This window comes from Acidovorax sp. FG27, assembly GCF_040365715.1.
Lineage (GTDB): Bacteria > Pseudomonadota > Gammaproteobacteria > Burkholderiales > Burkholderiaceae_C > Paracidovorax.
Map to the genome: position 1 here is coordinate 225,496 of NZ_BAABVY010000012.1, position 56,293 is coordinate 281,788.

The following is a 56,293-nucleotide window of genomic DNA, read 5'->3' on the forward strand; positions in this document are numbered from 1 at the left end:
CGCGCAGGGCCGCGCGGTCGCGTGCCTGCAGCGCGCCCAGCAGGCGGTCGTGGTAGCGCCGCACGCGCTCGGCCTCCGCCGGCGCCAGTTCGCCCGCGCCCGGCATGCCGCCGGTCATGCGGCCTCCGGCGAGGCCGCGCTGGCGTGTCCCGTGCCGTACCAGTCGACCTTGCGCGTCAGCACCATCACCGCGCCCAGCACCAGGAAGAGAGCGATGGACCCCACCGCCAGCGCCGTCTGCTCCAGCTGCAACAGCACGTAGAGCAGGCCATAGAGCACGGCGATGCCCGCTCCAAAGGGCAGGCCGCGCCGCACGCTGCCCAGCATGTGGATGGCGTAGTAGCCCAGCAGCAGCACGCAGGCGCTGGCCGCCACCGCGTACGACAGCCCGAACGCCAGATGCTCCGACAGGCTCACCAGCAGCAGGAAGAAGCTGCACAGGGCCGCGCCCACCAGCAGGTACTGCACCGGGTGCACGCGCAGCCGGGTCGCCTGCGGGCCGCGCCCCATCAGCTCGAACAGGCCCACCGCCACGAAGGTGAGCGCGATGAACAGCACGCCGTACTTGGTGGCGCGGTCGGAGAGGGAATAGGGGTTCACCGGGTCCACGAAGGCCACGCTGAAGGCGTCGGTGCAGCCGCCCCGGCCGCCTTCGACCGAGGACGGCGCCGCCACCTCCGCGCCGTCGTCCATCGCGTAGCCCTGCGCATCGGCCAGGCACAGGCGCCGGCCCTGCGCCACGTCCTGCTGCGCCGTGGTGGCCAGCGACGACAGCCGCCAGCGCGCGGTGAACCCATCGGCCTGCAGGTCGCGCTCGGCGGGCAGAAAGCGGCCGGCGAACGAGGGGTGCGGCCAGGCGCTCTGCATCTGCACGTCGGTGGCATCGCCCAGCGGCACGATGGACAGCTGCTCGGTGCCCAGCAGTTCCAGGTCGACCGACACCTCCAGCGGCTCGGCCTGGCCGCGCAGCCCCTCCGGCAGCATCGCGTGCAGCCCGCGCGTGAACACCGGGTGGAACGTGCCCGGCTTGAGCGCCAGCTCCTGGCTCTGCCCCGACACCTGCGCCCGCGCCAGGCGGATGCCCCGCGCATCGGCCACCGCCAGCATCAGGATGGGGGCGCCGCACTGCAGGCGCGAGCCCTTCACCGTCGCCTGCGGCACCAGGGCGGCCAGCGACGCCCACTGTGCCGTCACCTGCGCCTTCAGGGTGAAGGCGTTGACCTTGTGTAGCCCCCGGGCGCGCTCCTGCATGAGCGCGGCCGTCTGCATCTGCAGGCGCGCGGGCATGGCGGTGAGGCGGAATTCGCGCCGCTGCTCTTCCACGCGCCGCTCCGCGCCCTTGCCGCTGGCCGCTTCCCAGGTCTCGACGCAGGCGCTGTGCAGCAGCGGCCCCAGCAGGGTCTGCGGGCCCGCCAGGCTCTGCGCCACGCCCCGGGCCGCCTCGGCCCGGTACCGCTGCCGGTCGCGGACCACATCGGCGATCAGGCCCAGGCCGATGAGCAGCAGGAGGGTGACGATCGCCAGGGCGGCGACTTTTGTGAAGAGGGGGTGTTTGAACAAGACAGGCTCCGGGTCGGTCAACGAGGGCGCCAGTCTCGAAGTCGACGGTGAAGCCAGGATGAGGTGTGTGAAGCGAACGTGAAGACCGTTGGCTGCGTTTTAGCTTCAATTACTCATTTGAAGATAAAATATCGGAATTCCGATAATTATGGATGAAGAATGATCGCCTATCCCCGGAAGATGCTCGCGGCGGAGATGGTGGCCGCCCTTCGCGGCGACGCCCTGCTGGGCGACGCCCACAACGGCCTGTTCGTCGCCGCGCCCCGAAGAACGGGCAAGACCACCTTCCTGCAGGCCGACCTCACCCCGGCGCTGCAGGCCGCCGATGTGGTGGTCGCGTATGTGGATCTCTGGGCCGATCCACGGCGTGACCCCGGCCTGCTGATCGCCGAGGCGATCGGGCGTGCCCTGGAGCCGCATCTGGGCGTGGTCGCCCGCACGGCGCGCAAGGCCGGGCTGGACAAGGTCAAGGTGGCGGGCGCGCTGGAGATCGACCTGCGCAAGATCGGGCAGGTCGACGGCACGACCCTGGCCGAGGCCTTGCGCCTGCTGCACACCGCTTCCGGCAAGCCCGTGGCGCTGATCATCGACGAAGCGCAGCATGCGCTCACCAGCGAGGCGGGCGAGGCGGCCATGACGGCGCTCAAATCGGCGCGCGACCAGCTGAACCGGCCCGGGCAGGTCAATCTCATGCTGGTGATGTCCGGCTCCGACCGCGACAAGCTCATGCGGCTGGTGAACACGTCCGGCGCGCCTTTCTACGGGTCGCAGGTGCAGCGCATGCCGCCGCTGGGCCCGGACTTCATCGCCCACGTCGCCGCGCTCGTCGAAGCCCAGCGTCCCGCGCTGCGCCCCGTCGACCGACAGGCGCTGGCGCGGGCGTTCGAGGTGTTCGGTTTCAGGCCGCAGTTCTTCATGGCCGCGCTGGGACAGGTGCTCAGCCCGCTGGCGGACGTGTCGGGGCGTTTCGAAGTGGCGCTGATGGAGGCGGCCCGCCAGCGCCAGGCGCGCGACGAGGCACAGATGGAATCCGATTTCCTGGGCCTGAAGCCGACCGAACAGGCGGTGCTGTGGCGGATGCTGGAGCAAGGGCCGAAGTTCCGGCCTTACGACGGCGAGGCGCTGCGCTTCTATCGCGCCGCCACGGGCCATCCGGTCAGCGCCGCCCAGGCGCAGAAGGCGCTGGAGGCCTTGCGCCAACGCACGCCCGCCCTGGTCTGGAAGTCGGCCCGCGGCGAGTACGCGGTGGAGGATGCCGGCATGCACCGTTGGTACACCGAGCGGGTGGGTGCCAACGCCTGGCCGCCGACGTCGCCGCAGGGGCTGCTGGCCCTGGACGACGACGCCTGACACGGAGCCGGTGTCAGGACGGCAGGCGCAGCCGCACCGTGAAGCCCCGCCGTGCCCCGGCGGGGAACTCCATCCCGCCCCCATGCAGCGCCATCACCCGCCGCACGATGGCCAGCCCCAGGCCGGAGCCGCTGCGCGTGCCGTCGGGCCGGGCGGTGGTGAAGAAGCGCTCGCCCAGGCGGGGCAGGGCGTAGTCGGGTACGCCGGGGCCTTCGTCCTGCACCGTCACCGAAGCGCCTTCCACCTGCACCCGCACGGTGCCGCCTGCCGGCGAAAAGTCGATGGCGTTGTCGATCAGGTTGCCGATGGCGAGGGTGACCAGCTCGGCCTCCCACGCTCCGCTGGCGCCGTCGCCCGAGAGCAGCAGGGCCACGCCGCGCTGGCGGGCGCGGGCCGTGGCCTGCTGCACGGCGCGCTCGGCGCAAGCGTGCAAGGCGACGGGCGAGGCGGCCTCGGCGTGCTGGCGCTGCTCGAGCTTGCTGAGCTCCAGCAGCCGGTCGATCAGGCGCTGCAGGCGCTCGCTCTGCTCCACCACCTGGCGGGCGAACTGCGCGCGGTCGTGCGGGGGCAGCTCGTCCTGCAGCAGCTCGCCGGCGCCGCGGATGGCGGCGACGGGGCTCTTCAGCTCGTGCGTGAGGGCGCGTACATAGCCTTCGATGTAGTCGCGGCCCTGCAGGCGCTCGCGCATGCGGTCCATGGCGCGGGCCAGGTCGCCCAGCTCGCCCGGCACCTGCGGCACGGGCGGCGGCGGGGCGGCAGAATCGCCGGGCGCCTGCACGCTCAGGGCGTAGTCGCGCAGGCGGCGCACGTGCCACACGGTCCACACCGTCACGGCCACGCCCACCAGCGCCGACAGCACCAGCAGCAGCACGCCGCCGCGCAGCACCTTGTTCTCGGCCCGGTCGATGAAGCGCTGCACGGCGCGCGTGGGCTTGGCGACCGTGAGCACGCCGGCGATGCGGCCGCCCACCCGGATGGGCGCGGCCACGTACATCACGCCGCTGGTCTCGTCGCTCGCCACGTCGCGGCTGGCGCGGGCGCCGTATTCGCCGCGCAGGGTGCGGGCCACGTCGCGCCACTGCGAATAGTCCTCGCCCACGGCCTTGCGCTCGCTGTCGAAGACGACCCGGCCGGTGGCGTCGGTCACGTAGATGCGGAAGTCCAGCGTCTGCTTGGAGAACCCCCAGATCGCCGCGTCGATGGGCCGGCTGGCATAGGCGCGCACGTGGCGGGCGAAGGCGCTATCGGGCGCGTCCGGGGCGTCGGCCCGCAGCCGGCCGGCGGCCAGGTCGTCGGACGCCAGCTCGGCCAGCAGGTTGGCGGTGTCCACCATCATGTCCTCCATCACCTCGCGCACGCTGGGCTTGATCTCGGCCGTGAACACGCGCAGCACGAAGAACGCGGCGATGCCGTTGATGAGGAAGAAGGCGAACAGCAGGCGGATGCCGAGGCGCATGGGTTCAGGCCGGCAGGGAGGTAAATGCTATTGAAATGATAGCTGTAGGCGCTTGAATATCGGGCGCCAGCGGCCGATTCGATTCGGATTTCATGCCGAACTCAGGCGTCCAGGCTGTAGCCCATGCCCCGGTGCGTGCCGATGTATTCGCGCGCCGGGTCGGCCTCGCGCAGCTTGGCGCGCAGGGTCTTGATGTGCGTGTCCACCGTGCGGTCGGTGCTGTCGCTGTCGTCGCCCCAGGCCGCGGCCAGCAGCGCGTCGCGCGAATGGATGCGCCCGGCGCCGCCTGCCACCAGCGCCGACAGCAGGCGGTACTCGCGCCGCGTCAGCGCCAGCGGGCGGCCGTGCAGGTGCATGCGCTGGCCGGCGGCGTCGTCGCGGAACGGGCGGGCGGGGGCGCCGCCCGCGACAGGGGCCGGGGCGGTGCCGGCGCGCCGCAGCAGCGCCTTCACGCGTGCGGCCAGCTCGCGCGGGCTGAAGGGCTTGGGCAGATAGTCGTCGGCGCCCAGCTCCAGGCCCAGCACGCGGTCGATCTCCTCGCCCTGGGCGCTCAGCACCAGCACGGGCAGGGCCTGGCCGGCCTGGCGCAGCTCGCGCAGCAGCTCCAGCCCGTTGCCGTCCGGCAGGCCCACGTCCAGCACCAGCAGGTCGAAGGCCGTGCCGCCGTGCAGCTGTGCACGCGCATCGCGCAGCAGCAGGCTGTGGCGGGTGGCCAGGCCCTCGCGCTCGAGCGCATAGGTCACGGTGCGGGCGATGGCGGGGTCGTCTTCGACCAGCAGGATGTGGGCGGGCATCGGCGGGCGTTCCGCTGGGTCAGCGTGCGACCAGCACCGGAAAGAGCTTGCCCAGCCCGTCGGCCATCACCTCCACCGCCAGCGCGGCGAGGATCAGCCCCATCAGCCGCGTCATCACGTTGATGCCGGTCTTGCCCAGCACGCGGGCAATGGGGTCGGCCAGCGCGAAGCACAGCGCCGTGGCGACGGCGATGACCACGCCGTAGCCCACCAGCGCCGCGTGCTGCCAGAAGGTCTGGGCGCGGTCGGCGTAGATCACCACGGTGGACATGCTGGCCGGGCCCGTCAGGAGCGGAATGGTCAGCGGCACCACGGCGATGCTGTCGCCCTGGGCGGCCTTCTCGGCGCCGGCCTGCAGCTCGTTGGTGTGCGGCTTGGCCTCGGCGGGCTGGGCGTTGAGCATGTTCAGCGCGCTGATGAGCAGCAGCATGCCGCCGCCCACCTGGAAGCTCTGCAGCGAGATGTTGAAGAACGCCAGGATCTGCAGGCCCAGCAGCGCGCAGGCGGCGATCACGCAGAACGCGCTGAACGATGCGACCTGGATGGTGCGGCGCCGCTCGGCTGACGAGAAGCCCGCCGTGTAGTGGATGAAGAACGGCACGATGGCCAGCGGATTGACGATGGCCAGCAGGGCGATCAGGGGTTTCAGCGATTCCATCAGCGGCCTCCGGAGACTTCCATGAGCGTCATGGTGGTGTAGGGCGAGGCGTCGCCCATCAGCCATACGATGGCCTCGGCCACTTCGCCCGCCGTGCCGCCGCGCCCCATCGGCACCAGGTGGGCCAGGTCGCGCACGCGGTCGGGCAGGCCGCCGCTGGCGTGGATCTCGGTCTCGATCAGCCCGGGCCGCACGGCGTTCACGCGGATGCCTTCCGCCGCCACCTCGCGCGCCAGGCCCAGCGTCAGCACGTCGACGGCGCCCTTGGCGGCCGCGTAGTCCACGTACTGGCCGGCCGCGCCGATCCGGGCGGCGGCGCTGGAGACGTTCACGATGCTGCCGCCCGCGCCGCCGTGCCGGGTGCTCATGCGGCGCACCGCCTCGCGGGCGCAGTAGAAGCTGCCCAGCACGTTGATGTCGAACATGCGGCGCAGGCGCTCGCCACTCATCTCGTCCACGCGGGCAGGCACGTCCACCACGCCGGCGTTGTTGACCAGGCAGCCGAGGCGCCCGAGCCGCTCGTCCACCGCCTGGAACATGGCCACCACGTCCGCTTCCACCGCCACGTCGCCCTGCACGGCGATGGCCGTGCCGCCGGCCTCGGCGATCTGCCGCACCACCGACTGGGCGGCGGCTTCGTTGCGGGCGTAGTTGACGGCCACCGCCCAGCCCTGGCGCGCGGCCAGCAGGGCGGTGGCCGCGCCGATGCCCCGGCTGCCGCCGGTGATCAATGCCACTCGAGGGGTATCGCTCATGCGCTGGTCCTTCTGCAAGAATGCAGGCGCGCCGCACCGGGCGCCCGATGCCCGGCATTACAGCATTGCGCGGCGCCGTCCGGCAGGGGCGGGGGCGCTGGGCGCACGATGATTTCGCGTCGTCCGTGCGGCCCGCCTGTCGGCATGGCAGGCGCGCCGCCCGTTTCGTTCGTCCAATCCCTTTCTCTACTGCAAGGAGCCAGTCCCATGGGTCAGTTCGTCGATCTCACTTCCGCCGATGGTTTCACCGTGCCCGCCTGGGTCGCCCTGCCCGAGGGCACGCCACGCGGCGGCCTGGTGGTGGTGCAGGAGATCTTCGGCGTCAACTCGCACATCCGCGACGTGGCCGACCGCTGGGCCGCCCAAGGCTATGCGGTGGTGGCGCCGGCCATGTTCGCGCGCGTCGAGCCGGGCGTGGAACTGGGCTACACCGACGCCGACATGAAGGCCGGCATGGAGCTGAAGTCCCGCGCCGAGGCGCTGCCCGGCCAGGGTGTGCTGCCCGACATCCAGGCCGCCATCGCCCATGCGGCGCAGCTGGGTGGCGGCAAGGTCGGCATCTTCGGCTTCTGCTGGGGCGGCCTCCTGACCTGGCGCGCCGCCTGCGAACTGCAGGGCCTGTCGGCCGCCATCTGCTACTACGGCGGCGGCATGACGATGGGCGCGGAAGTCGACCGCACGCCGCGTTGTCCGGTGATGGCGCATTTCGGCCGGCGCGACCATTTCATTCCGGTCGATTCGGTCGAAGCCTTCGGCCGCGCCCACCCGGAAGTCGAGGTGCACCTCTACGACGCCGACCACGGCTTCAACTGCGACCAGCGCGGCTCCTACGACGCGGCGGCGGCCCGCACGGCGGCCGAGCGCACCCAGGCTTTCCTGGCCCGCCACGTCGGCTGAGGGCACGGGAAGCCCCCGCCGGGCGGCCCGGCGGCGGAGTGCGTCAAAATCACCCCATGAACGCGCTCAACATCGCTGAATACACCCAGACCCTCGGTTTACAGGCAAAAGCGGCCTCCGCGCTGATGGCGCGGGCACCGTCTGCTATTAAAAACAGAGCGTTGCTGGCGCTGGCCCGGCTGCTGCGGGGCAGCGTCGGCGCCCTGCAAGAGGACAACGCCCGCGACCTGGAGCGCGCCCGCGCCGCAGGCCTGGCCGAGCCCATGGTGGACCGGCTCAAGCTCAGCCCCAAGGTGCTGGAGACCTGCGCCCTGGGCTGCGAGCAGCTGGCCGCCATGCCGGACATCATCGGCGAGATTCTGGGCATGAAGCAGCAGCCCAGCGGGATCCGCGTGGGCCAGATGCGCGTGCCGATCGGCGTGTTCGGCATGATCTACGAGAGCCGCCCGAACGTGACCATCGAGGCCGCCAGCCTCAGCATCAAGAGCGGCAACGCCTGCATCCTGCGCGGCGGCTCCGAAGCCATCGATTCCAACAAGGCGTTGGCGCGCCTGGTGCAGCAGGCCCTGGCCGAAGCCGGCCTGCCCGAAGACGCGGTGCAGCTGGTGCAGACCACCGACCGCGAGGCGGTGGGCCAGCTCATCGCCATGCCGCAGTATGTGGACGTGATCATCCCGCGCGGCGGCAAGGGCCTGATCGAGCGCATCAGCCGCGATGCCAAGGTGCCGGTCATCAAGCACCTGGACGGCAACTGCCACACCTATGTGGACGACCCCTGCGACGTGGCCATGGCAGTGAAGGTGGCTGACAACGCCAAGACGAACAAGTACAGCCCCTGCAACGCGAGCGAAGGCCTGCTGGTCGCGCGCGGCGTGGCGGCCGAATTCCTGCCGCAGATCGGCGTGGTCTATGCCGCCAAGGGCGTGGAGATGCGCGGCTGCCCCGAATCGCTGGCTCTTTTGGCCGACGTGCCCGGCGCGCTGCTGGTGCCGGCCACCGAGCAGGATTGGGGCGAGGAGTACCTCGCGCCCATCATCAGCATCAAGGTGGTGGAGGGGGTCGATGAAGCCATTGCCCACATCAACCGCTACGGCAGCCACCACACCGACGCCATCCTCACCCGCGACCACATGCATGCTCAGCGCTTTTTGCGCGAGGTGGATTCGGCCAGCGTGATGGTGAACGCCAGCACGCGCTTTGCCGACGGCTTCGAGTACGGCCTGGGCGCCGAGATCGGCATCAGCACCGACAAGTTCCACGCCCGCGGGCCGGTCGGCATCGAGGGGCTGACCTCGCTCAAGTGGGTGGTGCTGGGCGAAGGCGAAGTGCGGGCCTGACGCCGGGTTGGAACGGTTTGCTCCTGATTTGATAGCTGTACGCGCTTGATTCCACTGCGCTAGAGGCCGATTCCGCATGAAAATCATCATCCTCGGCGCGGGCCGCGTGGGCTACAGCGTGGCCGAGAGCCTGGTCTCCGAACGCAACGACATCACCGTCATCGACACCGATGGCGAACGCCTGCGCGACCTGGAGGCGCGCTTCGACCTGCGCGGCGTGGTCGGCAACGGCATCGACCCCGAAGTGCTGGCCGAGGCCGGCGCGCGCGACACCGACCTGCTGATCGCCTGCGCCGCGCAGGACGAAACCAACCTGGTCTGCTGCAAGGTGGCGCAGCTGCTGTTCAACGTCCCCACCCGCATCGCCCGCGTGCGGTCGTCGGGCTTCGACACCGAGCAGGGCCGCCTGCTGCTGGGCAAGGACGGCTTCGGCGTGGACCGCATCATCTGCCCCGAGGAGTCGCTGACCCGCTACATCGGCAAACTGGTCGAATTCCCCGAAGCCCTGCAGGTGCGGCAGTTCGCGGGCGGCCGGGCGTGCCTGGTGTCGGTGCGGGCCCGGCTGGGCGCCCCCATGGTGGGCATGAAGATCGCCACCATGCGCGAGATGGCGCCCGAGGTTGCCATGCGCATCGTCGCCATTTACCGCCGCTTTCCGGAAGAGCCCGACCGCTTCATCCCCTGCGACGGCGGCACGCGCGTGGAGCCGGGCGACGAGGTGTTCGTGCTGTCCGCGCGCGAGCACATTCCGCAGGTGCTGGCCGCGCTGCACCGGCGCGGCGACCAGGCCGCGCGGCCGGTGCGCCGCATCATGGTGGCCGGCGGCGGCCGCGTGGGCCAGCGGCTGGCGCGGCAGCTGTCGCAGCAGGGCGGCTTCCACGTGAAGATCATCGACGAGGACGCCGCCCGCTGCCAGGCGCTGGCCGCGCAGCTGCCCACCGACATCCTGGTGCTGCACGGCGATGCGACCGACGAGGACCTGCTGGGTGACGAGGGCGTCGAAGAGGTGGACCTGTTCCTGGCGCTCACCGACGACGACGAGAACAACATCATGGCCAGCCTGCTGGCCAAGCGCATGGGCGCGCGCCGGGTGCTGGCGCTCATCAACCGGCGCAGCTACGCCGACCTGATGCACGGCACGCAGATCGACATCGCTCTCTCGCCCGCGCAGGCGCTGCTGGGCGAGCTGCTGGCCTACGTGCGGCGTGGCGACGTGCAGGCGGTGCACAGCCTGCGCCGGGGTGTGGCCGAGGCGCTGGAGATCGTGGCCCGGGGCGACCGCAAGAGCTCGCGCGTGGTGGGCCGCAAGGTCAGCGAGATCCACCTGCCCGCCGAGGTGCACATGGGCCTGATCGTGCGCGGCCTGCCGGAGGCCCAGGGCGCCGAGCCCACGCCCGAGCAGGAGCCCGAAGTCATCATCCCGCGCAGCCACACCGTCATCGAGAGCAACGACCACGTGGTGTTCTTCCTGCCGCACAAGCGGCTGGTGCGCGACGTGGAGAAGCTGTTCCGCGTGAGCGCCACGTTCTTCTGACGCACCCGCCCCTGCACCATCACCCGCGCCTCCTCCCGCACCTCCACCCGCACTCGCCCCCCGTCCCTCCCTTCCTCCTTCGCTAGGCCCTTCCATGGCGGATCTCTTTCCCGTTCTGCGCGTGCTCAGCGTGCTGCTGGCGATGTTCGGCGCCTCCATGGCGGTGCCGCTGGCGGCGTCCTGGTGGACCGAGGACGGGCTCTGGCTGACCTACATCGGCTCGGCGGTTATCACCTGGGCGGTGGGCGCCATGCTCTGGCTGCAGACGGGCCACCACCGGCGCGAACTGCTGCCGCGCCACGGTGTGATGCTGGTGTCGATGGTGTGGGTGGTGCTGCCGGTCTTCGCCGCGCTGCCGCTGCTTTTCGCCACGCACGAACTGGGCCGGCCGCTGTCGTTCACGCATGCCTATTTCGAGGCGGTGTCCGGTCTCACCACTACCGGTGGCACGGTGATGACCGACCTGGACGGCCTGCCGCTGTCGGTGAACCTGTGGCGCACCTTCATGCAGTGGATCGGCGGCATGGGCATCCTGATCCTGGCCGTGGCGGTGCTGCCGCTGCTGGGCGTGGGCGGCGCGCAGCTCTTCAAGGCCGAGGCCGCCGGCCCGGTCAAGGACACCAAGCTGACCCCGCGCATGACGGAGACGGCCAAGGGCCTCTGGGGCGTGTACGTGCTCTTCTCGGTGGTCTGCGCGCTGGCCTACTGGGCCGCGGGCATGAGCCCGCAGGATGCGCTGATGCACATGTTCGCCACCGTGAGCCTGGGCGGGCTGTCGTCGCACGACCTGAGCTTCGCGTACTTCGCGTCGCCCTTGCTCGAAGCCATCGCCGTGGTGTTCATGCTGCTGGCCAGCTGCAACTTCGCGCTCTATTTCATCGCCGTGCGCAAGCGCCACCTGCGCGGCTTCTGGCGCGACGCGGAGATGCGGGCGACCATGGTGGCGCTGATCGGCGGCGGGCTGGTGGTGTCGGTGCTGCTCTGGGCGAAGAACGTGTATCCGCTCTCGGACGCGCTGCGCTACGGCATGTTCCACGTGATCTCGGTGGCCACCACCACCGGCTTCGTCACCACCGACTACCTGGGCTGGCCGGTGTTCGCGCCGGTCTTCATGCTGCTTTTGTCGGGCGTGGCGACCAGCGCCGGATCGACCGGCGGCGGCATCAAGATGGTGCGCATGCTGATCTTGCTGAAGCAGGCGCGCCGGGAGATGACGCGCATCGTGCATCCGCGCGCCGTGCAGCCGGTGCGGCTGGGCGACGCGGTGGTGGACCACCGCATGATCTTCTCGGTGCTGGCCTTCATGCTGGTCTATGGCGCCACCATCGTCACGCTCAGCATGGTGCTGCTGCTGACCGACCTCGACCCGGTCACCGCGTTCTCGGCCATCCTGGCCAGCGTGCACTGCATGGGGCCGGGCCTGGGCCAACTGGGGCCTTCGTCGTCCTACGCCGTGCTGACCGATTTCCAGCTGTGGGTCTGCACGCTGGCGATGCTGCTCGGGCGGCTGGAGATCCTGAGCTTCATGGCGCTGCTGACGCCCGCGTTCTGGCGCCGCTGAGCGCCGGCGTCGATCGGGCCGCGGACTGGCGCCTGGCAGCGGGGCCGGATGCCGGGTTGCGGAATGGCCGGGCGGCCCCATCTCCCTACAATCTTTCGTCAGCGTGCGCCCCCGGGCGGGCGTCTTCCCTTCCTCCCACAAGGGGTTTCATGGTTCCGCACCTCATCACCGCCCTCACCGGGCCGATCAACGAACTCGAACAACGCATCCTCGACTCCATGCCCGCCATCGAGCGGTGGTTTCGCCTGGAGTGGATGGAGCACACCCCGCCGTTCTACACGTCGGTGGACATCCGCAACGCCGGCTTCAAGCTGGCCCCGGTCGACACCAACCTCTTTCCCGGCGGCTGGAACCACCTGACCAACGAGATGCTGCCGCTGGCCGTGCAGGCGGCGATGGCGGCCATCGAGAAGATCTGCCCCGAGGCGCGCAACCTGCTCATCATTCCGGAGAACCATTCGACCAACACGTTCTACCTGTCGAACGTGGTGCAGCTGCAGCGCATCTTCAACATGGCGGGGCTGAACGTGCGGGTGGGCTCTATCAGCCCGGAGATCAAGAAGCCCACGCTGGTGACGCTGCCCGACGGCGAGACGGTGACGCTGGAGCCGGTGATCCGCAGCAAGCGCCGCCTGGGCCTGAAGGATTTCGACCCCTGCACCATCCTGCTGAACAACGACCTGTCGGCCGGCCCGCCGGGCATCCTGGAGGACCTGCACGAGCAGTACCTGCTGCCCCCGCTGCACGCCGGCTGGAGCGTGCGCCGCAAGAGCCGCCACTTCCAGAGCTACGAGGAGGTGGCCAAGCGCCTGGGCAAGCTGCTGGGCATCGACCCGTGGCTGATCAATCCGCTTTCCAGCCGCAGCGAGGGCGTGAACTTCCAGACCGACGCGGGCCTGGAGCAGCTGCGCGGCGCGGTCGATGCGCAGCTGACCAAGGTGCGGCGCAAGTACAAGGAATACGGCATCAACGAGAAGCCCTTCGTGATCGTCAAGGCCGACAACGGCACCCAGGCCCCCGGCGTGCTGACGGTGCGCGACGCCAAGGACCTGGACGCGCTGGTCGGCCGCAAGCCCCGCGGCAAGGCCGCTGCCGTGAAAGACGGCGCGGCGGTGCACGACGTCATCCTCCAGGAGGGCGTGCTGACCCGCGAGCGGGTGCACGAAGCCGTGGCCGAGCCGGTGGTCTACATGATGGACCGCTACGTGGTGGGCGGCTTCTACCGCATGCATGCCGAACGGGGCGTGGACGAGAGCCTGGCCGCGCCGGGCGCGAGCTTCGTGCCGCTGGCCTTCAAGCACAGCACCCATCTGCCCCAGCCCGGCGCCCGCCCGGGCGCCAGCGCGCCCAACCGCTTCTATATGTATGGCGTGGTGGCGCGCCTGGCGATGCTGGCCGCCAGCTACGAGCTGGAGGCGACGGACCCCGAGGCCGAGGTGTACGACTGACGGTGACCGCCGGGCCCATGCCTGCCGGTGAGGCGATGGCCGTCCGGGCTGAGCCTGTCGAAGCCGGGGCGTGGGTCCACTGCGCGGCAAGAGGGCCCGCCTGCGGCGTCGTGGTGGACTTGCAACAAGTTGTGCCCCCGGCTGACACGGGCCGGCTCGCGGCGTAAACGGCCCGGCGCACAATAGCGGTCCCGCAAGAATCGGAACCCGGCCGCGCCGTCGTGCGCGCCCCGGCCCCACCAGTGCAAAGCTCCAAATCCTCGCTCGCAGCGCTCACGCTGGGCGCCATCGGCGTCGTGTATGGCGACATCGGCACCAGCGTTCTCTACGCAGTCAAGGAAGTATTCGGCTCGGGCCATGTGCCCTTCACCCCCGGCAACGTGTACGGCGTGCTGTCCATCCTGTTCTGGACGCTCACCGTCATCGTGTCGCTGAAATATGTGGTGCTGGTGCTGCGGGCCGACAACAAGGGCGAGGGCGGGCTGATCGCCATGCTGGCGCTCGCGTCGCAGGCGGTGAAGGACAAGCCCCGGCTGCGCTCCGTGCTGCTGGCCGTGGGCATCTTCGGCACCTGCCTCTTCTATGGCGATGGCGTTATCACACCGGCCATCTCGGTGCTGTCGGCGGTCGAGGGGCTGGAGGTCGTCTCGCCGCACTTCCGCCGCGCCGTGATTCCGCTCACGCTGGTGGTGCTGTTCTGCCTGTTCGCCGTGCAAAAGCGCGGCACCGCCGGCATCGGGCGGTACTTCGGGCCGGTCACGCTGGTGTGGTTCGCGTCCATCGCCGCCCTGGGCGTGCCGCACATCGTGGGCCACCCGGAAATCCTGGGCGCGCTCAGCCCGCACCACGCGGTCGGCTTCATCTTGGCCAACCCGGGCACCAGCTTCATCATCCTGGGCGCGGTGGTGCTCTGCGTGACGGGGGCCGAGGCGCTCTACGCCGACCTGGGCCACTTCGGCAAGAAGCCCATCCGCCTGGCCTGGTTCAGCGTGGCCATGCCGGCACTGACGCTGAACTACTTCGGCCAGGGCGCGCTGCTGCTGGCCGAGCCCGAGGCGGTGAAGAACCCGTTCTTCATGATGGCGCCCGACTGGGCGCTCATCCCGCTGGTGGTGTTGGCCACCATGGCCACGGTGATCGCCTCGCAGGCGCTCATCACCGGCGCCTTCAGCGTGACCAAGCAGGTGATCCAGCTGGGCTATCTGCCGCGACTCAACATCCAGCACACCAGCGTGCGCGACACCGGGCAGATCTACATGCCGTTCGTCAACTGGGGCCTCTTCGTCGCCATCGTGCTGGCGGTGGTCATGTTCCGCTCCAGCAGCAACCTGGCGGCGGCCTACGGCATCGCCGTCACGCTCGACATGCTGATCACCACCGTGCTGACCTTCTTCGTCATCCGGTATGGCTGGCGCTATCCGCTGGCGCTGTGCATCGCGGCCACCGGGTTTTTCTTCCTGGTCGATCTGGCGTTCTTCACCTCCAACCTGCTCAAGCTGTTCGAGGGCGGCTGGTTCCCGCTGATGATCGGCACGACGCTGTTCGTGCTGATGATGACCTGGAAGCGCGGGCGCGAGCTGCTCAACGACAAGCTGCGGGAAGACTCCATCGATTTGCGCGACTTCCTCACGGCGGTGTTCCTCAGCCCGCCCACGCGGGTGGACGGCACGGCGGTGTTCCTGACGGCCGAGCCGGGCGCCGTGCCGAACGCGCTGCTGCACAACCTCAAGCACAACAAAGTGCTGCACCAGCAGAACCTGTTCGTCACCGTGCGCAGCCACGAGACGCCCTGGATCGGGATGGAAAAGCGCCTGCAGGTGGAGCCGCTGGGCAGCGATTGCTGGCAGGTGGTGGTGCACTACGGCTTCAAGAACGACCCCGACCTGCCCCGGGCGCTGGAGGCCATGCGCGGGCGGGGCTGCGAGCTGGACGGCATGACCACCAGCTACTTCCTGTCGCGCGACGTGGTGATCCCCACCATCGGCAGCGGCATGGCCCCGTGGCGCGAGAAGCTGTTCGCGCAGATGCACCACAACGCCAGCGGCGCTGCCAGCTTCCTCAACCTGCCCAGCAACGCGGTGGTGGAGCTGGGCTCCAAGATCGAGATCTGAATCTCGGCGGCGAGCTCCAGGCCCAAGAGGAGGGCTTGGCGCACAATATTGGTGCTTTGGGGCTTGGGCGCTTGTATTTCCTGGGCTTTCAGCTATTGAATCAATAGCAAGCAAGGGGCGGCGGTCACAGGCCCTGCCCGTCGCACCCACATCCTTTGCCCATGCGCTCGTTCTTCAAAGACCTCAGCCTGTCCACCTTCACCGCCGGCTTCGTGGCAGTGCTCGTGGGCTTCACCAGTTCGATCGCCATCATCTTCCAGGCGGCGCAGGCGTTTCAGGCGACGCCGGCGCAGATCACCTCCTGGATGTGGGCGCTCGGACTGGGCATGGGGCTGTGTTCGCTGCTGCCTTCGCTGGTGCTGCGCCAGCCGGTCATGGTCGCCTGGTCCACCCCGGGCGCGGCCGTGCTGGCCACGGCGGGCGCGGCGGGCGGCTTTCACATGGGGCATGCGGTGGGGGCCTTCATGGTCAGCGCGGCGCTCATCACCCTGGCGGGGGCCACGGGCTGGTTCGAGCGGGCGATGAACCGCATACCGCTGGCCATCGCCTCGGCCTTGCTGGCGGGCGTGCTGGCCCGCTTCGGCATGGACGCCTTCGTCGCGGCAAGGACCGACCTGCCCCTGGTGCTGTCGATGCTGGGCAGCTATCTGGTCACGCGGCGCCTGCTGCCGCGCTACGCCGTGGTGCTGACGCTGGCCGCGGGCGTGGTGTTCGCGGCGGCGACGGGTCGCATGCACTGGTCGGGCGCGGCCGTGGGCCTGGCGATGCCCGTATTCACCGCGCCGGCTTTCAGCTGGGCGGCACTCGTCAGCCTGGCGCTGCCGCTCTTCGTGGTCACCATGGCGTCGCAGAACCTGCCGGGCGCGGCGGTCATCCGCGCCTCGGGCTATCCGCTGCCGATTTCCCGGCTGATCACGATGACCGGCGCAGCCACGCTGGTGCTGGCGCCGTTCGGCGCCTTCGCGCTCAACCTCAGCGCCATCACGGCCGCCATGTGCATGGGGCCCGAGGCGCATGAAGACCGGGCGCGGCGCTACACGGCCGCCGCTTGCTGCGGCCTGCTGTATGTGTTCATCGGCGTCTTCGGCGCGGTGGTCACGGCATTGCTGACCGCCTTCCCGCGTGAGCTCGTGGTGGCCATCGCCGGCCTGGCCCTTCTGGGCACCATCGGCGGCGGACTGGTGCTGGCGTTGAAAGACGAATCGCACCGCGAGGCGGCACTCATCACTTTCCTCGTCACCTTGAGCGGCGTCACCCTTGCGGGCGTCGGCTCGGCCTTCTGGGGCGTGGTGGCCGGCAGCATCGCGCTAGTTGTGCAACAGTACGGCAAGGCGCCCGCCCGGGGCGCGTAGCCATCAAGTCTCTGGAACCATGCAACTTCTCTTCATCGCCGACCCCATCGAGCAGTTCAAGATCTACAAGGACACGACGTTCGCCATGATGCGCGAGGCGCAGCGCCGCGGCCACACGCTGGCCGTGTGCGAGCCGGCCCATGTGCACTGGGAGCGGGGCCAGCGCGTGACCGCCACGGTGCGCGACATCCGCCTGACCGGCCATGCCGAGGACTGGTTCGCCGCCCAGCCGGCACGCCCCGCCGCCCTGGCCGACTTCGACGCCGTGCTGATGCGCAAGGACCCGCCCTTCGACAGCGAGTATTTCTATGCCACGCACCTGCTGGAGCAGGCCGAGCGGGACGGCGCCCGCGTCTTCAACAAGCCCCGGGCACTGCGCGACCACCCCGAAAAGCTGGCCATCATGGAGTTTCCGCAGTTCATCGGCCCCACGCTGGTGACGCGCGATGCGCAGGACATCCGGCGCTTTCATGCGGAGCACGGCGACATCATCCTCAAGCCGCTCGACGGCATGGGCGGCATGGGCATCTTCCGCGTGGGCCGGGATGGCATGAACCTGGGCAGCATCATCGAGACGCTGAACAAGGGCGGCGCCGAAAGCGTCATGGTCCAGAAGTTCCTGCCCGAGATCGTCGAAGGCGACAAGCGTGTGCTCATCATCGGCGGCAAGCCGGTGCCTTACTGCCTGGCGCGCATTCCCCAGGGCAGCGAAGTGCGCGGCAACCTGGCGGCGGGGGGCAAGGGCGTGGCCAGGGCACTGACGGCGCGCGACCAGCAGATCGGCGAGGCGATCGGCGCCGTACTCATAGAGAGGGGTCTGCTGCTGGCGGGCGTGGACGTGATCGGCGACTGCGTGACCGAGATCAACGTGACCAGTCCCACCTGCTTCCAGGAGATCTTCGATCAGACCGGTTGTGACGTGGCGGCTCTGTTCATCGATGCGCTGGAAGAGGCCATTAGGGGGGCTCGCTGAGCCCGGCGAAGTTTTTTGCAAAAACTCCGCTCCGCGTCGTCAAACCGTCATATACTCGTGGGCTTGGCACTGTAGAGGTTCTCCGGAAGTTCTGCGGTGCTGGCGGAAAAGATTTCGGTTTTGAGTTGCGGCGGGTTGAAAAACCGGTGTAGAATTCAAGGCTTCGCTGATGAGACGGGTTGCTGGAGACGGCGGACTGCTCGGAAAGCGAAAAGAAAAAAGTTTGACGGTTCTTTAAAAACTGTGCTAGAATTTGAGGCTCTGCTGATTGCAGCGGAGTTGGAGAGAAAAGAAAGCGATTTCTGATCTTTCGGTTCATTAAAAATATACAGCCGATAAGCGTGGGCGTTTGATGGCGAGTGCCAAGTTCTTTGGAACTAGTGCTTAGCACTACAAACGCTCATGAGATAAGAAGTGAAGTTCACTTCAATTCTTTTTTATGAGTTGCTCGCAAGAGCGAAAAAATCAAGATCGAACTGTAGAGTTTGATCCTGGCTCAGATTGAACGCTGGCGGCATGCCTTACACATGCAAGTCGAACGGTAACAGGTCTTCGGATGCTGACGAGTGGCGAACGGGTGAGTAATACATCGGAACGTGCCCGAGAGTGGGGGATAACGGAGCGAAAGCTTTGCTAATACCGCATACGATCTACGGATGAAAGCAGGGGACCGCAAGGCCTTGCGCTCATGGAGCGGCCGATGGCAGATTAGGTAGTTGGTGGGATAAAAGCTTACCAAGCCGACGATCTGTAGCTGGTCTGAGAGGACGACCAGCCACACTGGGACTGAGACACGGCCCAGACTCCTACGGGAGGCAGCAGTGGGGAATTTTGGACAATGGGCGCAAGCCTGATCCAGCCATGCCGCGTGCAGGATGAAGGCCTTCGGGTTGTAAACTGCTTTTGTACGGAACGAAAAGCCTCGGGCTAATATCCTGGGGTCATGACGGTACCGTAAGAATAAGCACCGGCTAACTACGTGCCAGCAGCCGCGGTAATACGTAGGGTGCAAGCGTTAATCGGAATTACTGGGCGTAAAGCGTGCGCAGGCGGTAATGTAAGACAGATGTGAAATCCCCGGGCTCAACCTGGGAACTGCATTTGTGACTGCATTGCTGGAGTACGGCAGAGGGGGATGGAATTCCGCGTGTAGCAGTGAAATGCGTAGATATGCGGAGGAACACCGATGGCGAAGGCAATCCCCTGGGCCTGTACTGACGCTCATGCACGAAAGCGTGGGGAGCAAACAGGATTAGATACCCTGGTAGTCCACGCCCTAAACGATGTCAACTGGTTGTTGGGTCTTCACTGACTCAGTAACGAAGCTAACGCGTGAAGTTGACCGCCTGGGGAGTACGGCCGCAAGGTTGAAACTCAAAGGAATTGACGGGGACCCGCACAAGCGGTGGATGATGTGGTTTAATTCGATGCAACGCGAAAAACCTTACCCACCTTTGACATGTACGGAATCCTTTAGAGATAGAGGAGTGCTCGAAAGAGAGCCGTAACACAGGTGCTGCATGGCTGTCGTCAGCTCGTGTCGTGAGATGTTGGGTTAAGTCCCGCAACGAGCGCAACCCTTGCCATTAGTTGCTACATTCAGTTGGGCACTCTAATGGGACTGCCGGTGACAAACCGGAGGAAGGTGGGGATGACGTCAAGTCCTCATGGCCCTTATAGGTGGGGCTACACACGTCATACAATGGACGGTACAAAGGGTCGCCAACCCGCGAGGGGGAGCCAATCCCATAAAGCCGTTCGTAGTCCGGATCGCAGTCTGCAACTCGACTGCGTGAAGTCGGAATCGCTAGTAATCGTGGATCAGAATGTCACGGTGAATACGTTCCCGGGTCTTGTACACACCGCCCGTCACACCATGGGAGCGGGTTCTGCCAGAAGTAGGTAGCCTAACCGTAAGGAGGGCGCTTACCACGGCAGGGTTCGTGACTGGGGTGAAGTCGTAACAAGGTAGCCGTATCGGAAGGTGCGGCTGGATCACCTCCTTTCTGGAAAACTGCATTCAATATTGAACGCCCACACTTATCGGTTGTTGGAAGAAGAAGCTGCTGGCTGGCGAGAGCGATCTTGCTGGCGAGTGGAATGGGTCTGTAGCTCAGCTGGTTAGAGCACTGTGTTGATAACGCAGGGGTCGTTGGTTCGAGCCCAACTAGACCCACCATACTTCCTGACGACGGATGCACGAGGATCACTGGGGGATTAGCTCAGCTGGGAGAGCACCTGCTTTGCAAGCAGGGGGTCGTCGGTTCGATCCCGTCATCCTCCACCAACCACTTATCGAGAAAATCAACACCAAAGCGGCTTCGCGAGAGGCCACTTTGTTGTTGACCGAGATTGCTCGGATCAATCGGCTGTTCTTTAAAAATTCATAGAGTCGAATCAGCGTTGTCAGAGGAAACTGCACAAACGTATAAGGTTTAGTGCAGACCGTGCCTCTGATGACAATTTTTTGATTGCGTCAAAACGAATATTCAATGAGCGAAAGCTAGTTGAAATTCAGTAATGACGAATGTTTCTTGATAGTGATATCGAGGAATTATTCACATTACGGCATAACGCGCGAGGTGAAAGACCTCGCAAGTCCAGACAACAGCGGAGACATCTCGCAAGAGAGGTCAAAGTTATAGGGTCAAGTGACTAAGAGCATGTGGTGGATGCCTTGGCGATGATAGGCGACGAAAGACGTGAAAGCCTGCGATAAGCTTCGGGGAGCTGGCAAATAAGCATTGATCCGGAGATTTCTGAATGGGGAAACCCACCTCGCAAGAGGTATCGCATGATGAATACATAGTCATGCGAGGCGAACCGGGTGAACTGAAACATCTCAGTAGCTCGAGGAAAAGACATCAACCGAGATTCCGAAAGTAGTGGCGAGCGAAATCGGAGGAGCCTTCTAGTGATAGCACGACTGTTAGCAAAACGGGATGGAAAGCCCGGCCATAGCAGGTGATAGCCCTGTATGCGAAAGCGGACGTGTGGTACTAAGTTAGAGAAAAGTAGGGCGGGGCACGAGAAACCCTGTCTGAATATGGGGGGACCATCCTCCAAGGCTAAATACTCATCATCGACCGATAGTGAACCAGTACCGTGAGGGAAAGGCGAAAAGAACCCCGGGAGGGGAGTGAAATAGATCCTGAAACCGCATGCTTACAAAAAGTAGGAGCCCGCAAGGGTGACTGCGTACCTTTTGTATAATGGGTCAGCGACTTACATTCAGTGGCAAGGTTAACCGAATAGGGAAGCCGTAGAGAAATCGAGTCCGAATAGGGCGTCCAGTCGCTGGGTGTAGACCCGAAACCAAGTGATCTATCCATGGCCAGGATGAAGGTGCCGTAACAGGTACTGGAGGTCCGAACCGACTAGTGTTGCAAAACTAGCGGATGAGCTGTGGATAGGGGTGAAAGGCTAAACAAACTTGGAAATAGCTGGTTCTCTCCGAAAACTATTTAGGTAGTGCCTCAAGTATTACCTTCGGGGGTAGAGCACTGTTTTGGCTAGGGGGTCATGGCGACTTACCAAACCAAGGCAAACTCCGAATACCGAAGAGTACAGCTTGGGAGACAGAGCACCGGGTGCTAACGTCCGGACTCAAGAGGGAAACAACCCAGACCGCCAGCTAAGGTCCCTAAAATTGGCTAAGTGGGAAACGAAGTGGGAAGGCTAAAACAGTCAGGATGTTGGCTTAGAAGCAGCCATCATTTAAAGAAAGCGTAATAGCTCACTGATCGAGTCGTCCTGCGCGGAAGATGTAACGGGGCTAAGCCAGTTACCGAAGCTGCGGATGTGCAATTTATTGCACGTGGTAGGAGAGCGTTCTGTAAGCCTGTGAAGGTGTCTGGTAACGGATGCTGGAGGTATCAGAAGTGCGAATGCTGACATGAGTAGCGTTAAAGGGGGTGAAAAGCCCCCTCGCCGTAAGCGCAAGGTTTTCTACGCAACGTTCATCGGCGTAGAGTGAGTCGGCCCCTAAGGCGAGGCAGAGATGCGTAGCTGATGGGAAACAGGTCAATATTCCTGTACCGATCAATAGTGCGATGTGGGGACGGAGAAGGTTAGCTCAGCCAACTGTTGGATATGTTGGTTCAAGCCTGTAGTCGTGCCTGGTAGGCAAATCCGCCGGGCTTAGATGAGGGGTGATAACGAGTCTGCTTGCAGACGAAGTGAGTGATACCCTGCTTCCAGGAAAAGCCACTAAGCTTCAGCTATTGACGACCGTACCGCAAACCGACACTGGTGCGCGAGATGAGTATTCTAAGGCGCTTGAGAGAACTCAGGAGAAGGAACTCGGCAAATTGATACCGTAACTTCGGGAGAAGGTATGCCCCTAGTCAGTGAAGTTGTACAAACGGAGCTAAACGGGGTTGCAAAAAATCGGTGGCTGCGACTGTTTAATAAAAACACAGCACTCTGCAAACACGAAAGTGGACGTATAGGGTGTGACGCCTGCCCGGTGCTGGAAGATTAAATGATGGGGTGCAAGCTCTTGATTGAAGTCCCAGTAAACGGCGGCCGTAACTATAACGGTCCTAAGGTAGCGAAATTCCTTGTCGGGTAAGTTCCGACCTGCACGAATGGCGTAACGATGGCCACACTGTCTCCTCCTGAGACTCAGCGAAGTTGAAATGTTTGTGATGATGCAATCTCCCCGCGGAAAGACGGAAAGACCCCATGAACCTTTACTGTAGCTTTGTATTGGACTTTGAACAGATCTGTGTAGGATAGGTGGGAGGCTTTGAAGTGAGGACGCTAGTTCTCATGGAGCCAACGTTGAAATACCACCCTGGTGTGTTTGAGGTTCTAACCTAGGTCCCTTATCGGGATCGGGGACAGTGCATGGTAGGCAGTTTGACTGGGGCGGTCTCCTCCCAAAGCGTAACGGAGGAGTTCGAAGGTACGCTAGTTACGGTCGGACATCGTGACGATAGTGCAATGGCATAAGCGTGCTTAACTGCGAGACTGACAAGTCGAGCAGATGCGAAAGCAGGACATAGTGATCCGGTGGTTCTGTATGGAAGGGCCATCGCTCAACGGATAAAAGGTACTCTGGGGATAACAGGCTGATACCGCCCAAGAGTTCATATCGACGGCGGTGTTTGGCACCTCGATGTCGGCTCATCTCATCCTGGGGCTGTAGCCGGTCCCAAGGGTATGGCTGTTCGCCATTTAAAGAGGTACGTGAGCTGGGTTTAAAACGTCGTGAGACAGTTTGGTCCCTATCTTCCGTGGGCGCTGCAGATTTGAGGAAGCCTGCTCCTAGTACGAGAGGACCGGAGTGGACACACCTCTGGTGTATCGGTTGTCACGCCAGTGGCATTGCCGAGTAGCTAAGTGTGGAAGAGATAACCGCTGAAAGCATCTAAGCGGGAAACTCGTTTCAAGATGAGATCTGCCGGGGCCTTGAGCCCCCTGAAGAGTCGTTCAAGACCAGGACGTTGATAGGCTGGGTGTGGAAGCGCAGTAATGCGTTAAGCTAACCAGTACTAATTGCTCGTGCGGCTTGACCCTATAACTTTGACTCAACACCACCCGCGTGTTGCAGACAAAGAGTTATGCCAGGTGACGCAGTCAAAAACACAAAAAGCTGATGACCACTCTATGAATTCGCCGCCCTGTCTCCAAACACGAGACTCGGCAGCAACCCTTTATGCCTGATGACCATAGCAAGTTGGCACCACTCCTTCCCATCCCGAACAGGACAGTGAAACGACTTCGCGCCGATGATAGTGCGGGTTCCCGTGTGAAAGTAGGTCATCGTCAGGCTCTTACAGCCCAATCCGCCCCGTGCACCCACAGTGCCCGGGGCGGTTTGCTTTGGGGGAACGGAAAACCATCTTTGGACCCACCACTAAAGCGGTGGTGTGTTGAAGCCCAGTAGTCGAAGGACCTGGACGGCTCCATCAGCCCGGCCGGGATCTGATCGGCCCGCCTAGGTCGAGTGCTGTCGAACCCTCGCAGCTACCAAGAAGGCCGAGCCGCCTTCACGTCGGAAGAAGGATCACGTGCCCGGACGTCAGCAAGCCGCGCTGGCAGCATGGCCTTGCCGAGGGGTGGGGGCTGGTAGTTCATAAGGCCTCAGCTGCGCAGCCAAGAAGATGCGCAGCTCTGCCTTCAATCTTCCAGTCGCTTTCCGGCCGAACCCGTTTCAGACGGCCACGGTGAAATGCGATTCAGACATCTCTTCCAGATGCCGCTTGTCGTCTGTAGATGGGCCGCAGTCCGGCGCTCAGCCATGCAGCAATCGGGGCGGGGACAGCTGGGTCTGGTTGCTCAGCCTGTTCTCTGCAAAGCCCCACCTGCTCCCACCCACTCAAGCGTGCGTGACCCAGCCCAGGTGCTCCGCCGACTCTAGGTGCGGCAGCGTATTGAACGTCTGCATCATCAGGCGCTTCGGGTTGATGCTGAACTCGGTGACCGCGCTGTTGCGGATGCGCATGTTCAGCGCAATGGTGACTTCCGGCGGCGTGCTCAACACCTGACCGACGGCGGTGGAGATCGGCCCGCCGCTGGAGACGAGCAGCACGTTCTGGCCGCTGTAGTGGCGGCGAACATGGTCGAGCACCGCGTGCACGCCTGCCGAGAAGTCTCGCCAGCTCGGCATGCCGGCCGGGCTGATGGTTCCTCCCATCCACTGGGCGAGCGCGTCGCACAGCAGCCGGAAGTGCTGCTTGTACAACTCCGGCGTGTCGGCCCGGGGGAGCGGATGCGGGTGGATGGCGCTGATGAGCGCCGCGCTGTCGTACTCGTTCAAGCCCGGAAATTCAAGCGCTGGCGGCAGGCCGGGCATGCCGGTGCCGATGCCGGCCAGCGTCTGCACCTGGCGCCTCAGCGTCCCGGTGATGACCGCATCGAACCGCAGGCCCCGCCCCTGCCAGTACTCGCCCAGCCGCACGGCCTGTTCCATGCCGCGGGGGCTGAGTTGGTCGTAATCGTCGGCGCCGAATGACGCCTGTCCGTGGCGGACGAGGTAGAGCGTTCCCATGCCGGCGATTCTTGAGCCGATCGCCCGTCAGCGCTTGTCGCAAGAGCGACGATCGCTATGAAAACGATAGCGTCATCGACCGTTCTGCTGCAGCGCCCTGGCGAAAGCCGGTGCATCCACGTTGCCGCCCGTCAACGGCAGGCCGATACAGGACGGGGCGGACCGGCGGGTAGGCGTGGCCCCGCTTTGACGCTGCTGCAGGGCCGCCGCCAGTGCCGCCGCGCCCGCGCCTTCGGCCACGTTGTGCGTGTCGACAAAGAGGGCGTGCATGGCTTGCGCCACTTCGGCGTCGGTGACCTGCACCAGATCGTCCAGGTGCGCTTTCAGGATCTCGAGCGCACCGGCATCCGCGACCCGGCAGGCCATGCCGTCCGCCAGAACGGTGGTGACGGGCGCTTCCACCACGCGGCCGGCGGCGATGGAATCCGCGTAGGTGGTGGCGTGCGCGCTGACCACGCCCACGATGCGCACCGGGTGCCCGAGCGCCCGCTTGGCGGTAATGGCGGCGCAGGCGCCGGAGCCCTGGCCGATGGGCACGTAGGCGACCTCCATGTGCGGCACGGCGCGCAGGAACTCCCACCAATACGTGGCCACGCCCCGCAGCAGGTCGCGGTGGAAGCTGGGCACCATGTGAGCCTGGCGCTCCTCGGCCAGCTGGATGGCGTGCTCGCGCGCCTCCTGGAAGTCCTCGCCATGCTCGATCAGGCGAACGCCCAGCGCCCGCATGGCCGCGTTCTTCTCGACCGAGTTGCCGTGGGGCACGACGATGGTGCAGGCCACGCCATGCCGCCGGGCCGCCCAGCCCATGCTCTGGCCGTGGTTGCCGCGCGTCGCGCTGATGACCTCGCGGGGCAGCGGGCCGCTGCGGGCCAGCTGGTCGAAGTAGGTCAGGCCGCCCCGGATCTTGAAAGCGCCGACCGGCGTGTGGTTCTCGTGCTTGAGCCAGCATTCCGCCCCGAGCCGTTCGCCCAGCAGCGGCCAGCGGTACTGCGGCGTGGCGGCGAAGTCGTCATAGACGATGCGGGCGGCGGCCTCGATGTCGGCCAGGGTGGGCAGGGCGGAGGGCAGCGGATCGGAGGAAGTGGCGTGCGTCATGGCGGCATGTGCTCGGAAAGAAGGCGAACGAACGAGGACGAAAGGCAGGGCGAGGCAGGGGGCAAGGCGGGCGCGGCCTTTCAGCCCGCTGGCGCGCCCTGCAGCACCGTGTCGCCCCGGGGCGTGCGGAAGGCCGCCTGCATGCGCGGGGCGCCTGCCGGGCCGATGGACACGCGCGCGCCCAGCCCCAGCGCCTCGCAGGCGCTGGCCAGCAGCGGCGCTTCGGGGTGCTGCAGCCGCAGCGACTGCAGCTCCACGCCGCTGGCCGGCAGGCTGTAGCAGGGGTGCCGGTCGGCCCACTGGATGAGCGTCGGCAGCTGCCCGTCCATCAGCCGCTGGCCGTCGGGCCGCACGGTGATCTGCCATTGCAGCGGGCCCAGCGGGGTCGGGCGGCTGGCTTCGAGGATCTCGCCGCGATCCAGCCCCAGGCGGGCGAGCGCCGCACGCCCGGCGGCCACGTCGGGCAGCGAGGCGACCCAGTGGATCAGCTGCGGCCCGTGCCCGCGCACCTGCTGCTGCAAGCGGGCGTCGTCCATGTCGAACCACCGGGAAGCGACCATGGCACGGGCGCTTCTAGCTCCTGGATTGATAGCAATAATCTCCAGGTAGGCGCGTGGATGGGCTTCGCTCGATACGTTGACCAGCCGGTTGTGCGTGCCCATCAGCGGGTGCTCGCCGCCGGCGGCCGGGGTCACGCCCAGCGTGCGCTGGCACCAGGCCACGCCCGCGTCCAGCGTGTCCGCCATCACCACCAGGTGGTCGATGGCGCAGCGGTGCAGACCGTCCGGGCTCATACCAGCACCTGCCCGTCCACGCAGGTGACGGAGCCGCCGCCCACCCAGAGGGTGTCGCCGTCCTGCTCGACATGCACCCGCCCCGCGCGGCCCAGCGCCGTGCCCTGCGCGGCGATGTACTTCGGCGGCGCCAGGTGCGCGCCGATGAGCCACTGCGCCAGGCCGGCGTTCAGGCTGCCGGTGACCGGGTCTTCCGCCAGCCCGTTGTTGCCAGGGAAGAACGCCCGTACCTCGAAGGCCACGCCGTCGCCGTCCGCGCCGCCGCCGCCGCTGCCGGCATCGGGGCCATGGCCGCCGATCACGCCCACCTTGCCGCGCGGCCCGACCACGCCGACGTCCAGCGCGCCCAGCACCGCCGCGTCGGGCCGCAGCGCCAGCACCTGCTCGGCGCTCGCCAGCATCACGCCGCGCCAGTTCGGTCCGTTGTGGCACCAGGCGTGCGCGACGATATCGCTGCGCTCCACGCCCAGGCCGCGGGCAATCAGCGCCACGTCGGCCTCGTCGAGCGGCCCGCTGCGCAGCAGGGGCGGCGCGGCGAAGGCCAGCCGCTCGCCGTCCTGCCGCAGCGTGACCAGGCCGACACCGCATTCCTGCACCACGCGGCCCGGCGTGCGCGGCCGCCCGCCCGCTTCCAGCCAGGCGTGGCAGCTGCCCAGCGTGGGGTGGCCGGCGAAGGGCAGCTCCCGCCCCGGGCAGAAGATGCGCACGCGGTAATCGGCGCCGGCGGCCGCGCCCGCCTCGGTGGGCGGCAGCAGGAAGGTCGCCTCCGACAGATTCGTCCAGTTCGTGAACTGCTGCATGGTCTCGGTGGTCAGGCCGTCGCCGTCCAGCACCACGGCCAGCGGGTTGCCCAGGTAGGGCTGTGCGGTGAAGACATCGACTTGCTTGAACGGACGTTGGCGCATGGTTCGCTTTCGGTAGGTGGGCGGAGAGGAAGGGGGTCGGTGCAATGGTGGGATGGCGGGGTGGGCCGGTCCGGGCAAGGCTCCGCCCAGGGCGCCGTCGCCCGGGAGGGCGGGCGGTGCCCTGGCAGCGCGGTGATAGGCGCAGGCGGATGTGGCCGGTCAGGCCAGCGGCTGGTCCAGCACGCCGCGCGCGCCGGGCCGCTCGCATAGCGTCTGAAACCAGCGGTCCAGGTGCGGGCGGGCGGTGCGTTCGCGGGGCAGGCCGCACCAGCGGTGCATCTCGCAGCCGACGGGAATGTCGGCCATGGTGAAGCGGTCGCCACCCACGAACGGCTGGTGCGCCAGATGCTCGTCGAGCAGGTCCCACAGCGGCTCCGTCACCGCCACCGACTGGGCGATGCGGGCCTCGTCGCGTTCTGCCGCCGGCGTGCGCACCCACTGCACGAAGGCATCGCGGCCGGCCGGGTTCAGCGTGGTCTGCTGCCAGTCCATCCACTGCTCGGCGATGAACCGGGCCGACAGGCTCTCCGGGTACAGGTCGGCCGGGGAGTGCCGGGCGCACAGGTAGCGCACGATGACGTTCGACTCCCACAGCAGGTAGCCCTCGTCCTCGATCAGCGGCACCATGCCGTTCGGGTTCTGGCGCAGGTAATCGGGCTCGCGCACCAAGCCGAAGTGGCCGCCAGCGTCGGTGCGCTGCACGGTCAGGCCCAGCTCCTGCGCGGTCCAGACGACCTTGCGGACGTTGATGGACGTGGTGCGTCCCCAGAGGCGCAGCATGGCCGTCACGCCGCCACCGGAGCGGTCGGGGCCGTGCCCGCCGGCGCCGGGCGGGCCAGGCGTGCGCGGATGGTCGCCGCCAGCGCGGCGATGCCGATGTCGATCTGCTGGGCGCTCGCCGTCACGAACGACAGGCGCAGCGTGCGCGGGTCGGCCGCGTCGGCATAGAACGCGGCACCCGGCACGAAGGCCACGTTGCGCTCCACCGCCTCGGGCAGCAGCTCGATCGCGTTCAGGCCCTCGGGCAGGCGCGCCCAGAGGAACATGCCGCCGGCCGGACGGTTCCACTCCACGCCCAAGCCCGCCATTTCGCGGTCCAGGGCGGCCAGCATGGCGTCGCGCTGGCTCTTGTAGAGCTGGCGGATGGTGGGCACGTGCCGGTCCAGAAAGCCGCCCTGCATCACCTCGGCCACCATGCGCTGGTTGAAGCTCGGGCTGTGCAGGTCGGCCGCCTGCTTGGCCTGCAGCAGCTTGGGGTACATGGCGCGGGGCGCCACCAGAAAGCCCAGCCGCAGGCCCGGCGCCAGCACCTTGGAGAAAGAGCCCAGGTAGATGCAGCCCTCGGGGTTGCGCGCCGTCAGCGGCAGCGCGGGGGGCGTGTCGAACCACAGGTCGCCGTAGGGGTTGTCCTCGATCAGCGGCAGGTTCAGCTCGGCGGCGCGGGCCACCAGCGCGGCGCGGCGCTCCTCGCTCATGGTGCGGCCGGTGGGGTTCTGGAAGTTGGGCAGCACGTAGAGGAAGCGGGCGCGGTCCGCGCCCGTGCCCACCTTGGCCGCCAGGTCGTCCACCTGCACGCCGTGGTCGTCGCTCGCCACGCTGACCACCGTGGGCTCCATGGGCGAGAACGCCTGCAGCGCCCCCAGGTAGGTGGGCGTTTCCACCAGGATGCGGCTGCCCGCGTCGATCAGCACCTTGGCCACCAGGTCCAGGCCCTGCTGCGATCCGGTGGTGATCAGCACCTGGTCCGGGTCCACCTCCCAGGGCAGCATGGCCGCGACGGCCTCGCGCAGCGGCAGGTAGCCTTCGCTCGCGGCGTACTGCAGGGCGGCCGGGCCGTCGTGCTGCAGCACGGCGGCGCAGGCCTCGGCAAAAGCGCTGATGGGGAAGGTCTTGGGCGAGGGCAGGCCGCCCGCCAGGCTGATGATGCCGGGCTTCTCGGTCACCTTCAGGATCTCGCGGATCACCGAGGGGTTCATCTTTGCGGCGCGTGCGGCCAGGGTCCAGTTCGTCATATCCGTTGATCTCCGTGAGCGCCGAAGAAAGGCGCCATGTGTCGTTGCTGCCAGGGGGCCGTCGTGCGGCCGGTTGTGGCTTTGCGGGTGAAGCCGCAGGGGAGCTTAACCGCCTGCGGTGCCCGCGCCAGCGGGGTTTCAGGGGGTGGGGCGGGGCGTCCTTTCCGGCGGGCGCACCGGCATGCGCCGGCCCAGCGCCACGGTGGCCAGCACCGCCAGGCCGAAGCCGATGCTCACCGCGTCGAGCCGTTCGCCCAGCAGCGGCACGGCGGCCAGCATGCCCAGGAAAGGCTGCACCAGCTGCACCTGGCTCACCCGCACCGTGCCGCCCAGGGCCAGGCCGCGGTACCAGGCGAAAAAGCCCAGCCACATCGAGAAGATCGACACATAGGCGAACGCGCCCCAGGCCGGCGCCGGCAGCGGCGCCTGCGGCCAGGAGGCCAAGGCCAGCGGCACGCTGATCGGCAGCGAGATCACCAGCGCCCAGCAGATCACCGCATCGGCCCGCATGCGCTGCGACAGGCGCGCCCCCCAGGCGTAGCCCACGGCGGCGCACAGCATGGCGGCCATCAGCAGCAGGTCGGCCGGGTGCAGCGACAAGCCGCCCGCGCCCGAGCGCAGCACGGCGAACACCACCACCAGGGCGGTGCCGGCCGTGGCGCACAGCCAGAAGCCGGCCGACGGGCGCTGGCGGTGCAGCAGCGCGCCCACGGCGGCGGTGGCCAGGGGCAGCAGGCCCACGATGACGCTGGCGTGCACCGCCTCCACATGCCGCATGGCGATGGACGTGAGCAGCGGAAAGCCGAACACCACGCCAGCCGCCGTCAGCGCCAGCGGCGCCCAGTCGGCGCGCGCGGGCCAGGGCGCGCGGCGCACCAGCAGCAGCGCGGCCGACAGCAGGCCCGCCACCACGGCGCGGCCCATGGCGATGAAAAGGCCGCTCATCTGCGGCGCCTCGGGCGAGCCCACGGCCAGCCGCGTCATCGGCAGGGTGAGGGCGAAGATGGCCACACCCAGCAGGCCGAGCCAGAGCCCGCGGGCTTCGGCCGGCGTGGCGGGGCGGGGCGCGTCGTCGGCGGCGGTGGGCGTGCTGGCAGAAGGCATGGCGTGGTGGGGTCGGGCGGTCGGTCAGGAAAAGCGGTCGGTTCAGGCGTTCACCATCCAGGCGGCCGTCAGCACCAGCACGGCGGCCATCGCACGGTTGAACCAGAGCAGGCGGGCGCCTTGGGCCAGCCAGTGGCGCAGCAGGGCGCCGGTGGCGGCGTAGAGCAAATTGCTGGCGAAGGCGAAGAACAGCATCACCGGCACCACCACGGCCAGGCGGGGCAGCACGTCGGGCCGGCCGGCGACCCAGCCGCCCACGATGGTCAGCGCCAGCAGCCAGGCCTTGATGTTGACGAACTGCAAGGCCACGCCCTGCCAGAAGCCGACCGTCAGGCGCGCCGCGTCGGCCTGCGCCAGCCGGGCGCTGCGGGCCAGCTTGAACGCCAGGTACAGCAGGTAGCCGATGCCCATCGCCTTGATGGCCCACTGCAGCGCGGGCGCGGCCGCCACCATGGCGCCGACGCCGCCTGCGCACAGCAACAGCAGCAGGGTCCAGCCCACCGGCACGGCGCAGACGAAGCGCATCGCCGCCGGCAGGCCGCGGTTGGCCGCCAGCGCCGTGGAGAGCGTGGTGTTCGGCCCGGGCGAAAAGCTCATGGCCGTGGCTAGGACGAGCAAGGCGGTGAATTCGAGGAGCGGCATGGAGCGGCGGGCGATTCGGTGAATGAGGGTGGGCGCCGCTATCGGCGTTCCGGCATTCACTGTAGGATCGATTCCATTACAGTTGCAGTACAGACAGATTCACAAATACATCATCTGTATCGGTTCAGAAGCCGGCACAGTTTCTCCCGCATTCCGACTCCTTCCTCCCGACATGCTGACCCGCTCCTCCGACCGCACCCTGACCGAACAACTGGCCGACCGGTTCGCCGAGCGCATCCGCTCGCGGCTGCTGCCCGCCGGCGCGCGCCTGCCGTCGGTGCGCGAATGTGCCCGCCAGCAGGGCGTGAGCCCGCACACCGTGGTGGCGGCCTACGACCAGCTGCTGGCCCAGGGGCTGGTCGAGGCGCGCCGCCAGCGCGGCTTCTACGTGCGTGATTACCTGCAAAAAGTGCCTGGCGCGCCCGTTGCATCTGGGCCTGATGCTATGAATGGCATAGCGGATGGCGACAGGCCCTCGCCGCTCGGCAGCATCGGCATGCGCGTGTCGGGCTCGCACATCAACGCCACGGCGCTGATCCGGGGCATGTTCCACCAGGCCTCGTCCAAGCCGCAGCCGGGCACGGGCGTGTTCCCGCCCGACTGGCTGGAGGAAGCGCGCTTCGTGCCGGCCGCCGTGCGCAAGATCACCGGCAGCCGGGCGCTGCAGGACGGCTCGCTCAGCTATGGCGAGCCCATGGGCGACGCCGGCCTGCGCCAGGCGCTGTCGCGCCGGCTCACGGCCATCAACGTGCATGCGCCGCCCGAGCAGATCATCACCACCGTGGGCGCCACGCAGGCGCTGGACATCGTCAGCCGCACGCTGCTGAAGGCGGGCGACCCGGTGATGGTGGAAGAGCCCGGCTGGTCGGTGGAGTTCGCCCGGCTCGACGCGCTCGGCATGCGCGTGCTGCCCGTGCCGCGTGGCCCCGACGGGCCCGACCTGGCGGTGATGGCGCGCTATTGCGAGGCGCATGCGCCCAAGCTCTTCGTGAGCGTGAGCGTGCTGCACAACCCGACCGGCTACAGCCTGTCGCCCGGCAGCGCGCACCAGGTGCTGCAATTGGCCGGGCAGCACGACTTCCACATCGTCGAGGACGACACCTACGGCCACATCGCGCCCGACCACGCCACGCGCCTGGCCGCGCTCGACGGCCTGCGCCGCACCATCTACGTCAACGGCTTCGCCAAGATCCTGGCGCCCAACTGGCGCGTGGGCTACATGGCCGCGCCGCCCGCGCTGGTCGAGCGCCTGCTCGACACCAAGCTGCTGTCCACGCTGACCACGCCATCGCTGCTGGAAAAGGCGCTGGCCCTCTGCATCGAACAGGGCCAGCTGCGCCGCCATGCCGACCGCATGCGCCAGCGGCTGGCCCAGGCCCGCGCCCGCAGCGTGCAGCTGGCGCTGGACGCGGGCTGCACCTTCGCGGCCGAGCCGGCCGGCCTGTTCGGCTGGGTGGAGACGGGGGTGGACACCGACATGCTGGCCCAGCGCATGCTGGACGAAGGCTACCTGATCGCGCCCGGCGCCCTGTTCCACGCCACGCGCCAGCCCTGCACGCTGATGCGCATCAACTTCACCACCACGCAGGACGTGGCCTTCTGGAAGGCGTGGAAGCGGGTGGCGGACAGCGTGCGCTGACGGCGCGCCGGGCGGCGCGGCGGGGCGGCGGGGCGTGGCCTGCCGGGTTGCGGGTCAGGCCGCCCCCAGCTCCGCCAGCATGCGCAGCAGCGCCCGGTTGACCTCCTCCAGCCCCATCGCGTGCGTCTCGCACAGCTGGCGGATGCCCGCCATGTCGTCGGTCTCCAGCGCGCAGGCCATCTCCAGGCTGGCGGCATAGGGGCCGGTGTGCAGCACGATGGCGTCGTAGATGCGCTCGGAGAGCGGCAGCCGCCGCAGGATGGCGCCCAGGGGCTCGCCCAGCAGCTCGTCCATCTGCGACAGCAGCCCGCACAGGTACACCTCGCGGCGCAGGTCGTTCTCCACGCCGGCATCGAGCAGGCGCTCGGTCAGGCGGGCGCGCAGCACCATCGACTCGCGGATCGGGCGCAGGTTCGGGTCGGTGGCGCAGTGCGGCAGCTGGTCCGACAGCCAGCGCTGCAGCGAGCCGTAGCCCATCATCACCAGCCCCCGGCGCAGCGAATCGACGCCCGTGCGCAGGCCCAGCGCGGCCGAGTTGGTGTAGGTCATGAAGCGCCAGGCCAGCAGCGGGTCCTGGCCCAGGATGTGCTCGAAGGCCTCCAGCGACTGCTCCGCGTCGATGGACTTCATCAACGCATGCACCGTCTCGCGCGCCGGCTGCAGCGGCTGGTGGCGCAGGCTGTAGAGCACGTCTTCCAGCGGCCAGCCGGCCACGGCGAGCGCGTGGTGCTCATCGAGGCAGTGCTCCAGCAGCGCCCGGCTGGCCACGTTCTCGTACAGCTGCCCGGCGATCACGGGGCTGCTGGCGCGGCGCGCGGCCGGCGGCACCGGCGCGCCCTGGCGCTGCGCGGCCGCCACCGCCCGGGTCTGCAGGGCGCCCGCCGCATCGTCGGCCGACAGGCTCAGCAGGCTGTTGTCGAAGAAGCGGGCCACGGCGGCGTCAGGCAGGTGCTGCAGCTCGCCGCGCCAGACCAGCTTCAGGCCGCGCCCGTGGGCCGCCTGCACACGCGCCAGCAGGGCGGCATCGTCCAGCCAGGCGCCGCGCACCTCGATCCAGGGGCTGCCGGCGGGAGCGTGCTCCAACAGCTCGCCCAGCAGCTCGGGGTTCTGCGGCGACAGCAGCAGGCGGGGCGAGGCGGCCGTCCACAGCTCCAGCAGCGTGCGCAGCAGGTGCGGCGCATCCACCGCGTGGGCGCCCTGGCTCTGCACGTAGAGCTGCACGCCCGCCAGCCGCCGCTCTGCGTTCCAGAGGGGGCGGTAACCGAGAACCAGACTGCCGAGAACGGATTGGGCCATGGGTAGGAGCGAAGAGCCAGGTCGAACAAGCCCCCATTGTCGGAGACGGCGCGCCCGGCGGGAGCGGGCGGAAACCCCGCAGGGCTCGCCTAGCCGATGAAGTTGAAGAGCGAGAGCTTCTGCACCTGCGCGTACGACTTGAGCGCGGCCTCGTAGCCCACCTGCGCGGTCTGGAAGTCGGAGATGCCCTGCACCATGTCCAGGTCTTCGGCGCGCGAGCGGTCGGCCTCCAGCTGGATGGCGCGACTGCTCTGGTCGCCCGTGATGCGGTCGGCGCGGTTGAGCAGCTCGCCGGCGTAGCCGCGCAGGTTGTGCAGCCGCTCCAGGCCCTTGTCCACCGCCGCCAGCGCCTGGCCCACGGCCTGCGTGGCGGCGTTGTTGTTGATGGCCCCGCCGATGCCCTTGACGGCCGCGTCGATGCTGCCGAACAGGCTCTCGCTCGGCTGCAGGCTCACGGTGTCGCCCACGGCGGGCGTGCCGGTGATGGACAGCGCCATGCCGGGCACGCCGCTCACCGCGATGGAGACGGGCTTGTTGGAGGGGTAGTCCGGCACCGTCACCGGCGCGCTGGTGACGCCGGTGGTCAGGTTGGTCACAGTGTAGGTGGCCGTGGTGGTGTCGGGCGTGCCGCCGGGGCCCACGGCGGTGAAGGCGATCTGGTAGTTGTCGCCGGTGACCAGGCTGAGATCGGTGGCGCGCGCGGCGTCGGTGGTCAGCGTGCGGCCATTGGGAATGGTGCTCACCGACGCCGTGTACACGCCGTCGCGCTGCGGCTCGAACATGAAGGCCGAGTGCCCGTCCAGCGTGCTCGTCAGGCCGTTGCCCGTGCTGGCGGCCTGCCCCGGCTGGCCGGCGAAAACGTAGCTGGGGCTGCTGCTCTGCGGGCCGAGGAACGGCGCCAGCGCGCTGCCCAGGGCGCCCAGCAGCGGCATGCCGTTGGTGTCCTTGCGGTTGGCGACCTCGGTGAGCTGCTCGCGCAGGCTGTTGATCTGGTTGGCATAGGTGGTGCGGTCCTCGGCCTTGATGCCGCCATTGCCGGCCGCCACCATCAGCTGGCGCATCTCCTGCACCAGGCCGATGGCGTCGCCCAGCGTCGACTCGGCCTGCGCCACCGCGTTGCGCTGCACCTCGAGCGCGCGCTGCTCGGTCTGGATGCGGGTGATGCGGGTGAGCGAGCGCTCGGCCTGCGCGGCGGCGACCGGGTCGTCGCTGGCCCGCACCACGCGCTTGCCGGCAGTGAGCTTTTCCTGCAGGTCCACCAGCGTGGACTGCCGCCCGCTCAGGTTGCGCAGCGTGCTGTCGTACATGTTGGCCGTGCCGACGCGGTAGAAATTGGTCATGGAATGTGCTCCGTGCGTTGCCTGGGGCTGCTTTTAGCGGCCCATGGTCTGGATCAGGCTGTCGAAGATGCTCTGCGCGATCTGCAGCATCTTGGCTGATGCCTGGTAGGCCTGCTGGTACTGGATCAGCTTGCCGGCCTCCTCGTCCAGGTTCACGCCCGACACCGCCGTGCGGTCGGACTCCAGGTTCTTGGCGATGGAGGTGGACAGGTCGGCCGCGTACTGCGCGGCCTGCGTGCGGGTGCCGATCTGCGCCATCAGGCCGGCGTAGCCGTCGCTCATGGTCGATTCGTCGAACATCTTCGCGTCGCGCAGGTTCATGAGCGCCGTGCCGTTGCCCGCGTTGCGGGTGTAGGCGTCGCCGTATTGCGGGTCCAGCGCATTGCCGACGGTCACCGTGTCGCCCGCCTTGGGCGTGCCCTGCAGCGTGATCGACCAGCCGTTGATGGTGATGGGCTGGCCCGACACGTAGGCCTGACCGGCCGCCAGCGTGGTGGGCGGGTTGGTGCTGCGGTCCAGCGCGTCGAAGGTGACGGGCGTGGTGGCGTTGAACTGCAACTGCACCCCGCCGGCGATGGGCGGCACCGCGGCGGGGTTGGCATTGCCGGGCAGCACCAGCGGCGTGGGCTTGCCGGTGGCCTGCAGCGCGGCCAGTTGCAGCGTGCCGCCGTTGCTCTTGCCCATGGCCGCGTTGATCGGGTTGGCCACCGCCAGGTCGCGCGGCGAATACACCGTGGCCTGGATGTTGGCCGCCGGCGCGGCGAACGGCTTGAACAGCATGCGCTCGCCGGGGGCGCCGGCGGCCGTCAGGTTGAACTGCAGGCCGTCGATCTGCTGGCCCGAGAGGTTGGTGAGGTCGGTGAACGGCGTGGCCTTGCCGTCCGACAGGCGCACCACCTGGCCGGCCGGCGGGGTGGTGAAGCGCACTTCGTAGTCCGAGGCCGCGAACCGGGCCGGGTCGGTGTAGCTGGCCGTGCCCACGGCGGTGCCGCTGGAGTAGCCCTGGGCGCTGGTCTCCACCGCGAACAGGTCCTTGCCGGGCACGCCGTCCAGCGTGAGGCCCAGCTTCTGCTGCGCGTTCATCGTCATGCCGATGGCCTGGGCCATGCGGCCCAGCAGGTTGCGCGCCTCGGCCAGGTCGGTGTTGGCAAAGCGCAACAGGCCCGCCGCCTCGCCGCCGCCCAGCAGGTTCTCGTCCAGCTCGATCGGCGTGGCGCCGGCGGGGTTGAACGTCAGCCGCATCTGGCCGCTGCCGGGGAACAGGGTGGATTCGCGCACCGACACGGGCGTGGCGTTGGTGCCCAGCACCAGCGGCTGGCTGCCGGCCACGAACAGGCCCACCGTGCCGTCGGTGGCGGGGATCTGCGTGGTCTGCACGTACTGGTTCAGCTCGCGGATCAGCTGCTCGCGCCGGTCCAGCAGGTCGTTGGGCACCTGGCCATTGCCCTTGGTGCGGGCGATCTGGTCGTTCACCTGGGCCACGCTCTGGGCCAGGTTGTTGATCTTGTCCGTCAGCCCGCCCAGTTGCTCGTTCACCGAGTAGGCGACCTCGCCCAGCTGCTCGGCGGCCGATCGCATGCGACCGGCCATTTCGCTCACGCGGGTCAGGGTGACGGTGCGGGCCGTGATGTCGCTGGGCGAGGCCACCACGTCGGCCAGCGAATTCACCATGTCGGTGATCGAGGCGCCCAGCCCCTTGGTGCCGCCCGGGAAGATGTCCTGCACCTGCGACAGCCGCTGCGCGCGCGTGGAGTCCGCCGCCTGCACGGCCCCGGCCGCGGCGGCCTGGCGGGTGAGCAGCTCGTTGTGGTTGCGCAGGATGGTCTGCACGTCCACGCCCTGGCCGATGTAGCCGCCGCCCGTGAACTGGCCCTGCACGGTCTGCAGCGACACCGTCTGGCGCGAATAGCCGGGCGTGTTGACGTTGGCGATGTTGTGGCCGGCGGTCTGCAGGGCCACCTGGTTGGCCAGCAGCGCGCGGCCTCCGACGTTGAGCAGGCTCATGGTTCAGTCCTCGGGCCTGCGTTCATGCCTGCGTGTTCGACGCATGGCGCGCCACGCTGGTCGGCGCCACGCCCACGGTGCTCTGGATGGCGCGGCTCAGCTTGCTGGCGTACTGCGGATCGGTGGCGTAGCCGGCTTTCTGCAGCTCGGCCGCGTAGGCCACGGCCGAATGCGTCTTGCCCCGCGCCTTCTCGTAGCGCGGGTTGTCGTTGATGAGCCGGGCGTAGTCCTTGAAGGAGTCCTCGTAGGAGTCGTAGGCGCGGAACTTGGCCGTCACCTTGCGCGGCACGCCGCCCACGTACTCGGTCGTGGTGATCTCGGCGACCTTGCCCGTCCAGCCCCGGCCGGCCTTGATGCCGAACAGGTTGAACGAATTGCCCGTTTCCTTGCTGCGGATCTCGCTCTTGCCCCAGCCGGTCTCGTGGCCCGCCTGGCCGAGCATGAAGCTGGCGGGAATGCCGCTTTCCTGCGCCACGCGCTCGGCGGCGGCGCGGTGGTGCTGCACGAAGTTCTCGCGGCCCTTGGGCGACGGGGCCGTGCTGTCGCTGGCAGCGCGGGCGCCGCCGGCAGCGGATGCCGCGCCGGCGCGGAAGCGGGTGCTCGCGTCCAGGCCCAGGGTCGAGCCGGGCACCAGCGCCGCCTCGGCGTCACCGCCCATCTGCTGGGCGAGCTGGCGCTGGATGGCTTCGGAGAGCCCGCCCGGCCGCCCCGACATCTGCACCGACAGCTGCTGGTCGAACATGTCGTTGGCCATGTTGCCCTCGGCGCCGTCCAGCAGGCCGGCCTTCATGGTGGCCTCGCGCATGCTCTTGATCATCTCGCGCATGAAAAGCGATTCGAACTGCTTGGCCGCTTCCTTGGCGGCCTCGGGCGTGTTCTGGCCCGCCTGCAGCTTCAGCGCGTTCAGCGAGCGCGCATCCACCGCCAGCTGCTGGCTGGACGAGGCGGACGCGGTGGCCGAGGACGTCGATGACAGGGACATGGCGCGCTCCTTTCCTTGGCTCGTCAGCGGCGGTGCGCCAGACGGGGGGCGCGGGTTGCGGTGGTGGCGCTGGGGTTCATGGTCAGATCACCTCCAGCTCGGCGTTCAGCGCGCCGGCCGCCTTGATGGCCTGCAGGATGGCCAGCAGGTCGCCCGGCGTGGCGCCCAGCGTGTTGAGCGCGCGCACCACGTCGGCCAGCTGCGGCGAGGCGGGCAGCTGCAGCACCTTGCCGCCCTCCTGCTGCACCTGGATGTCGCTCTTTTGCGCCACCACCGTCTGGCCCTGCGACAGCGGCGCGGGCTGGCTGATGACCGGGGTGGAGCTGATGGTGATCGACAGGTTGCCGTGCGCGATGGCGCAGGCGCCCAGCGTCACCGCCTGGTTCAGCACGATGGAGCCGGTGCGGGCGTTGATGACCACCTTGGCCGAGGGCACCGAATCGGGGATCGCCAGCTCTTCCAGCTCGGCGATGAAATTGACGCGGCCGCCCGGGTCCTGCGGGGCGCGCACCTGCACCGTGCGGCCGTCCAGCGCGGTGGCGGTGCCCGCGCCCAGGCGGGTGTTGATGGTCTGGGCCACCTTGCGGGCGGTCTGGAAGTCCGACGCGTTCAGGCCCAGGTTGATGGTGTCGCCGTCGTGCAGCGGGGTGGGCACGGCGCGCTCGACCTGGGCGCCGTCGGGAATGCGCCCCGCGCTCAGGTGGTTGATCTGCACCTTGCTGCCGCCGGCGGCGGCGCCGGCGCCGCCCACCACCAGGTTGCCCTGGGCCAGCGCGTAGATCTCGCCGTCGGCGCCGCGCAGCGGCGTGGCGATCAGCGTGCCGCCCTTGAGCGACTTGGCGTTGCCCATCGAGGCCACGCTCACGTCGATGGCTTGGCCCGGCTGGGCGAAGGCCGGCAGTTGCGCCGTGACGATGACGGTCGCCACGTTCTTGAGCTGCGGCGCGGTGGTGCCCGGAGGCAGGCTGATGCCCATCTGCTGCAGGTAGTTCGACAGCGCCTGCGCGGTGAAGGGCATCTGCGTGGTCTGGTCGCCCGTGCCGTCCAGCCCCACCACCAGCCCGTAGCCGGTCAACTGGTTGCTGCGCACGCCCTGCACGGCAGCCACTTCCTTGATGCGCAAGGCGTGCGCGGGCAGCGCGGCGAGCAGCGACCCCAGCACCGCCAGCAGAACGCAGGCTGTGCGGGTGGCGACGGACGTGGAGGGGGCAGGCAGGGCTTTCATGCCACCGATTGTGAAAGCCGCGCAGTTTCGGGAATCGCCAAAAAGACGCCGGTTCACCCGCTATTTGCCGGCCAAGCCCGCTCGCCGGTCTGGGAGGCGAAAATCCAATGAAAACAGCCGCCGGCGCTTGATGAATAAGCGCGAGCAGCTATGAAAATGATAGTAAAGGCGCCGATGCGGCGCCCCGGCTGATCAGAACGGCGCGATGGAATTGAAGGCGCGGGAGAGCCAGCCCATGGCCTGGGCCTCGCCCTGCGCGCCGCGCCCGCGCGACTGCACGCGGGCGTTGGCCACCATGGTGGAGCTGACCATGCTGCCCGGCTGCAGCGAGCGCGGGTCCACCGTGCCGGAGAACCGCAGCACGTCGACGTTCTCGTTCACGCCGATCTGCTTTTCGCCGGCCACCACCAGGTGCCCGTTGGGCAGCACCTCCACCACGGTGGTGGTGATGGAGCCGGTGAAGGTGTTGGAGCTTTCCGTGCCGCCCTTGCCCGAGAAGGCATTGCTGCTGGTGGCGCCCACGTTCAGCTTGGCGAGGGATTCGCCGCCGAAGAACGGCAGCGCCGTGATGCCGCCCTTGGTGCCCGAGCTGCGGTCCACCGTGGAGGTGGAATTCTGCTTGGCCGACACGTTCTCGACGATCTGGATGGTGACCACGTCGCCCACCAGCCGCGCCCGGCGGTCCTCGAACACCGGCCGGTAACTGGCCGCGTGGAACAGGCTGCCGGTGGCCGGCCCCGTGGGCCGGGGCATGGCGGCGACCGGCGGCGGCGCGGTGGAGACCAGCTCGATCGGGGGCTGGGGGCTGAGCGTGGCGCAGCCGGTGGCAGCGAGCAGCGCGCCGAGGGCGGCGGTTCGCACGAGCAAGGGCATGAGCAGGGGCGAGAAGGTGCGGTGAGACATGGCGGACATCCTGGTGGAGACGGTGCGCATCACAGCTGCGCGAGCTTGGCCAGCATCTGGTCGGAGGTCTGGATGGCCTTGGAATTCATTTCGTAGGCGCGCTGCGTCTGGATCATGCTGACCAGCTCCTCCACCACGTTGACGTTCGAGGTCTCCAGGAAGCCCTGGCGGATCACGCCCAGGCCGTTGGTGCCGGGCGTGCCCTGCTGCGGCGGGCCCGACGCGGCCGATTCCTTGTACATGTTCTGGCCGGTGGGCTCCAGGCCGGCCGAATTGATGAAGCTGGCCATGGCGATGGTGCCGATCTGCTGGGGCTGCGTGTTGCCCGGCAGGGTGGCGGTGACCACGCCTTCCTCGCTGATGCCGACGCTGGTGGCGTTGCCCGGCACGGTGATGCCGTTGGCCACGGGCAGGCCGTTGGAGGTGACGATGCGGCCCTGCGAGTCGAGCTGGAACGAGCCGTCGCGGGTGTAGCCGGTGGTGCCGTCGGGCAGCGTCACCTCGAAGAAGCCGTTGCCGTTGATGGCCACGTCCAGCCGGTTGCCCGACTGCTGCAGGCTGCCCTGCGTGAAGTTGCGGCTGGTGGCGACGGTGCGCACGCCCAGGCCCAGGTGCAGGCCGGTGGGCAGCTGGTTCTGCTCGGTGGTCTGCGAGCCGACCTGGCGCAGGTTCTGGTAGATCAGGTCTTCGAACACCGCGTTGTTGCGCTTGTAGCCGGTGGTGGAGACGTTGGCCAGGTTGTGGGAGATCACGTCCAGCTGCGTTTGCTGGGCGCTCATGCCGGTCTTGGCGATCCAGAGGGAATTGATCATGGCGGTTCCTGGTGGGAAGTCGGGGGCGGGGTCAGCCGTTCAGGCTCAGCAGCTGCGCGGCGGTCTTGTCGTCGTTCTCGGCGGTCTGCAACAGGCGCATCTGCTGCTCGAACTGGCGCGACGCGGCGATCATTCCGACCATGCATTCCACGGCGTTGACGTTGGAGCCTTCGATGGCGCCGGACAGCAGCCGGGCGTTGACGTCGCTGGGCAGCGGATCGCCCGAGGCGGCGCGGAACAGCCCGTCGTCGCCGCGCTTGAGCGGGTCTTCCGGCGTGGGCGTGGCCAGCTTGATGCGGCCGATGGCCTGGGGCCGCTGGCCGGCGACGGTGGCCGTCAGCGTGCCGTCGGCGCCCAGCGCCACGTCGGCGCCGGGCGGCACGTCGATCGCACCGCCGCCGTCCGAGAGCACCGGCAGACCGCTGCTGGCGCTCACCAGCTGGCCGGCCTGCGTCACCTCGAACGAGCCGGCGCGGGTGTAGCCCTCGGTGCCGTCCAGGCCCTGCACGGCGAACCACGCATTGCCCATCGCCATCGCGTCCAGGTTGCGGCTGGTGCGCTGCACGGGGCCGGGGGTGTCCACGAAGCCCGAGGTGGCCTCCAGCGCGAACACGCGGGTGGACGAACCGGTGCCCTGCAACGGCACCGACCGGAAGGTGGACATCTCGGCGCGGAACCCGTTCGTGGACACATTGGCCAGGTTGTTGGCCAGCACCGCCTGCCGCTGCGAGGACGCGCTGGCGCCGGTCATGGAGGTGTAGATGATGCGGTCCATGGAGGGCTCCGTGGTTCAGTTCAGGCGGTGGCCGGGCGCGTCAGCGCAGGTTCACCAGCGTGGACATGATCTGGTCCTGCGTCTTGATGGTCTGCGCATTGGCCTGGTAGGCGCGCTGCGCGGTCATCATGTTGACCAGCTCGGCCGTGAGGTCCACGTTCGACTCTTCCAGCGCGCCGGAGCGCAGGGCGCCGAAGTTGCCCTCGCCAGGCGTGCCGGTCACGGCCTGGCCGGACTCGAAGGTCTCCACCCAGTTGTTGTTGCCCACGGCGGACAGGCCCTGCGTGTTGCGGAAGCTGGCCAGCGCCACCTGCCCCTCGGCGCGCGTCACGCCGTTGGAGTAGCGCGTCATGACCATGCCGTTGTTCTCGATGTTGATGCCCGTGAGGTCGCCCGAGGTGTAGCCGTCCTGCGAGAGGTCGGACACCGAGAACGCCTTGCCGCTTTGCGTGACCTTGTCGAGCTGCACCTGCACGGTGTAGTTGGGCAGCGCGTTCGGGTTGGGCGGGGTGGGCGTGATGGTCAGCGGCAGCTGGAAGCCGCTGGCCGGCGGCGTGGCGGCCGGCCCGGTGAGCACGCCGTTGTTGTCGAAGGTGAGCTGGCCCACGGCCGTGGCGGCGGGGTCCAGCGAGTCGTACACGTCCCAGGTGTTGGACCCGTTCTTGGAGAAGTACAGGCTCACCGGCTTGGCCACGCCCTGGCTGTCGTACACGTTGATGGAGGTGCCGTAGGTGGAGCGCGGCGTGGCGGCCACGGGCGGGGTGGCGGCGGGGTTGCCGGCCGCGTCGGGGGCGCGGGCGTCCAGGTTGAACGACGCCGTCACCTTGGTCGTCTGGCGCGCCGGGATGGGGGCCGAGGTGGGGAACTGCAGCGGCACGGCGCTGCTGGCGGTGCGCGCTCCGGTGGTCGGGTCGATGGCATAGCCCATGACCTGCGCGCCGCTGTTGGTCACCACGCGGCCGGACGAATCGAGCTTGAAGTTGCCGGCGCGCGTGTAGGCGCGCGAGCCGTCGGGCTGCTGCAGCGTGAAGAAGCCGTTGCCGTTGATGGCCACGTCCAGCGTGTTGCCGGTGACCGAGATGTTGCCCTGGTTGAACTGCTGCGACACGGCGCCCACTTCCACCCCGATGCCGGCATTGCTGCCGCCCGACGAGCCGATGGCGCTGGCCACCAGTTCGGCGAATTCGGCGCGGGAGGCCTTGAAGCCGGTCGTGCCGGAGTTGGCGATGTTGTGGCCGATCACGTCCAGATTCTTGCTGGCGGCGTTCAGTCCGGAGAGGCCTTGCTGGAAACTCATGGTGTGCTCCTGGGGGAGGGGAAGAGGGGGTGTGGGGAGAGCGGGGGCGGGTGCGGGGTTAGAGCACGGCGCGGATCTGGCCGTAGTTCACCGTCGCGCCGGAGTCCAGCGTGAGGGTGAGGGCGCCGTTGGCCGAGCCGGTGCCGGTCACCCGCGAGGTGACCAGCGGGGTGGATTCCACGGCGCCGTCCTTGGTGGAGGCCACCACGCGGAACTTCAGGTCGCTGGTGTTGCCGCTGTACTTGCTGGAGTCCCACGAGAATTCGTGGCGGCCCTTGTCCTGGGCGCCCATCTCCACCGTGCCGACCACCACGCCGCCGGGCGTGACGATCTCCACGCGCGTGTCGGTGGCGGTGCCGGCCAGCTCGAACTGGCCCTTGCTCACGCCGCTGGCCGTGGTCAGCTTGTCGCCCTCGGCCAGCACCGAGCGGCCGATCATCTGCGTGCCCTGCAGCGTCTGCATGGTCGAGAACTGCTCGGCCATGGTCTGCATGGTCAGGTTCAGCGTCTGGATGCCGGTCACGGTGTTGATCTGCGCCATCTGCGAGGTCATCTGCGCGTTGTCCAGCGGGTTCATCGGGTCCTGGTTGTTCAGCTGGGCGACCAGCAGCTTCAGGAACCGGTCCTGCATCGCGCTCGGGTCGGTCGAGGCGGAGGTGGACTTGCCGGAGGTGTTGGCCGTGGTGGCGGTGGAACCGACGGGGTTGAGGATCATGGCGGCGTCTTTCGGGCGAAGAGGTAAGGCAGGGCGCTCACTGGCCCATCTGCAGGGTCTTGAGCAGCAGCGTCTTGGCGGTGTTCATGACCTCGACGTTGTTCTGGTAGGAGCGCGAGGCGGAAATCATGTTGACCATCTCCTCAACCGCGTTCACGTTGGAGTGGGAGACATAGCCCTCGGCGTCGGCCGAGGGGTGGTTCGGGTCGTGCACGCGGCGCCCGGGCACCTGGCTTTCCTGGATGGCGCTGACCCGCACGCCGGCGGAGCTGTCGGGGCCCATCGGCGCGGTCTGGAACACCACCTGCCGCGCCTTGTAGGCCTGGCCGTCGGGGCCGGCCACGGCCTCCACGTTGGCCAGGTTGCTGGCCACGGTGTTCAGGCGCTGCGACTGCGCGCTGATCGCGCTCGACGAGACGTTGAAGATGGAGAACATGGACATGGCGGCGTCGCTTTTCCGGGGGAGGCGGTGGCGGGTGGGTGTAGTTGGGGCTGTCGGGCGGGCGCGGGTCCGTCACTGGCCCTGGATGGCGCTCAGCATCGTCTTGGCGTTGCCGTTGATGAAGCGCAGCGTGGCTTCGTAGCGCACGGCGTTGTCCATGAAGGCAGCGCGCTCGCGGTCCATGTCCACCGTGTTGCCGTCCATGTTCGGCTGGGCCTGCACGGCGTAGCCCAGCGTGCTGACCGACAGGCCGCCGTTGCCGGTGCCCGCCACGGCCGACGGCAGCGGAATGTGGCGCGGGTCGGTCGTGCCGTACTGGCGCGCCGCGCCGCCCTGCAGCGCGGCGGGGGCGCGGCTGCTCGCGGCCGATGCTTCGCCGACTTCGCGCAGCGCGTCGGAGAACTTGAAGTCCCGCGCCACGTAGCCGGGCGTGTCCGCATTGGCGATGTTGCTCGCGAGGGCGCGCTGGCGCTCGGAACGCAGCAGCAGCGCGTTGCCGTGGAAGTCCAGCCGGTCGGTCAGCTTGTCGAGCATGCGGTCCTCGCTCTCGGGGTGTCGGGATGGGATGTGCGGGTGGGTGGGATCAGGAGTCCACGCGGATTCCTGGCGTGCAGCGATTGTGGAATTCGGCCGGTTTTCCTAAAGCGGGAAGAACGCAGGAAACGGCGGGCAGTTCGGCCCATCGCCGCGCGGACGGGCGCCTACAGTCGCTGCGGTGGCCCGGCGGGCTGGCGCCCTCCGCGCGGGCGGCCCGCCCGCCATGCCGTGGCCATGCCGTGATCTTTGCCGTCGTTGTCGTCCCAGGAGGTGTTCCATGTTCCGCAGCCCGCCCTCTTCGCCCTTGCCCATCGCGGTGCCGCGCACGCGCGCGCGCCGCGCCGCCTGGGGGCTGGCCCTGGGCATGGCGGTCTCCCTGGGCGCGCTGGCGCAGGGCCAGGCCGACACGGCGCAGGACGGCGAGCTGGGCGCGCTGTCCGCCCGCTGGCTCAACGACGCGGTGCAGGCGGCGCAGGTCAATGGCGCCGCTGCCGGCCTGCCGCTGCGCATGGAAGTGAGCGTTGGCTCACTCGACCCGCGCCTGCGCCTGGCGCCCTGCAGCCGGGTCGAGCCCTACCTGCCTGCGGGAGCACGCCTTTGGGGCCGCACGCGGCTGGGGCTGCGCTGCCTGGACGGGGCCACGCGCTGGAACGTGTTCCTTCCTGTGACCGTCAAGGCCTTCGGGCCGGCGTTCGTGCTCACCAACAACGTCGCCTCGGGCACGGTGCTGACGGCGGCCGACGCGGCCGAGTCCGAGGTGGACTGGGCGGCCGACCAAGCGCCGGTCGCCGCGAGCCCCGACGCGTGGGTGGGCCTGACGGCCACCCGCCCGCTGGCCGCCGGGCAGACCTTGCGCCAGAATATGGTTCGCGCGCCCGACGCGTTCAAGGCGGGGGCGCAGGTCAAGGTGGTGGCGCAGGGCCCGGGCTTCGCGGTCACCTCGTCCGGCCAGGCCATGAGTGCCGGCGCCGTGGGCCAGAATATCCGCGTGCGCATGGCTAATGGCCGTGTCATCGGGGGTGTCGTTGCCCAGGATGGGACGATAGAGGCGGCCTTGTAACGTCTTGAATTCAATAAAGGCCTCAAGTCCATCCCGGAACCGCCGAAAAGAGGGGTACTGTGCCCCACATCGGACGGGGTGGTGGAGAGAGCAATGAAGATAGGTCAGAACCCAGATATTGCGAACGCGGTATCGCAGGCTGCCGCCAAGCAGCAGCAAGCGAAGGCCCCCGCAGCCACGGCGCAAGCCGTCGCCCAGACCATATCCACGGCCGCCGCCGGTGTGCCCGTCACGTTCTCCAGCACCGCCCGGGCGGTGGAGGCCACGGCCCGCAGCGGCGCCGAGTTCGACGCCGGCAAGGTGAAGGCGGTCAAGGCCGCCATCGACCAGGGCACGTTCACGGTCGATGCCGAAGCCATCGCCGACAAGCTGCTGTCCAACGCCGAGGAAACCTTCTCGCGCTTCCGCGGCTGACGGCCCGCCCGGCGCCCGCCGGCCCCGTGGCCGCCGCCAAGCTTGGCGCCCCTGAATGCACTGCATGTCCCTCGAAGCCACGCTCTCCACCGTCGAAACGCAATTGCAGGACGTGCAGGACGCGCTGATGGCGACCGACCCCCTTGCTCTCGAACAGGCCGCCACCCAGCTGCGCGTTGCGGCCACCACGCTGTCGCAGGCCCTGGCCGGCAGCGGCAGCGGCGCGCAGGCGTCGCCGCTCACCGAAGCCCAGACGCAGCGCATCCGCGCCATCGGCACCCGCCTGCCCCTGCTGCGCGACCAGCTCGCCCGCCTGCTGGCGCTGACGGAGCGCCAGGCCGCCTCCCTGCTGCCCCCCGCCCAGGGCGTGATGACCTACGGCAGCGGGCCGGGGCAGGGCGCGGCGCGGGGCGCACGGATCTACCGCGCACCGGGTTGAAAAGCAAAAAGGCCGACGAATGTCGGCCTTTTGTGTTTATCGGCGGCGATCTCTGTATATCGCTGCCTCGAAATTCAGTGCGACCGCATCTTGGCCCGCAGCCGGGCGATGGACTGGCTGTGCAGCTGGCACACGCGCGATTCGGTCACGCCCAGCACGGCCGCGATCTCCTTCAGGTTCATATCGTGCTCGTAGTACATGCCCATGATGTACTGCTCGCGCTCGGGCAGGGTCTTGATGGCGGCCACCAGCGACGCCTTGAGCCGCTGGTCGCGCAGCACGGCCATGGGGTCGGCCTCGCTGTCGGCGACGTGGCGGTCCAGGAAGCTGTCGTCGTCGTCATCGCCACGGCCCATGTCCTCCAGGTAGACGAGCTGGGTGCCCCGCACCTTGCCCAGCAGCGACTGGTAGTCGTCCAGCGACATGCCCAGCTCCTGGGCGATCTCCGATTCGAGCGGGCTGCGGCCCAGCTTCTGCTCGATGCGCTGCACGGCGTGCTCGATGTCCTTCTGGCTCTTGCGCGAGCTGCGCGACATCCAGTCGCCCTCGCGCAGCTCGTCGAGCATGGCGCCGCGGATGCGCTGGCTGGCGAAGGTCTCGAACTGCACGCCCTGGGCGGCTTCATAGCGCGAGAGGGCCTCGGACAGGCCCATCATGCCGACCTGGATCAGGTCGTCCAGCTCCACGTTGGGCGGGAGCTTGGCGATCATGTGGTGCGCGATCCGCCGCACCAGGGGCACGTGCTGGCGGATCTGGGCATCGCGATCGAGCTGGCCTTTGGCGGTGTACATGGGAATCAATGGCTCCGAACGAAGTGCGCTGGGGGCTCGGCGGTCAGTCGGTTCGTGGGCAGGGCGGGCATGCCATGGTCCATGGTGCACGCGTTTTCGAGCAGCTGCAAGGCCAGGCGCTGCACGTCCTGCGGGCTGCCGGCCCGCACGATGGTGGTGCGCGGCGTGTGGCCCAGGTGTTCGGCGGCGCAGCGCTGCAGCGTCTCCAGCGCGCCGCGCGCCGTCTGGGTGCGCCGGGGCTCCGAGGGGCCGGGGGCCACGACCGAGGCCACGGTGCACTGCACGCCGGCATGCACGGTCATGTGCTTGAGCTGGCGGTAGCTCTGCTCGACCCCAGGTGCGTCCGGCGAGGTCATCACCAGCGGCAGGGCCGGGGTGCCGCGCAGCAGCGGTGCCATGAGCGGGTGCTGGGCATAGACCACCACCAGCGAATAGGCGCGGAAGATCGGCTGCAGGCGCTGCATCACGGCCACCTCGCCGCGGCTGGCGCGCTCGGCCAGGCACAGCAGGCCATAGGCGGCGGGTACCACCGCGAGCGAGGTGGACGTGGACGCGCCGCGCGAGAGGCTGCCGCCCTGCCAGTCGGGCGAGGCCAGCAGCTGCTCCAGGCCCGGCGCGTCGCCGGTTTCGCGGGCGGTGCCGTCCAGCACCACCACGGGGTAGCCCAGCCGCTGCAGGCTGGAGCAGACCTGCCAGAGCGTCTCCAGGCCCATGGTGGCGTCGGGCTGGCTCAGCACCGCCAGCCAGCGCAGCTCGGCCTGCGGCGTGACGCTCGACAGGCCGAAACCCTGGTGCAGTCCGGTATCAAGCAACATCGGCCAGCCCCCGTTCGGCGGACAGGTCCGGCGACTGCGAGAAGAAGAAATTCAGATCGGACGCCTTGGGGTCGAAAGCCGACTTGACCGGCGAGCGCATGGAGGCGCCGACCAGTTTGTGCGCGTCGGCCGCTTCCCAGTCTTCCGGCACGCGCTGGCCGTTGGTCACGCCGCGCAGCACCATCTGGTGGCGGATCAGCGCGTCGATGGACGGGCCGAGCTTCACGGCTTCGTCCACCTTGGAGAGGATGGCCTGCTGGGATCCGGCGGTCTTGAACGCGCCCAGTACGTCGTCGAGCGTGTCGCCGTGGCAGCCGGCGTTCAGCACCAGCAGGCGGTTCACGTGGGGCAGGTCCAGCACGTCCAGCATGTCGCGCTTGCGCGGGTCCCGCGGGGCCACGCCGGTGGTGTCGATCAGCACCATCTTCTTGCCGCTCAGGAGGCCCAGCAGGTCCTGCAGCGCGGCGCGGTCGTGCGCCAGGTGGGCGACGATGCCCAGCATGCGGCCATAGGTGCGCAGCTGTTCGTGGGCGCCCACGCGGTAGGTGTCGAGCGTGATCAGGCCCACGCTGCCGGGGCCGTGGATGCGGGCGCAGAGCGCGGCCAGCTTGGCGGTGGTGGTGGTCTTGCCGACGCCGGTGGAGCCCACCATGGCGAAGATGCCGCCTTCTTCATAGAGGGGGCGGGCGTGCGAATCGGTGCGCAGGTTGCGCTCCAGCACTTCCATCAGCCAGCGCACGGCGTTGCCGGCCGACAGGTCTTCCGGCATGCGTTCCAGGATGCCGCGTGCCAGAGCGGGCGAGTAGCCTGCGCGGATCAGCTTGAGCATCAGGTTCGACTGGATCGGGTCCTGCTTGGCCTGGCCCAGCCAGGCGAGCGTGTTGAACCGGTCCTCGATCAGCTCGCGCATGGACTGCAGCTCGTTCATCAGGCCCTGGGGGGCGGATGCCTGGGCCAGCGAGGGCGCGGCCGCTGCCGTGCGGCGCGCCGGCGGCGGCTCGGGCAGGTCCATCGGAATGGAGCGCACCGGGTTGTGGCGGGCCACCGGCACGGGCTGGGCGGCGGGCATGCGGTGCTCGCGCGGCGCGGGGTGGTCGGGCACGCGATCGGCCAGGGCCGGCGCGCCGCCGGCTTCGTTCAGCGCTTCATGGCGGCGGCGCAGCATGCGCTCGCGCACGTAGTCCTGGAACGACAGGGTGCTCATCGCCAGCTGCTCGGTGTCCTGCTCGACCACTTCGCGGCCATTGCCCTGCTGCGGGCGCGAGGGCATGCGGGCGCGGGTCTCGGCGGCCATGTCGGCGGCGCGGTCCTGCAGCCGGCCTGCGGGCGCCGCGGCCAGGGCGCGGGGCGCGGGCTGGGCGGGCGCCAGCGGCGCAGGCATGGAGGCGGGGGCCGCGTCCAGGCTGCTGGAGAGCGTGTCTTCCGCCGTCGCCACCACCTCCACGCCGTTGGCCGTGGGGCGGTTCGACAGGATGAGCGTGCCTTCACCAAAAGCCATGCGCGCCTTGGCCAGGGCCTCCCGCGAGGTGGGAGCGTTGAAGCGTTTGATGTTCATGCGGATGCACCTCTGAGGATCGGGCCGATGCGGATGGTGTGGGTTTCAGGGATCTCGCTGTGGGCGAGCACCTGCAGGCGGGGGGCCACGCGGCGCACCAGGCGGGCGATGGCGTTGCGGATCGGGTCGGGCACCAGCAGGCAGGCCGGCAGGCCCATTTCTTCCTGCTTCATGGCCACTTCGGCTGCCTTCTGCGTCAGGATGTCGGCCACGCCCGGGTCCAGCGAGGGGCCGCCGGCGTTGCCCAGGGCCTGCACCAGCAGGCGTTCCAGGCCGGGCTCGATGGCGATGACGTTGAGTTCGCGCGTCGGGCCGTAGATCTGCTGCACGATGGCCGGCGAGAGGGCGATGCGCACGCGGCGCGCCAGCTCCACCGGGTCGCTGATGGTGCCGGCATGCTCGGCCAGCGTCTCGACGATGGTGCGGATGTCGCGGATGTGCACAGACTCCTCCAGCAGCAGCTGCAGGACTTTCTGGAACGTGGCGATGGAGACCATTTTCGGAACGACTTCTTCGATGAGCTTGGGGGCCAGGCGGGTCACGTGTTCCACCAGTTGCTGCGTCTCGGTACGGCTGAGCAGCTTGGCGGCTTGCACTTGCATCAAGTGTGACAAATGGGTCGCCATCACGGTTTCCGAATCAACGACCGTAAAACCGGCCATTTGTGCCGCTTCCTTCTGGTGTTCGTCGATCCAGTGCGCCGGCAGGCCGAAGGCCGGGTCGGTGGTGGCCGTGCCGATCAGCGGCGTGGTGATGCCGCCGGGGTTGATCGCCAGGAACATGCCGGGGAAGGCCTCGCCGTCGCCCACCATCACGCCGCGCAGGGTGATGCGGTAGGCGCTGGGCTTGAGTTCCAGGTTGTCGCGCACATGCACGGCGGGCGGCAGAAAGCCCACCTCCTGGGCGAACTTGCGGCGCACGCCCTTGATGCGGGTCAGCAGGTCGCCTTGCCGGGTCTTGTCCACCAGCGCGATCAGGCGGTAGCCCAGCTCCAGGCCCAGCAGGTCCACCGGCTGCAGGTCGTCCCACGAAGCCTCGCCATCGCTGACCGGTGCGGGGGCTTCTTCGACGGGGGCAGGGCGCTTGGCGCGCTGCATCAGCACCCAGGCGCCGTAGCCGAAGCCCGCGCCCATGATGAGGAAGACGGCATGCGGCATGCCCGGGATGACGCCCAGCAGGATCAGGATGCCGGCCGTGATGCCCAGCACGCGCGGCGACATGAAGAGCTGCTGCACGATCTGGCGGCCCATGTCCTCTTCCTTGCCCACCCGCGAGATCACCATGGCGGCGGCCACCGAGATCAGCAGGCCCGGGATCTGCGCCACCAGCGCATCGCCCACCGCCAGCAGGATGTAGCTGTTGGCGGCCTGGCCGGCCGACAGGTCGTGCTGCAGCATGCCGATGGCGAAGCCGCCGACGATGTTGATCACCAGGATCAGGATGCCGGCGATGGCGTCCCCGCGCACGAACTTCGAGGCACCGTCCATCGAGCCGAAGAAGTTGGCTTCTTCCGCCACTTCGGCGCGGCGGCGGCGGGCTTCCTTCTCGTCGATGAGACCGGCGTTCAGGTCGGCGTCCACCGCCATCTGCTTGCCGGGCATGGCGTCCAGCGTGAAGCGGGCCGAGACTTCGGCGATCCGTTCGGCGCCCTTGGTCACCACCACGAAGTTGATGACCACCAGGATGGCGAACACGATCAGGCCGACGGCGAAGTTGCCGCCGATCAGGAAGTGGCCGAAGGCCTCGATCACCGCGCCGGCCGCGCCCGGGCCGGTGTGGCCTTCCAGCAGCACCACCCGGGTGGAGGCCACGTTCAGCGACAGGCGCATCAGCGTGGTCAGCAGCAGCACCGTGGGGAAGGCCGCGAAGTCCAGCGGACGGATCATGTACGCCGCCACCATCATCACCATCAGCGCGACGGCGATGTTCAGCGTGAAGAAGGTGTCCAGCAGCCAAGCCGGAATGGGCAGCACCATCAGCCCGAGGATGGCCACCACCAGCAGCGGGGCCGCCATGCCCTGCAGGGCGGAGCCCCACTGGCGAACCGAGTTCATCGAAGGCGTTTTCATGGCGCGTTACCTGCCGGGGCGGTGCCCCGCGTGTGGTGCGGATCGAGTTCGGGCGGAACGAAGGGGTCGGGCTGCTGCTCGGGCATGCGGCCTTCGCCGCGCAGCGCGGCCTTCAGGCGGTACACATAGGCCAGCACCTGCGCCACGGCGGAATAGAGCTGCGCCGGGATGGCCTGGTCCAGCTCGGCATTGGCATAGAGCGCACGGGCCAGCATGGGCGACTGCAGCACCGGCACCGAATGCTGGTTGGCCAGCTCGCGGATGCGGAAGGCCAGCAGGTCGGTGCCCTTGGAGATGACCTGGGGCGCGCTCATCGTCGCCTCGTCGTACTTCAGGGCCACGGCATAGTGGGTCGGGTTCATCACCACGAAGTCGGCCTTGGGCACGTTCGCCAGGCTGGCGCCGTTGGCGATGTCGCGCGCCTTCTGCCGCATGCGGCCCTTCACCTCGGGGCTGCCCTCGGACTGCTTGTGTTCCTGCTTCACTTCTTCGTGCGACATCTTCTGCTTGGACTTGAAGAAGAAGGCCTGCAGCGGCACGTCGATCACGGCGGCGATGAACACCACCAGCAGCAGCAGCACCATGCCGGAGGTCACCCAGTCGGCCGCCTGGCGGATGGCGATGGGCGAGGGCTGCAGCACCAGCATCGCCACCTTGTCGATGCTGGAGCTCAGGAAATTCCAGGCCACCACGGCCAGGATGCCGGTCATCAGCACCATCTTGGACACAGTGACCAGCTGCTGCTTGGAAAACAGGTTGGTGAACCCCGAGATCGGGTTCAACCGGCTGAACTGCGGGGTGATGGGCTTGAAAGAGAAGATCCAGCCCCCCGAGCCCATCGCGCTGCCCACGGCGGCGAGGATGGTCAGGCCTGCGAAGGCGCCGCTGGCCACCAGGCCGATCACGGCCATCTCCGACAGCCGCTGGACCATCGTGCCCGAGGCGTGCACCGTGGCCGCGTTGAAGGTGAGCTGCCGGGCGAGGGCGTGTTGCAGGTGTTCGACCAGCGACGGCATTAGCATCAGCACCGCCGCCGCGCCCATGCCCAGGATGGCCAGATGCGACAGGTCGCGCGAGCGCGACACCTGGCCGTCCTTGCGGGCCTGGCGCAGCTTCTGCTCTGTAGCGGGTAGGGATTTGTCTTGGCTGGAACTCATGACGGCATGACGGCTTAAGTCATGCGATTGTCGTGAGCGGCCCCGGAAACTAAAGGCCGAATAGCGGGCACGAAGCGCCGCTATTCAGGCGTGGAGGCAGGCGCGGGATCGGGTGCGGGATCGGGTAAAGAGGGACGCCGGACGGGCATGCCAGGGCCCTTGCTATGTCTTTCGTAGCTGCTCCCGCTGGAGCCATAAGACTTTGCTGGCCAAAATCACCTGAAACGCCCGAGGGTGCAGCGCGGGCAGCTCTTGTTTTGAGAGCAAGCCGCTGCCGGGCCGGCCCTGGGCACCGGGGCTTGCGTCCGTCAGAAGCCCAGGCTGGCCAGCAGGTCGTCCACCTCGGACTGGCTGGACACCACGTTGGCGGTGTTCTCCGGGTCGACCACCGGGCCCTGCAGCGGCTCGCGCGCCGGCTCGACGGCGGCCACGGCGGCCTGCATCTCGGGCGGCGCGGTCTGGATCAGCAGCTGCACCAGCTGCTGCTCGATGGTGCTGGCCAGGTTCACCACCCGGGCGATCACCTGACCGGTCAGGTCGTGGAAGTCCTGCGCCATCATGATCTCGGTGAGATGCACGTCCGCTTCCTTGGTGACGCGCTCCACGTCGGTCAGGAAGTTGAAGATCTCGCCCTTGGCCACCGCCGCCACCGGGTCGGCGACCAGCGAATTGACCACGCGGCGGGTCTCGGCGGCGATGAAGTCGTGCTGCGCCTTGGCCTGCTCCACGCGGCTGAGCACCTTCTCGGCCGCCTCGCCCGTCAGCCGGGCGATGTACGAGAGGCGGCTCTGCGCGTCGGGCAGCTCGCCCATGGAGCCGCGCAGCTTGTCGGCATAGCCCAGCTCATTGAGCGAATCGTGCAGCTGCCGTGTCAGCAGGCCGATCTTCTGGTGAACGTCGTCGCCGCTCGCGTCCGCCGCGGCATTGCCCGGTGTTTCCATGGTTCACAGCCCCATTTTCTTGAGGATCAAAGTCACCTTCTCTTCGAGCGTGGCTTTGGTAAATGGCTTGACGATGTATCCGGCCGCGCCACCCTGCGCGGCCGCGACGATGTCTTCCTTGCGCGCCTCGGCCGTCACCATCAGCACCGGCAGGTGCTTGAGCTTGTCGTCCTTTTTGATCTCGGCGAGCAGCTGGAAGCCGTTCATGTTCGGCATGTTGATGTCGGTCACGACGAAGTCGAACTTGCTGTTGCGCAGCTTGTTGAGCGCCACGACGCCGTCTTCCGCCTCGTCGGCATCGGTGAAGCCGCTTTCCTTGAGGAGGTTGCGGACGATGCGTCGCATGGTGGAGAAGTCGTCAACGATCAAAAAACGAAGGGCAGTGGTCACGGGGACCCTTTCGGTCGGAAATTACTGTGTGGGATTGTCGTGGGCCAGAGCGCTTGTGACAAGCTGTTACGGCCGCCCGGCGGGTGGGGAATTGTCAGCGGTTGGTTCAGGCGCTGCCTGGGAAGCGGCCGCGGCCGCTGGCGTGGCACCCTTGCCGAGCAGCCGCTCTTCGGCTTCACGCGTCAAAACCGTGATGGTAATGCGCCGGTTGATGGGCGCCCGGGGGTTGGCGGGCTCCAGCAGGTCGCTGGCGGCCAGCCCGACGACCCGGCCCAGCTTGGAATCTGGCATGCCGGCCGCCACCAGCTCGCGCCGCGAGGCGTTGGCCCGGTCTGCGGAAAGCTCCCAATTGCTGTAGCCCCGGTCGCCGTTGCCATAGGGCGCAGCGTCGGTGTGGCCGGCCAGGCTGATGCGATTCTCCACACCCCCCAGGGCCGTGCCGATCTCGCGCAGGATGTCGCGCATGTAGGGTTTCACCAACGCGCTGCCGCTGTCGAACATCGGGCGGTTCTGGTCATCGACGATCTGGATCTGCAGCCCGTCGGGTGTCACGTCGATGCGGATCTGCGAGCGGAACTCCTTCAGGCGGGCGTTCTCGGTGATCACCGCGTCGATCTTGGCCTGCAGCGCCTTGATGCGCATCTGGTCCTGGCGGGCCTGCTCGGCCTTGGCCTGCCGGGCCTGCTCGGCCCTGCCGCTTTCCACCGTCATGCGCCGGCTGGAGGTGGTCGATTCCGAATCGGCCCGCTTGACCTGCCCGTGCACCTTGGCCAAGTCGCTGCCGCCGCCGGGCAGGATGCTGGAGCTGTTGCCCGAGCCGTCGCCGCCCTGCATGGCGACCTTCATCGGCGACGAGAAATAGGCCGCGATACCCTGCAGCTCGCCCTTGGCGGTGGAGCCCAGCAGCCACATCAGCAGGAAGAAGGCCATCATCGCCGTCACGAAGTCGGCATACGCGATCTTCCAGGCGCCGCCGTGCGCGGCGTGGCCGCCCTTCTTCACGCGCTTGATGATGATCGGTTGGAGTTTCTTTTCCGCCATGGTGTCGATCGCCGTGCCGCCGCCCTGGAGCGCGCGCTTACTTCTTGCCCTTCACGTGTGCTTCCAGCTCGCTGAAGCTGGGCCGGTCGCCCGAGAACAGCACCTTGCGGCCGAATTCGATGGCCGTGGAGGGGTTGTAGCCCTGCATGCTCGCCAGCAGGGTCGACTTGATGCACTGCAGCTCCTTGGCCGCGTCCTCGGTCTTTTGCTCGACCAGGCCGCCCAGCGGCTCGACCACGCCGTAGGCCAGCAAGATGCCCAGGAACGTGCCCACCAGCGCCGAGCCGATCATGCCGCCCAGCACCGAGGGCGGCTGCCC

General features: G+C 68.1%; 48 protein-coding genes, 2 tRNA genes and 3 rRNA genes (2 of these 53 running past the window's edge). 18 read left to right on the top strand and 35 right to left on the bottom strand.

Annotation, left to right across the window (positions count from 1 at the left end):
* Positions 1 to 118, bottom strand: partial view of a hypothetical protein gene (locus ABWV53_RS16975; protein ID WP_353367330.1) — the 5' end (the start) only. 137 nt of this gene lie to the left of the window's left edge; 118 of the gene's 255 nt are visible here — the first part of the coding sequence; its start codon is at positions 116 to 118; its stop codon lies off the left edge, out of view.
* On the bottom strand, positions 115 to 1,560 hold the full coding sequence (creD, locus tag ABWV53_RS16980; RefSeq protein WP_353367331.1) for a cell envelope integrity protein CreD: 1,446 nt from the start codon (positions 1,558 to 1,560) through the stop codon (positions 115 to 117). The genes ABWV53_RS16975 and creD overlap by 4 nt, the downstream gene beginning before the upstream one ends.
* 159 nt (positions 1,561 to 1,719) lie before the next feature.
* Between creD and ABWV53_RS16985 the strand changes: the two genes are divergently transcribed.
* Complete coding sequence (locus ABWV53_RS16985; RefSeq protein WP_353367332.1) at positions 1,720 to 2,910, top strand: ATP-binding protein; 1,191 nt, start codon at positions 1,720 to 1,722, stop codon at positions 2,908 to 2,910.
* Between the two features lie 13 nt (positions 2,911 to 2,923).
* On the opposite strand, the gene creC is transcribed toward ABWV53_RS16985, so the two are convergent.
* From creC to ABWV53_RS17005, 4 genes are all read right to left on the bottom strand, one after another.
* Positions 2,924 to 4,366 (bottom strand): two-component system sensor histidine kinase CreC, encoded by a 1,443-nt coding sequence (creC, locus tag ABWV53_RS16990; protein WP_353367333.1) that lies wholly within the window; start codon positions 4,364 to 4,366, stop codon positions 2,924 to 2,926.
* A 101-nt stretch (positions 4,367 to 4,467) separates the two neighbouring features.
* A complete protein-coding gene (locus tag ABWV53_RS16995) occupies positions 4,468 to 5,160 on the bottom strand; it encodes a response regulator (RefSeq protein ID WP_353367334.1) in 693 nt (230 codons plus the stop codon).
* A gap of 19 nt (positions 5,161 to 5,179) precedes the next feature.
* Positions 5,180 to 5,818 carry a MarC family protein gene (locus ABWV53_RS17000; protein ID WP_353367335.1) on the bottom strand — a complete coding sequence of 213 codons (639 nt, stop codon included), beginning with the start codon at positions 5,816 to 5,818 and terminating at the stop codon, positions 5,180 to 5,182.
* Entirely contained in the window at positions 5,818 to 6,573 is a 756-nt protein-coding gene (locus ABWV53_RS17005) for an SDR family oxidoreductase (protein WP_353367336.1), read from the bottom strand. Before ABWV53_RS17005 ends, ABWV53_RS17000 begins: the two co-directional genes overlap by 1 nt.
* Before the next feature lie 207 nt (positions 6,574 to 6,780).
* Here ABWV53_RS17005 and ABWV53_RS17010 point away from each other — a divergent pair, with 207 nt between their 5' ends.
* From ABWV53_RS17010 to rrf, 13 genes are all read left to right on the top strand, one after another.
* Entirely contained in the window at positions 6,781 to 7,470 is a 690-nt protein-coding gene (locus ABWV53_RS17010; RefSeq protein WP_353367337.1) for a dienelactone hydrolase family protein, read from the top strand.
* Between the two features lie 56 nt (positions 7,471 to 7,526).
* The gene (locus tag ABWV53_RS17015; RefSeq protein WP_353367338.1) at positions 7,527 to 8,807 is read left to right on the top strand and encodes a glutamate-5-semialdehyde dehydrogenase; all 1,281 of its coding nucleotides are present in this window, start codon (positions 7,527 to 7,529) and stop codon (positions 8,805 to 8,807) included.
* 76 nt (positions 8,808 to 8,883) lie between these two features.
* Positions 8,884 to 10,341 carry a Trk system potassium transporter TrkA gene (gene trkA, locus ABWV53_RS17020; RefSeq protein WP_353367339.1) on the top strand — a complete coding sequence of 486 codons (1,458 nt, stop codon included), beginning with the start codon at positions 8,884 to 8,886 and terminating at the stop codon, positions 10,339 to 10,341.
* A 94-nt stretch (positions 10,342 to 10,435) separates the two neighbouring features.
* Entirely contained in the window at positions 10,436 to 11,902 is a 1,467-nt protein-coding gene (locus ABWV53_RS17025; RefSeq protein ID WP_353367340.1) for a TrkH family potassium uptake protein, read from the top strand.
* Positions 11,903 to 12,051: 149 nt separating this feature from the next.
* Complete coding sequence (gene gshA, locus ABWV53_RS17030; protein ID WP_353367341.1) at positions 12,052 to 13,350, top strand: glutamate--cysteine ligase; 1,299 nt, start codon at positions 12,052 to 12,054, stop codon at positions 13,348 to 13,350.
* Positions 13,351 to 13,592: 242 nt separating this feature from the next.
* On the top strand, positions 13,593 to 15,461 hold the full coding sequence (locus tag ABWV53_RS17035) for a potassium transporter Kup (protein WP_353367342.1): 1,869 nt from the start codon (positions 13,593 to 13,595) through the stop codon (positions 15,459 to 15,461).
* 161 nt (positions 15,462 to 15,622) lie between these two features.
* Positions 15,623 to 16,813: a benzoate/H(+) symporter BenE family transporter gene (locus tag ABWV53_RS17040; protein WP_353367343.1), complete on the top strand. Its 1,191-nt coding sequence runs from the start codon at positions 15,623 to 15,625 to the stop codon at positions 16,811 to 16,813.
* A gap of 19 nt (positions 16,814 to 16,832) precedes the next feature.
* Entirely contained in the window at positions 16,833 to 17,786 is a 954-nt protein-coding gene (gshB, locus tag ABWV53_RS17045; RefSeq protein WP_353367344.1) for a glutathione synthase, read from the top strand.
* Positions 17,787 to 18,259: 473 nt separating this feature from the next.
* Positions 18,260 to 19,792, top strand: a 16S ribosomal RNA gene (locus ABWV53_RS17050).
* A 96-nt stretch (positions 19,793 to 19,888) separates the two neighbouring features.
* Positions 19,889 to 19,965: transfer RNA gene (locus tag ABWV53_RS17055), tRNA-Ile, on the top strand.
* Positions 19,966 to 19,997: 32 nt separating this feature from the next.
* Positions 19,998 to 20,073, top strand: a tRNA-Ala gene (locus ABWV53_RS17060).
* 358 nt (positions 20,074 to 20,431) lie between these two features.
* A 23S ribosomal RNA gene (locus ABWV53_RS17065) occupies positions 20,432 to 23,309 on the top strand.
* Positions 23,310 to 23,451: 142 nt separating this feature from the next.
* A 5S ribosomal RNA gene (gene rrf, locus ABWV53_RS17070) occupies positions 23,452 to 23,564 on the top strand.
* The 16S, 23S and 5S rRNA genes sit together here with 2 tRNA genes alongside, the layout of an rRNA operon.
* A 547-nt stretch (positions 23,565 to 24,111) precedes the next feature.
* On the opposite strand, the gene ABWV53_RS17075 is transcribed toward rrf, so the two are convergent.
* From ABWV53_RS17075 to ABWV53_RS17110, 8 genes are all read right to left on the bottom strand, one after another.
* Entirely contained in the window at positions 24,112 to 24,783 is a 672-nt protein-coding gene (locus tag ABWV53_RS17075; RefSeq protein WP_353367345.1) for a histidine phosphatase family protein, read from the bottom strand.
* Positions 24,784 to 24,855: 72 nt separating this feature from the next.
* On the bottom strand, positions 24,856 to 25,878 hold the full coding sequence (locus tag ABWV53_RS17080) for a threonine dehydratase (protein ID WP_353367346.1): 1,023 nt from the start codon (positions 25,876 to 25,878) through the stop codon (positions 24,856 to 24,858).
* Between the two features lie 80 nt (positions 25,879 to 25,958).
* Complete coding sequence (locus ABWV53_RS17085; protein WP_353367347.1) at positions 25,959 to 26,672, bottom strand: VOC family protein; 714 nt, start codon at positions 26,670 to 26,672, stop codon at positions 25,959 to 25,961.
* Complete coding sequence (locus ABWV53_RS17090; protein WP_353367348.1) at positions 26,669 to 27,577, bottom strand: PhzF family phenazine biosynthesis protein; 909 nt, start codon at positions 27,575 to 27,577, stop codon at positions 26,669 to 26,671. The genes ABWV53_RS17085 and ABWV53_RS17090 overlap by 4 nt, the downstream gene beginning before the upstream one ends.
* A 159-nt stretch (positions 27,578 to 27,736) precedes the next feature.
* Positions 27,737 to 28,357 (bottom strand): glutathione S-transferase family protein, encoded by a 621-nt coding sequence (locus ABWV53_RS17095; RefSeq protein WP_353367349.1) that lies wholly within the window; start codon positions 28,355 to 28,357, stop codon positions 27,737 to 27,739.
* 5 nt (positions 28,358 to 28,362) lie between these two features.
* Positions 28,363 to 29,589, bottom strand: coding sequence for an aminotransferase-like domain-containing protein (locus tag ABWV53_RS17100; RefSeq protein WP_353367350.1), 1,227 nt, complete (start codon positions 29,587 to 29,589; stop codon positions 28,363 to 28,365).
* A gap of 138 nt (positions 29,590 to 29,727) precedes the next feature.
* Positions 29,728 to 30,693 (bottom strand): DMT family transporter, encoded by a 966-nt coding sequence (locus ABWV53_RS17105; RefSeq protein WP_353367351.1) that lies wholly within the window; start codon positions 30,691 to 30,693, stop codon positions 29,728 to 29,730.
* A 42-nt stretch (positions 30,694 to 30,735) separates the two neighbouring features.
* Positions 30,736 to 31,335: a LysE family translocator gene (locus tag ABWV53_RS17110; protein ID WP_353367352.1), complete on the bottom strand. Its 600-nt coding sequence runs from the start codon at positions 31,333 to 31,335 to the stop codon at positions 30,736 to 30,738.
* Between the two features lie 172 nt (positions 31,336 to 31,507).
* On the opposite strand from ABWV53_RS17110, the gene ABWV53_RS17115 reads away from it, so the two are divergent.
* Entirely contained in the window at positions 31,508 to 32,974 is a 1,467-nt protein-coding gene (locus ABWV53_RS17115) for an aminotransferase-like domain-containing protein (protein WP_353367353.1), read from the top strand.
* Positions 32,975 to 33,028: 54 nt separating this feature from the next.
* On the opposite strand, the gene ABWV53_RS17120 is transcribed toward ABWV53_RS17115, so the two are convergent.
* From ABWV53_RS17120 to flgB, 12 genes are all read right to left on the bottom strand, one after another.
* Positions 33,029 to 34,270 carry a YuxH family protein gene (locus ABWV53_RS17120; RefSeq protein WP_353367354.1) on the bottom strand — a complete coding sequence of 414 codons (1,242 nt, stop codon included), beginning with the start codon at positions 34,268 to 34,270 and terminating at the stop codon, positions 33,029 to 33,031.
* Between the two features lie 89 nt (positions 34,271 to 34,359).
* Positions 34,360 to 35,610, bottom strand: coding sequence for a flagellar hook-associated protein FlgL (gene flgL / locus ABWV53_RS17125; protein WP_353367355.1), 1,251 nt, complete (start codon positions 35,608 to 35,610; stop codon positions 34,360 to 34,362).
* 33 nt (positions 35,611 to 35,643) lie between these two features.
* Positions 35,644 to 37,614: a flagellar hook-associated protein FlgK gene (flgK, locus tag ABWV53_RS17130; protein WP_353367356.1), complete on the bottom strand. Its 1,971-nt coding sequence runs from the start codon at positions 37,612 to 37,614 to the stop codon at positions 35,644 to 35,646.
* A 22-nt stretch (positions 37,615 to 37,636) separates the two neighbouring features.
* A complete protein-coding gene (gene flgJ, locus ABWV53_RS17135; RefSeq protein ID WP_353367357.1) occupies positions 37,637 to 38,596 on the bottom strand; it encodes a flagellar assembly peptidoglycan hydrolase FlgJ in 960 nt (319 codons plus the stop codon).
* 82 nt (positions 38,597 to 38,678) lie between these two features.
* Positions 38,679 to 39,821 (bottom strand): flagellar basal body P-ring protein FlgI, encoded by a 1,143-nt coding sequence (locus ABWV53_RS17140; protein WP_353367358.1) that lies wholly within the window; start codon positions 39,819 to 39,821, stop codon positions 38,679 to 38,681.
* Positions 39,822 to 40,013: 192 nt separating this feature from the next.
* Positions 40,014 to 40,724 carry a flagellar basal body L-ring protein FlgH gene (locus tag ABWV53_RS17145; protein ID WP_502903925.1) on the bottom strand — a complete coding sequence of 237 codons (711 nt, stop codon included), beginning with the start codon at positions 40,722 to 40,724 and terminating at the stop codon, positions 40,014 to 40,016.
* 29 nt (positions 40,725 to 40,753) lie between these two features.
* Positions 40,754 to 41,536, bottom strand: coding sequence for a flagellar basal-body rod protein FlgG (flgG, locus tag ABWV53_RS17150; RefSeq protein WP_353367359.1), 783 nt, complete (start codon positions 41,534 to 41,536; stop codon positions 40,754 to 40,756).
* A gap of 31 nt (positions 41,537 to 41,567) precedes the next feature.
* Positions 41,568 to 42,311 (bottom strand): flagellar basal body rod protein FlgF, encoded by a 744-nt coding sequence (locus ABWV53_RS17155; RefSeq protein ID WP_353367360.1) that lies wholly within the window; start codon positions 42,309 to 42,311, stop codon positions 41,568 to 41,570.
* Between the two features lie 40 nt (positions 42,312 to 42,351).
* On the bottom strand, positions 42,352 to 43,608 hold the full coding sequence (gene flgE / locus ABWV53_RS17160; protein WP_353367361.1) for a flagellar hook protein FlgE: 1,257 nt from the start codon (positions 43,606 to 43,608) through the stop codon (positions 42,352 to 42,354).
* A gap of 58 nt (positions 43,609 to 43,666) precedes the next feature.
* Positions 43,667 to 44,323, bottom strand: coding sequence for a flagellar hook assembly protein FlgD (locus tag ABWV53_RS17165; protein WP_353367362.1), 657 nt, complete (start codon positions 44,321 to 44,323; stop codon positions 43,667 to 43,669).
* Between the two features lie 37 nt (positions 44,324 to 44,360).
* Positions 44,361 to 44,765 carry a flagellar basal body rod protein FlgC gene (gene flgC, locus ABWV53_RS17170; RefSeq protein ID WP_353367363.1) on the bottom strand — a complete coding sequence of 135 codons (405 nt, stop codon included), beginning with the start codon at positions 44,763 to 44,765 and terminating at the stop codon, positions 44,361 to 44,363.
* Between the two features lie 72 nt (positions 44,766 to 44,837).
* Complete coding sequence (flgB, locus tag ABWV53_RS17175) at positions 44,838 to 45,299, bottom strand: flagellar basal body rod protein FlgB (RefSeq protein WP_353367364.1); 462 nt, start codon at positions 45,297 to 45,299, stop codon at positions 44,838 to 44,840.
* Between the two features lie 280 nt (positions 45,300 to 45,579).
* On the opposite strand from flgB, the gene flgA reads away from it, so the two are divergent.
* The 3 genes from flgA to ABWV53_RS17190 all read left to right on the top strand — a co-directional run bounded on the left by flgA (position 45,580) and on the right by ABWV53_RS17190 (position 47,215).
* Positions 45,580 to 46,362 carry a flagellar basal body P-ring formation chaperone FlgA gene (gene flgA / locus ABWV53_RS17180; RefSeq protein ID WP_502903926.1) on the top strand — a complete coding sequence of 261 codons (783 nt, stop codon included), beginning with the start codon at positions 45,580 to 45,582 and terminating at the stop codon, positions 46,360 to 46,362.
* Positions 46,363 to 46,455: 93 nt separating this feature from the next.
* Entirely contained in the window at positions 46,456 to 46,776 is a 321-nt protein-coding gene (gene flgM / locus ABWV53_RS17185; protein WP_353367365.1) for a flagellar biosynthesis anti-sigma factor FlgM, read from the top strand.
* A 64-nt stretch (positions 46,777 to 46,840) separates the two neighbouring features.
* Complete coding sequence (locus ABWV53_RS17190; RefSeq protein ID WP_353367366.1) at positions 46,841 to 47,215, top strand: hypothetical protein; 375 nt, start codon at positions 46,841 to 46,843, stop codon at positions 47,213 to 47,215.
* A gap of 74 nt (positions 47,216 to 47,289) precedes the next feature.
* Here ABWV53_RS17190 and ABWV53_RS17195 read toward each other — a convergent pair whose 3' ends face one another.
* The 9 genes from ABWV53_RS17195 to motA all read right to left on the bottom strand — a co-directional run.
* Entirely contained in the window at positions 47,290 to 48,006 is a 717-nt protein-coding gene (locus tag ABWV53_RS17195) for an RNA polymerase sigma factor FliA (protein WP_353367367.1), read from the bottom strand.
* Positions 48,007 to 48,011: 5 nt separating this feature from the next.
* Positions 48,012 to 48,821: a hypothetical protein gene (locus tag ABWV53_RS17200; RefSeq protein WP_353367368.1), complete on the bottom strand. Its 810-nt coding sequence runs from the start codon at positions 48,819 to 48,821 to the stop codon at positions 48,012 to 48,014.
* Positions 48,811 to 50,376 carry a flagellar biosynthesis GTPase FlhF gene (flhF, locus tag ABWV53_RS17205; protein WP_353367369.1) on the bottom strand — a complete coding sequence of 522 codons (1,566 nt, stop codon included), beginning with the start codon at positions 50,374 to 50,376 and terminating at the stop codon, positions 48,811 to 48,813. The genes ABWV53_RS17200 and flhF overlap by 11 nt, the downstream gene beginning before the upstream one ends.
* A complete protein-coding gene (flhA, locus tag ABWV53_RS17210; protein WP_353367370.1) occupies positions 50,373 to 52,445 on the bottom strand; it encodes a flagellar biosynthesis protein FlhA in 2,073 nt (690 codons plus the stop codon). The genes flhF and flhA overlap by 4 nt, the downstream gene beginning before the upstream one ends.
* A complete protein-coding gene (locus ABWV53_RS17215) occupies positions 52,442 to 53,602 on the bottom strand; it encodes an EscU/YscU/HrcU family type III secretion system export apparatus switch protein (RefSeq protein ID WP_353367371.1) in 1,161 nt (386 codons plus the stop codon). The genes flhA and ABWV53_RS17215 overlap by 4 nt, the downstream gene beginning before the upstream one ends.
* A gap of 308 nt (positions 53,603 to 53,910) precedes the next feature.
* Entirely contained in the window at positions 53,911 to 54,543 is a 633-nt protein-coding gene (locus ABWV53_RS17220) for a protein phosphatase CheZ (protein WP_353367372.1), read from the bottom strand.
* Positions 54,544 to 54,546: 3 nt separating this feature from the next.
* Entirely contained in the window at positions 54,547 to 54,933 is a 387-nt protein-coding gene (gene cheY, locus ABWV53_RS17225) for a chemotaxis response regulator CheY (protein ID WP_353367373.1), read from the bottom strand.
* 66 nt (positions 54,934 to 54,999) lie between these two features.
* Positions 55,000 to 55,974, bottom strand: coding sequence for a flagellar motor protein MotB (gene motB / locus ABWV53_RS17230; RefSeq protein ID WP_353367374.1), 975 nt, complete (start codon positions 55,972 to 55,974; stop codon positions 55,000 to 55,002).
* Between the two features lie 37 nt (positions 55,975 to 56,011).
* Positions 56,012 to 56,293, bottom strand: the 3' end of a protein-coding gene (motA, locus tag ABWV53_RS17235; RefSeq protein WP_353367375.1) for a flagellar motor stator protein MotA. The gene runs 579 nt beyond the window's last position; 282 of the gene's 861 nt are visible here — the last part of the coding sequence; its start codon lies beyond the right edge, outside the window; the stop codon is at positions 56,012 to 56,014.

Bases quoted from the DNA above. Each gene is read 5' to 3' on its own strand.
- ABWV53_RS16985 (WP_353367332.1), top strand. From the start codon at position 1,720: ATGATCGCCTATCCCCGGAAGATGCTCGCGGCGGAGATGGTGGCCGCC.
- creC (WP_353367333.1), bottom strand. From the start codon at position 4,366: ATGCGCCTCGGCATCCGCCTGCTGTTCGCCTTCTTCCTCATCAACGGC.
- ABWV53_RS16995 (WP_353367334.1), bottom strand. From the start codon at position 5,160: ATGCCCGCCCACATCCTGCTGGTCGAAGACGACCCCGCCATCGCCCGC.
- ABWV53_RS17000 (WP_353367335.1), bottom strand. From the start codon at position 5,818: ATGGAATCGCTGAAACCCCTGATCGCCCTGCTGGCCATCGTCAATCCG.
- ABWV53_RS17005 (WP_353367336.1), bottom strand. From the start codon at position 6,573: ATGAGCGATACCCCTCGAGTGGCATTGATCACCGGCGGCAGCCGGGGC.
- ABWV53_RS17010 (WP_353367337.1), top strand. From the start codon at position 6,781: ATGGGTCAGTTCGTCGATCTCACTTCCGCCGATGGTTTCACCGTGCCC.
- ABWV53_RS17015 (WP_353367338.1), top strand. From the start codon at position 7,527: ATGAACGCGCTCAACATCGCTGAATACACCCAGACCCTCGGTTTACAG.
- trkA (WP_353367339.1), top strand. From the start codon at position 8,884: ATGAAAATCATCATCCTCGGCGCGGGCCGCGTGGGCTACAGCGTGGCC.
- ABWV53_RS17025 (WP_353367340.1), top strand. From the start codon at position 10,436: ATGGCGGATCTCTTTCCCGTTCTGCGCGTGCTCAGCGTGCTGCTGGCG.
- gshA (WP_353367341.1), top strand. From the start codon at position 12,052: ATGGTTCCGCACCTCATCACCGCCCTCACCGGGCCGATCAACGAACTC.
- ABWV53_RS17040 (WP_353367343.1), top strand. From the start codon at position 15,623: ATGCGCTCGTTCTTCAAAGACCTCAGCCTGTCCACCTTCACCGCCGGC.
- gshB (WP_353367344.1), top strand. From the start codon at position 16,833: ATGCAACTTCTCTTCATCGCCGACCCCATCGAGCAGTTCAAGATCTAC.
- ABWV53_RS17075 (WP_353367345.1), bottom strand. From the start codon at position 24,783: ATGGGAACGCTCTACCTCGTCCGCCACGGACAGGCGTCATTCGGCGCC.
- ABWV53_RS17080 (WP_353367346.1), bottom strand. From the start codon at position 25,878: ATGACGCACGCCACTTCCTCCGATCCGCTGCCCTCCGCCCTGCCCACC.
- ABWV53_RS17085 (WP_353367347.1), bottom strand. From the start codon at position 26,672: ATGAGCCCGGACGGTCTGCACCGCTGCGCCATCGACCACCTGGTGGTG.
- ABWV53_RS17090 (WP_353367348.1), bottom strand. From the start codon at position 27,577: ATGCGCCAACGTCCGTTCAAGCAAGTCGATGTCTTCACCGCACAGCCC.
- ABWV53_RS17095 (WP_353367349.1), bottom strand. From the start codon at position 28,357: ATGCTGCGCCTCTGGGGACGCACCACGTCCATCAACGTCCGCAAGGTC.
- ABWV53_RS17100 (WP_353367350.1), bottom strand. From the start codon at position 29,589: ATGACGAACTGGACCCTGGCCGCACGCGCCGCAAAGATGAACCCCTCG.
- ABWV53_RS17105 (WP_353367351.1), bottom strand. From the start codon at position 30,693: ATGCCTTCTGCCAGCACGCCCACCGCCGCCGACGACGCGCCCCGCCCC.
- ABWV53_RS17110 (WP_353367352.1), bottom strand. From the start codon at position 31,335: ATGCCGCTCCTCGAATTCACCGCCTTGCTCGTCCTAGCCACGGCCATG.
- ABWV53_RS17115 (WP_353367353.1), top strand. From the start codon at position 31,508: ATGCTGACCCGCTCCTCCGACCGCACCCTGACCGAACAACTGGCCGAC.
- ABWV53_RS17120 (WP_353367354.1), bottom strand. From the start codon at position 34,270: ATGGCCCAATCCGTTCTCGGCAGTCTGGTTCTCGGTTACCGCCCCCTC.
- flgL (WP_353367355.1), bottom strand. From the start codon at position 35,610: ATGACCAATTTCTACCGCGTCGGCACGGCCAACATGTACGACAGCACG.
- flgK (WP_353367356.1), bottom strand. From the start codon at position 37,614: ATGAGCCTGCTCAACGTCGGAGGCCGCGCGCTGCTGGCCAACCAGGTG.
- flgJ (WP_353367357.1), bottom strand. From the start codon at position 38,596: ATGTCCCTGTCATCGACGTCCTCGGCCACCGCGTCCGCCTCGTCCAGC.
- ABWV53_RS17140 (WP_353367358.1), bottom strand. From the start codon at position 39,821: ATGAAAGCCCTGCCTGCCCCCTCCACGTCCGTCGCCACCCGCACAGCC.
- ABWV53_RS17145 (WP_502903925.1), bottom strand. From the start codon at position 40,724: ATGTCTCACCGCACCTTCTCGCCCCTGCTCATGCCCTTGCTCGTGCGA.
- flgG (WP_353367359.1), bottom strand. From the start codon at position 41,536: ATGATCAATTCCCTCTGGATCGCCAAGACCGGCATGAGCGCCCAGCAA.
- ABWV53_RS17155 (WP_353367360.1), bottom strand. From the start codon at position 42,311: ATGGACCGCATCATCTACACCTCCATGACCGGCGCCAGCGCGTCCTCG.
- flgE (WP_353367361.1), bottom strand. From the start codon at position 43,608: ATGAGTTTCCAGCAAGGCCTCTCCGGACTGAACGCCGCCAGCAAGAAT.
- ABWV53_RS17165 (WP_353367362.1), bottom strand. From the start codon at position 44,323: ATGATCCTCAACCCCGTCGGTTCCACCGCCACCACGGCCAACACCTCC.
- flgC (WP_353367363.1), bottom strand. From the start codon at position 44,765: ATGTCCATGTTCTCCATCTTCAACGTCTCGTCGAGCGCGATCAGCGCG.
- flgB (WP_353367364.1), bottom strand. From the start codon at position 45,299: ATGCTCGACAAGCTGACCGACCGGCTGGACTTCCACGGCAACGCGCTG.
- flgA (WP_502903926.1), top strand. From the start codon at position 45,580: ATGTTCCGCAGCCCGCCCTCTTCGCCCTTGCCCATCGCGGTGCCGCGC.
- flgM (WP_353367365.1), top strand. From the start codon at position 46,456: ATGAAGATAGGTCAGAACCCAGATATTGCGAACGCGGTATCGCAGGCT.
- ABWV53_RS17190 (WP_353367366.1), top strand. From the start codon at position 46,841: ATGTCCCTCGAAGCCACGCTCTCCACCGTCGAAACGCAATTGCAGGAC.
- ABWV53_RS17195 (WP_353367367.1), bottom strand. From the start codon at position 48,006: ATGTACACCGCCAAAGGCCAGCTCGATCGCGATGCCCAGATCCGCCAG.
- ABWV53_RS17200 (WP_353367368.1), bottom strand. From the start codon at position 48,821: ATGTTGCTTGATACCGGACTGCACCAGGGTTTCGGCCTGTCGAGCGTC.
- flhF (WP_353367369.1), bottom strand. From the start codon at position 50,376: ATGAACATCAAACGCTTCAACGCTCCCACCTCGCGGGAGGCCCTGGCC.
- flhA (WP_353367370.1), bottom strand. From the start codon at position 52,445: ATGAAAACGCCTTCGATGAACTCGGTTCGCCAGTGGGGCTCCGCCCTG.
- ABWV53_RS17215 (WP_353367371.1), bottom strand. From the start codon at position 53,602: ATGAGTTCCAGCCAAGACAAATCCCTACCCGCTACAGAGCAGAAGCTG.
- ABWV53_RS17220 (WP_353367372.1), bottom strand. From the start codon at position 54,543: ATGGAAACACCGGGCAATGCCGCGGCGGACGCGAGCGGCGACGACGTT.
- motB (WP_353367374.1), bottom strand. From the start codon at position 55,974: ATGGCGGAAAAGAAACTCCAACCGATCATCATCAAGCGCGTGAAGAAG.